The organism is Burkholderia sp. WAC0059 (assembly GCF_002870125.1).
Lineage (GTDB): Bacteria > Pseudomonadota > Gammaproteobacteria > Burkholderiales > Burkholderiaceae > Paraburkholderia.
In genome coordinates, this window is sequence record NZ_PNEO01000010.1 from 1 (window position 1) to 57,498 (window position 57,498).

Genomic DNA, 57,498 nt, shown 5'->3' on the forward strand with positions numbered 1-57,498 from the left:
GCTGGTCGCCCTGCTCACCCTCTCGGCCCTGGGCGTGAGATGGGACAACCTCGCGTGGATCGTCAGCGCGCTGTCGGTCGGCATCGGCTTCGGCCTGCAGGAAATCGTCAAGAACTTCATCTCGGGATTGATCCTGCTGACCGAACGTCCGGTCAAGGTCGGCGATATGGTGAGCATCAGCGGCGTCGAGGGAGATATCCGGCGCATCAACGTGCGGGCCACCGAAATACAGCTCTCCGACCGCTCGACCGTTATCGTCCCCAACTCCCAGCTAATCTCGCAGAATCTGCGGAATGTGACGGGCAACAGCACCCAGGGCGTCACGACACTCACGCTGACTTTTCCGCTGGACATCGATCCGGAGCAGGTCCGAGATCTGCTGCTAGGCGCCTACGTCGCTCACGCGTCGATTCTCGAGCACCCCGCACCGTCGGTCAGCTTCAGCCAGTTGACGCCTGCCGGCATTACGCTGAGCGTCACCGGCTATGTGCACAGCCCCAGAATCACCGATGCCACCAAAAGCGACCTGCTGTTCGAGATTCTCAAACGGTTACGGGCAGCCGGCATCCCGCTGTCGAATCCGCAGACAGTCATGGTCCGGAATCTGCCGGAACCGAATTCGGGTGTGGATATAGCCTCTCGCTTCATCTCGCACGGGTAATTCGCGGCGGCCGTTGAGACGGTAATCGTAGCGGAAGGTGACGGTATCGGCAGGCGATACCGTCACGTACATCCCGTCCCGGTCGGAAGCCTTATAAATCTTGGACTTAGGCTTGAGATTGCGTAGTGCAGCGTCGGTGAGCATCGAGGTTTCCTCCGGTATTTTGACGGCTTTACCATCAGGGATCGGGAGACCTGTTGATGCCCGGAAAGCCGCGTAAAACAAGCTTTCCCGAGAAGACTTTTACCGTCAAAGACGGTAAAAGTCTGAATAGTGAACGAGAATGTCTTAATCTGGCCTTGATTTTTACCGCCAACTTGTTTTGCTGGCCGGCGATAGCCACCGATAGATGCCGCGACGTATTTACTTTAAAATCAATACGTTACGTCATCTTTTTCGATAGCTGGCGATAGTCCCCGAAGGACATCAAATCACTCCCACTCGATTGTCGCCGGCGGTTTCCCCGAAATGTCGTACACGACCCGGTTGATCCCCCGCACCTCGTTGATGATGCGGTTCGAGACCCGTCCCAGCAGTTCGTGCGGCAGGTGCGCCCAATGCGCCGTCATGAAATCGAGCGTCTGCACGGCGCGCAGCGCCACGACGTACTCGTAGGTCCGCCCATCGCCCATCACGCCCACGCTCTTGACCGGCAGGAACACCGCGAACGCCTGACTCGTGAGGTCGTACCAAGACTTGCCCGTTTCCCCGTCGATCGTATCGCGCAGCGTTTCGATGAAGATCGCGTCGGCGCGGCGCAGCAGGTCCGCGAAGTCGCGCTTCACCTCGCCCAGAATCCGCACGCCGAGGCCCGGCCCTGGGAACGGGTGGCGATAGACCATCTCGTGCGGCAGGCCGAGCTTCACGCCCAGCTCGCGCACCTCGTCCTTGAACAGCTCGCGCAGCGGCTCGAGCAGCTTCAGGTTCAGCGTTTCCGGCAGGCCGCCCACGTTGTGGTGGCTCTTGATCGTGTGCGCGGCTTTCTTGCCCTTGCCGGCCGACTCGATCACGTCCGGATAGATCGTGCCCTGCGCAAGCCATTTCGCATCCGTCAGCCTGCCGGCCTCGGCCTGGAACACTTCGACGAACTCCGCGCCGATGATCTTGCGCTTCGCCTCGGGGTCCGTCACGCCGGCCAGCTTCGTCAGGAAGGCTTCGCTCGCGTCCACGTGGACCACCTTCACGCCGAGGTGGTCGGCGAACGTCGCCATCACCTGTTCCGCCTCGTTCAGGCGCAGCAGGCCGTGATCGACGAACACGCAGGTGAGCTGGTTGCCGATCGCCCGGTGCAGCAGCGCGGCGGCCACCGACGAGTCGACACCGCCTGAGAGCCCCAGGATGACCTGCTCGCCGCCCACCTGGTCGCGGATTTTCTGGACGGCCTCGTCGATATAGTGCCCCATCTCCCAGTCGGCCTTCGCGCCGCAGATGCCGAGCACGAAGCGCTCGAGCATCGCGCGGCCCTGCGCCGTGTGGGTCACTTCCGGGTGCCACTGCACGCCGTAGAAGCGGCGCGTCTCGTCGGCCATCGCGGCGATCGGGCACGCTTCGGTCGAAGCCATCAGCGTGAAGCCGGACGGCATCTCCGTCACCTTGTCGCCGTGGCTCATCCAGACCTTCAGCATGCCGTGGCCCTCGGGCGTACGGAAGTCCTCGATGCCGTCGAGAAAACGCGTATGGCTGCGCGCGCGCACCTCAGCATAGCCGAACTCGCGCACGTGGCCGCCGTCGACCTGGCCGCCGAGTTGCTCTGCCATCGTCTGCATGCCGTAGCAGATGCCGAACACGGGCACGCCCAGCTCGAACACGGCCTGCGGCGCGCGCGGCGTATCGGCGTCCGTGACCGAGTTCGGTCCGCCGGAAAGGATGATGCCCTTCGGCGCGAACGCGCGAACGAACGCGTCGTCGACGTCGTAGGGGTGGATTTCGGAATAGACGTGGGCTTCGCGCACGCGGCGTGCGATCAACTGGGTAACTTGCGAGCCGAAATCGAGAATCAGGATCTTGTCATGCATGGCAGCGGGCAGAATCTGGAAAAAACGGATACGGAAAAGCCGCGCGAACGGCGCGGCCTGAATTCGGGTTCCGGATGACGAACCGGATCGGCACAACGGACTGGCGGACAAACCGGTCGGCAGGCATGACGGCGACGACACGGGCGGCGGCGATTTCCCCCGGCTCAGCCATGAAAAGGCGGCCGCGAAGAAACGCCCGCGGCTTCGTCGCGAGCGGCTTTTGCTGCCGAGTCCTCGTCCGGGCTGGCCTCGCTACCGGCCGGCCGGGCGCTATCCGTCGTCGATGCGGGCGCCTGTTGAACCGATTCCGGGGCCGGCTCACCCGATGCCGCCGGTGTCGCCCACGACGGCGACACGCGGGGAGTATTCCCGTCAACGGGTTCCCGGCGCTGTCGTGGCGGCTCGGCGGTTTTCGCCGCGCGGCGTGCCGCCGCCGCTTCGGACGCCTCGGCCCGCTCCCGCCGGCGCACCGCGCCGGACAGCCGCGAACCGGCCAGCCCGAACACCACGAGCAGCACGCCGCCCAAACCGCCGGCGAGTTGCCCGAGGCCGGACACCCTCGGCTCGTGCAGCCCGATCATCCAGACGAGGACGAGCACGCCGCACAGCACGTACACGTGGCCGGCCACCCTGCCGACCGCCGACGTGAGCGCACCGTCGATGGCGCCGCGCAACGCGAGCCACGCGAACCCCAGCAGCACGACACCGAACGCCTGCCCGATCAGCGCCGGCTGCGGCGGCACCAGTTCCAGCGCGCTGTAGAACGCCTTCCACGGGGTCAGCAGCAAAAGGCCCCCGCAGGCCAGCATCAGCAACGCATCGATCACCAGCACCACTCGCAGCAGCGGCTTCATCGCGCGTCAGTCCACGTGGTAGTTCGGCGCTTCCTTCGTAATCTGCACGTCGTGCACGTGGGATTCGCGAATGCCCGCCGACGTGATCTCGACGAAGGCCGCCTTCTCGTGCATCTCGTCGATCGTGCGGCAGCCGCAGTAGCCCATGCTGGCCCGCACGCCGCCGATCAACTGGAACAGGATCGCGTTGACCGAACCCTTGTAGGCGACGCGCCCCTCGATGCCCTCGGGCACGAGCTTGTCGATGTTCGCCGAGTTGTCCTGGAAGTAGCGGTCGGCCGCGCCGTCCTTCATCGCGCCCACCGAACCCATGCCGCGGTACGACTTGTACTGCCGGCCCTGGAACAGGAACACGTCGCCCGGCGACTCCTCGGTGCCGGCGAGCATGCTGCCCATCATCACCGCGTTCGCGCCGGCCGCGATGGCCTTGCTGACGTCGCCCGAGAAACGCACGCCGCCGTCGGCGACGACCGGCACGCCGGAGCCGCGCAGCGCGTCGGAGACGTTCGCGATCGCGCTGATCTGCGGCACGCCGACGCCCGCCACGATCCGCGTCGTGCAGATCGAGCCCGGGCCGATGCCGACCTTCACCGCGTCGGCGCCGTATTCGACGAGCGCCTTTGCCGCGTCCGCCGTCGCGATATTGCCGCCGATGACCTCGACCTGCGGGTAATGCTTCTTGACCCAGCGCACGCGCTCGAGCACGCCCTTGCTGTGGCCGTGCGCGGTATCGACGACGATCACGTCCACGCCGGCCTGCACGAGCAGCTCGACGCGCTCCTCGTTGTCCGCTCCCACGCCGACGGCCGCACCCACGCGCAGCTTGCCGTGCTCGTCCTTGCAGGCGGCCGGGTGTTCGGTCTGCTTCGTGATGTCCTTCACCGTCATCAGCCCGCGCAGTTCGAACGCGTCGTTGACGACGAGCACGCGCTCGAGGCGATGGCTGTGCATCAGCGCCTTGGCCTCGGTGAGCGGCGCGCCTTCCTTGACCGTGACGAGACGCTCGCGCGGCGTCATGATCGAACGCACGGGTTCGTCGAGGCGCGTTTCGAAGCGCAGGTCCCGATTCGTCACGATGCCGATCAACTGCGTGCCCTCGACCACCGGGAAACCGGAAATGCCGTGCTGCTGCGAAAGCGCCATCACGTCGCTGATTTTCATCTGCGGCGGCACCGTGATCGGGTCGCGCACCACGCCGGATTCGAAGCGCTTCACCTTCGCGACCTCGCGCGCCTGCTCGGCGGGCGTGAGATTCTTGTGGACGATGCCGACGCCGCCCTGCTGCGCCATCGCGATCGCGAGACGCCCTTCGGTCACCGTGTCCATGGCGGCGGACACGAGCGGAATATTCAGGGAGATGTTGCGGGTCAGCCGGGTTTGCAGGCTGGTGTCGCGCGGCAGAACGTCGGAGAAGGCCGGGACGAGGAGCACGTCATCGAACGTGAGTGCTTTCTGGATTAGACGCATGGCGAATCCTATGGGCGCAAAAGCAGATTATACGCGATACCTCCCCGGATTTCATCAGCGCGAACAGCGGCTTAGCGCCGATCCAACGTTTTTTCGAAGCCGGCCGCGCGGCGAATTTCGCTTCCTCTTTCGGATCGGGTTCGAACCCGTTTCGTTTGCCGGTCCAGGCGGACTGGCGAACGCCAGACTGGGAAAACCCGCTGCAGGATCGAACAAGACAATCGCCCGGCGGCCGGGTAAGCTCGTGGACGATTTCGATTCCGGGTTTCTTCGGGGACAGACAGACGATGCAGCGTGGCGTGTTGTACGGTGTGCTGGCGGGCGCGCTATGGGGCATGGTGTTCGTCGTGCCCCGCCAGTTGGCGGATTTTTCGCCGCTGCTGCTGAGCGCGGGGCGCTACGTGATGTACGGGCTCGTGTCGCTCGCGGCGCTTTTGCCCATGCTGCGCCGCCTGTGGCCGCGGCTCACCCGCGCGGACCTCGCCGCGCTCGTGAAGCTCGCGCTCGCGGGCAACCTGCTCTACTACCTTTTTCTCGCGAGCGCGATCCATCTCGTCGGTATCGCGCCGGCCTCGCTGATCGTCGGCGTGCTGCCCGTCACGGTGACGCTGCTCGGCCGCGGCGACCACGGCGCGGTGCCGCTGCGCCGCCTCGCCCTGCCGCTCGCGATGATCGCGGCCGGCATCGTCTGCATCAATCTCGACGTATTCTCGGCGTCGGGCGGCGGCGATAGTCACGCGGGCGTGCTCACGAAACTGGCCGGCGTCGGCTGCGCGGTCGGCGCGCTCGTCTGCTGGACCTGGTTCGCGGTCGAGAACGCCCGCTATCTGCAGCGCATGACGCATTTCAGCGGCAACGAATGGTCGGTGCTCTGGGGCATGGTGACGGGCGCGCTCGGCGCCCTGCTCTGGCTCGCGGCGGCGCTCCTGCCCGGCGGCCTCGCGCATGCGGCGGTTTCGGCCGGCCGCTGGCAGACGTTCTGGCTGCTGAACCTCGCCGTCGCCGTCGGCGCGTCCTGGCTCGGCAACGGTCTCTGGAACGCGGCGGCCAAGCGGCTGCCGCTCACGCTTTCCGGCCAGATGATCGTCTTCGAGACGCTGTTCGCGCTGTTGTACGGATTCCTTTACGACCACCGCCTGCCCCGTCCGCTGGAGATTGCCGCGATCGTGCTCCTCGTGGCCGGCGTGAGCGCCTCGGTGCGGCGGCATGCGGACGCGCCGCCGCAGGCTGCCCACGGCGACGGCATCGTGCCGGCCGACGAGCCGGGTCAAAACGCGGATGCGGGAACGGCCGGGCGGCGACATCCGGCGGGCTGAGCAAATCTGCTATCGGAAAAATGCGGGGGAAATGCGCGGGAAACCCGGAGTGCAACCCGGACCCGACCGTGGGCTAACCCGCCACAGGCAAAGCCGCGCCGTCCGTATCCGGACCTGCCCTACCGCCTAAGAGAATCCCTAACGCGAGTCTTTGTGCTGCCACTTGCGGCCCTCGATCGAGCCGGCCTTGCGGGTTTTCTCGACGCGCCGCTGGCGGGCCGCCTTCGGATCGACGATGAGCGGCCGGTAGATTTCCACGCGGTCGTAGGCGGCCAGCGCGGCGTCGAGCGGCCGGATCTTGCCGTACACGCCGACTTTCTGGCGTTCGAGGTTTATTTCGGGGTGGCGCCGCAGGATCGCGCTGGCGTCGATGGCCTCGCGCACGGTGGCGCCCGGCGGCAGCTCGACCGCGATCAGCGTCTGCCGGTCGGGCAGCGCATAACAGACCTCGATCGCGAGTTTGTCGCTCATGACTTGCCGTACCGCTGGTCGGCGCGCTTGACGAACGATTCGACGAAGGTGTTCGCGATATGGCTGAACACCGGTCCGATGATCTTTTCGAGGATCATGCTGGTAAATTCGTAATGCAGGGCGAATTCGATCTTGCACGCGTCGGCCCGCAGCGGCGTGAAGCGCCAGTAGCCGGTAAAGTTGCGAAACGGCCCGTCGGCGAACTCCATGTCGATGCGATGGGGCCGCTGCTGCGTGTTGCGGGTCGCGAAATGCTGCCGGATGCCCTTGAAGTTGATGTCGATTTTCGCTTCCATGCCGGTTTCGTCCTGCCGGCGGACCTCGACTCCACCGCACCAGGGCAGGAAATGGGGGTAGTCCGCGACGTCGGTGACGAGATCGAACATCTGCTCCGCCGAATGGCGTATCAACACGGTTTTCTGAACATCCGCCATAAATTGCGTCGCGCGTGGCAAAGGTAGGGGCATGGCGGGCTTTCACCTGCCCGCTTTGCTAAAATTCTAATTTTAAACGAGTTGGGCACTTTCCATTCATGAGCATCATCGACAACAGAAAAGCGTTCTTCGATTACTTCATCGAAGAACGCCACGAAGCGGGGCTCGTGCTCGAGGGATGGGAAGTCAAGGCGCTACGCGCCGGGCGCGGCCAGATCAAGGAGGGCTACGTCGTGATCCGCGACGGCGAGCTGTTCCTGATCGGCGCGCACATCAGCCCGCTGCCCGAGGCGTCCACGCACATCACCCCCGACCCGGTCCGCACCCGCAAGCTGCTGCTGCACCGCCCGGAAATCCACAAGCTGATCGGCAAGGTCGAGCAGCGCGGCTATACGCTCGTGCCGCTCAATTTCCACTACAAGGGCGGCCGCGTGAAGTGCGAAATCGGCCTCGCCAAGGGCAAGAAGCTGCACGACAAGCGCGAAACCGAGAAAAAGCGCGACTGGGAACGCGAAAAGGCCCGCCTGATGCGCACGCCCGGCTGAGCGCCGGCCCGGCGCGCCGTTGCGCGTCCCGGCTCCGGACGCGCTTACCCGTTGCCCGTTTCGGCGCCGCTCCGGGCGCCGGCCACGATGGTCAGCGCCGAGGCGATCATCGTGCTCATGTCGGCCAGATTGCCGGGCACGATCAGCGTGTTGCCCGCCTTCGCGAGATTGCCGAACGCGCTCACGTACTGCTCGGCCACTTTCAGGTTGACGGCCGCCATGCCGCCCTGCGCCCCGATCGACGCGCCGACCTTCTGGATGGCCTCGGCGTTCGCGTCCGCGACGGCGAGAATTGCTGCCGCCTGCCCCTGCGCCTGGTTGATCGCCGCCTGCCGCTCGCCTTCGGACTTCTGGATCGCCGCTTCGCGCGCGCCGGCCGCCAGGTTGATCTGCTCCTGCTTGCGCCCTTCCGAAGCCGCGATCAGCGCCCGCTTCTCGCGCTCGGCCGTGATCTGGGCCTGCATCGCGTGCAGGATCTCCTTCGGCGGCGTCAGGTCCTTGATCTCGTAGCGCAACACCTTGACGCCCCAGTTCGAGGCCGCCTCGTCGAGCGCCGACACGATGCTGTGGTTGATGAAATCGCGCTCCTCGAACGTCTTGTCGAGTTCGAGCCGGCCGATCACCGAGCGCAGCGTGGTCTGCGAAAGCTGCGTGATCGCGAACACGAAGTTGCTCGACCCGTAGGACGCCTTCATCGGGTCCGTGACCTGGAAGTACAGCACGCCGTCCACCTGCAGTTGCGTGTTGTCGCGCGTGATGCAGACCTGGCTCGGCACGTCGAGCGGAATCTCCTTGAGCACGTGCCGGTAGGCGACCCGGTCGACGAACGGCAGCACGAGGCTCAAGCCCGGCGTCAACGTCGCGTGATAACGCCCGAGCCGCTCGACGACCCAGGCGTGCTGCTGCGGCACGATCTTGACGGTCTGCGCGATCAGCACCACGACGATCAGCAGCAAAATCAAACCCACAACCGGAATTTGCATACTCCCTCCTTTTTCCCGATTTTTCCCGACTCGTTCCGATCCCCGCCGGCCGGTTTCAGGCCGCAGGTTTCCTCTTCGCCGCGACGACGAGGCAGTTGCCGCGCAGCGCCGTGACTTCATAGAGATGCGCGCTTTCGGATTCGCCGGGCGCCAGCTCGACGTCCCATTCCGCGCCGCGGTACATCGTGCGGGCGTGCCCGTCGCGCCAGCCGTTCACGGTCAGCGAAGCGCCGATGTCGAGATTCACGTCGGGATTGCGCGCCGCCTCCTTGCGCCGCCCGCGGCCGAAGCGCGAGCGGCGCAACGCGATCACGGCGACGAGCGCGACGGCCGCGGCGGCAACGAGTTGACCGTCGAGCGGCGCGCCGGCTGCCCAGGCGATCAGGCCGGCGAGAAAGCCGAGCGCGATCATCAGCAGATAGAAGGTGCCGGTCGTCAGCTCCGCGACGACGAGCGCCCCGGCACCGACCCACCAGAACAGCCCGTGTGGCCCCACGTCGATCCCCCAAAGTAAAACACCCCGGCTTGACCGGGGTGTTATAGCACGAAGCCGACGCTGCCTTACGGCCTGCGGCGAACGGTACGGCCGGTAGTATGACGAACGAAGCGGCGAGCGGCTTCGTTCGCCGGTGGCCGGCGCCCTTGCGCTTACTTCGCCTGTGCGAGCGCCTGCCAGGTTTCGACGACGGTGTCGGGGTTCAGCGAGATCGACGCGATGCCCTCGTCGGCCAGCCACTTCGCGAAGTCCGGGTGATCCGACGGCCCCTGGCCGCAGATGCCCACGTACTTGTTCAGGCGCCGGCAGGTGTCGATCGCGCGCTTGAGCATGAACTTGACGGCCTCGTCGCGCTCGTCGAAATCGGCCGCGAGCAGTTCCATGCCCGAGTCGCGGTCAAGGCCGAGCGTGAGCTGCGTGAGGTCGTTCGAGCCGATCGAGAAGCCGTCGAAGTACTGCAGGAACTCTTCGGCGAGAATCGCATTGGACGGCACCTCGCACATCATGACGAGCTTCAGGCCGTTCTCGCCGCGCTTCAGGCCGAACTTCGCCAGCAGCCCGACCACGCGCTCCGCCTGCTTCACCGTGCGCACGAACGGCACCATGATCTCGACGTTGGCGAGGCCCATTTCCTCGCGCACGCGCTTGAGCGCCACGCATTCCATCTCGAACGCCTGCGCGAAGTCGTCGGCGATGTAGCGCGACGCGCCGCGGAAGCCGAGCATCGGGTTTTCCTCGTCGGGCTCGTAGCGCGAACCGCCGATCAGTTTCTTGTACTCGTTCGACTTGAAGTCCGACAGACGCACGATCACGGGCTTCGGATAGAACGCCGCCGCGATCGTCGCGATGCCCTCGGTCAGCTTGTCCACGTAGAACGCGCGCGGCGAGGCATGGCCGCGCGCGACGCTTTCGACGGCCTTCTTCAGGTCCGCGTCGACGTTCGGGTACTCGAGGATCGCCTTCGGATGCACGCCGATGTTGTTGTTGATGATGAATTCGAGGCGCGCGAGACCGACGCCCTCGTTCGGCAACTGCGAGAAGTCGAACGCGAGCTGCGGGTTGCCGACGTTCATCATGATCTTCACCGGGATCGGCGGCAGTTCGCCGCGCTGCACTTCGCTGACCTCGGTTTCGAGCAGGCCGTCGTAAATCCGGCCCTCGTCGCCTTCCGCGCACGAGACGGTGACGAGCGAGCCGTCCTTGAGCACGTCGGTCGCGTCGCCGCAGCCAACCACGGCCGGCACGCCGAGCTCGCGCGCGATGATCGCCGCGTGGCAGGTGCGCCCGCCGCGGTTCGTGACGATGGCCGACGCGCGCTTCATCACGGGCTCCCAGTTCGGATCGGTCATGTCGGCCACGAGCACGTCGCCGGGCTGCACGCGCTCCATTTCCGACGGATCGTGGATCACCCTGACGCGACCCGCGCCGATCTTCTGGCCGATCGCGCGGCCGGTTGCGAGCACCTGCGACTGGCCCTTGAGCCTGAAGCGCTGCTCGATCTTGCCCGCCGCCTGGCTTTTCACCGTTTCCGGACGCGCCTGGAGAATGAAGAGCTTGCCGTCGCGGCCGTCCTTGCCCCACTCGATGTCCATCGGCCGCTGGTAGTGCTGCTCGATGATGACCGCGTATTTCGCGAGCTCGATCACGTCCTCGTCGGTGATCGAGAAGCGGTTGCGCTGGTCGTGCGGCACGTCGACGGTCTTCACCCGGCCCGGCTCGCCCGGCTGCGTGAACTCCATCTTGACGAGCTTCGAGCCGATCGAGCGGCGAATGATCGGCGCCTTGCCCTGCGCGAGCGTGGTCTTGAAGACGTAGAACTCGTCCGGATTCACGGCGCCCTGCACGACGGTCTCGCCGAGACCGTAGCTCGACGTGATGAACACGGCGTCCTTGAAGCCCGACTCGGTGTCAAGCGTAAACATCACGCCCGCCGCGCCGACGTCCGAGCGCACCATGCGCTGCACGCCCGCCGAAAGCGCCACTTCGGAATGCGTGAAGCCCTTGTGGACGCGGTAGGAGATGGCGCGGTCGTTGTAGAGCGAAGCGAACACGTGCTTGAGACGATCGAGCACGTCCTCGACGCCGACCACGTTCAGATAGCTCTCCTGCTGACCGGCGAACGAGGCGTCGGGCAGATCCTCGGCCGTGGCCGACGAGCGGACCGCGAACGAGAGTTCGGACGGCGAGCTCTTCTGCAGCGTCTCGAAGCCCGCGCGAATCTCCTGCTCGAGCCTTGACTGGAGCGGCGCCTCGACGATCCACTGGCGGATTTCCCGGCCGGCCTCGGCGAGCGCCTTGACGTCGTCGATGTCGAGCTTCTCGAGCCGGGCGGCGATCCGGTCGGTCAGCCTGTTGTGCTCGAGGAAGTCGCGGAACGCGAGCGCCGTCGTCGCGAAACCGGTCGGCACGCGCACGCCGGCCTCGGCCAACTGGCTGATCATTTCGCCGAGCGAAGCGTTCTTGCCGCCCACGATCTCGACGTCGGTCATCCGCAACTGTTCAAAAGGCACTACATACGCCTTGTCCTTTGCAACGTTAACTGCGTTAGTCATACAAGCCCCTAAGTGTGAAAAAAATACTCGATTGCGCAAGTGGGCTCGTACGCGGGCCGCCCATTGGGAGCGGTTCCACGTCTTGCGCAACCTGTTGGAAAAACAATCGCCGCGGCCTGCGAGGGCCGCTCCCGATGACGTAAAAGCGCAGAAAAGCGCGCGATTGCGCAAAATTAGAGGAAATCGCCGCAGGCTGACGACAGAATCGGCCCGGATACGGGGCGGTTCGGCGCAGTTCGGCTGCAATTGCTTATCCAACAGGTTGCCGCTATTCTACCGTGCCGACTGCCAAATGAGCAGCCGGCGAGCGATCCGCACGCCAGACGGTGTCAGCAGGATTCCTGCCCGGGCGCCGCCGCGCCCACCCTTCCCGCATTGCCATGCCGCCAACCGTATTCATCGTCTCCGACGGTACCGGGATTACCGCCGAGACCTTTGCGCATTCGATCCTGTCGCAGTTCGACCAGAAATTCCGTCTCGTGCGCGTGCCGTTCATCGATTCGATCGAGAAGGCCTACGTCACCGCCGGGAAGATCAACGAGGCGGCGCATCAGGAAGGCCGCCGGCCGATCGTGTTCACGACGCTCGTGGACAGCGATTCGAGCGAGATCGTCAAGCGCTCGAACGCGCTCGTGCTCGACATGTTCCAGACCTTCGTCGAACCGCTCGAGCTCGAGCTTCAGGTCAAGTCGAGCCACGCGATGGGACGCGTTCACCAGAACGCCGATACCGACGAGTACCGCAAACGCATCGAGGCGATCAACTTTTCGCTGGCGCACGACGACGGCCAGTCGAACCGCAACCTCGACGACGCCGACGTGATCCTCGTCGGCGTGTCGCGCAGCGGCAAGACGCCGACGAGCCTGTATCTCGCCATGCAGTACGGCGTGAAGGCCGCCAATTACCCGCTGATTCCCGACGACTTCGAGCGCGGCAAGCTGCCGACGCCGCTCCTCGGCCACCGCGACAAGATTTTCGGACTGTCGATCGACCCGCAACGGCTGGCGGAAATCCGCAACGAACGCCGCCCCGGCAGCAAGTACGCCGCGCTCGAGAATTGCCGGTACGAGATCAACGAGGCCGAGGCGATGATGCGGCGCGAATCGATCAAGTGGCTCTCGTCGACGCACAAGTCGATCGAGGAAATCGCCACGACGATCCTGCAGGAAATCCGGCCCGACCGTTCGGCCTACTGATTCGGGCCCGGCGGCCCGGCTCTTTTTCCGTTTCAGGCGCGGCGCCGCTGCCTGCACTGCTCGAACAGGCAAACGGCCGCCGCCGCGGCCACGTTCAGCGACTCCATGCCGCCCGGCTGCGGAATCGTGACGCGCCGCGCCGCCGCCTCGCGCCAGAACGGCGACACGCCCGCCCCTTCGTTGCCGAACACCCAGGCGAGCGGCCCAGTCAGGTCGCACTCGTCGAGCGGCTGCGCGCCGTGCGAATCGGTGATCACGGCCGGAACGGCGAGCAGCCCGGCCAGCGCGTCGGCATCGACGTTCTCGAACACCTGCAGCAGAAAATGCGCCCCCATCGCCGAGCGCAGCACCTTCGACGACCACGCGTTCGCCGTGCCCGGCGCGCAAAACACCTGCCGCACGCCCGCTGCCGCCGCGCTGCGCAGGATCGACCCGACGTTGCCGGCGTCCTGCACGCCGTCGAGTACCACGCAGGTCTCGTCGACACGCGGCGGCAGTGCGACCTCGGGCCGATCGACGAGCAGCAGCAGGCCGACGCCGTGCACGACGTTCGAAAGCTGGCCGAACAGCGCGTCCGGCAGCGTGACGACGCGCTGCGCGTCGATCCGCCCGATGATCGCGCGGGCCTCGTCGTGATTCAGCGCGCCGTCGGCGACGACGCAGCACTCCGGCTGCCCGCCCCCGTCGAGCCAGGCGCTTGCGAGGTGAAATCCCTCGAGCAGCGCCTGGCCGCTGCGGCGCTGCTGATGCGACGAGCCCGCCAGCGCCTTCAGGCGCTTGTAGAGCGGATTGTCGCGTGAGGTAATGGCTTTCACGGTCGGACGAGAAACGAACGGGTGGACGAACGCGCCGGGCAATGCGCCCGGCATGGGGCGAAATCAGGCTCGGGCGGATGCATCGGCGACATCCGCCGGCCCGGCCCCGTCAGTAGGATGCCGGGCTGCGGGCGACGCCGGCGGCAGGCCGTGCAGCACGAAGGCCTCGCGCACCGGCGCGAACGAGCGCCGGTGATGCGCACAAGGCCCGTGCTCGCGCAGTGCGGCCAGATGCTGCGGCGTGCCATAACCGGCATGGGCGTCGAACCCGTACACGGGAAACGCGCGATGAAGCTCGACGAGCAGCCGGTCGCGCGTCACCTTGGCGAGGATCGACGCTGCCGAAATGCTCGGCACGAGCGCGTCGCCGCCGATCACGGCCTCGCTGCGCACAGCCAGCACGGGACAGCGGTTGCCGTCGATGCGCGCGAGCGTCGGCGTCACGCCGAGCCCTTCCACGGCGCGGCGCATGGCGAGCATGGTCGCGTGCAGGATGTTCAGCGTGTCGATCTCCTCGACCGAGGCCGACGCGACACACCAGGCGAGCGCACGCTCGACGATCGCGTCATACAGTGCCTCACGCTTTTTCGCGCTCAGCACCTTCGAATCGTCCAGGCCTTCGATCGGGCGCGCCGGATCGAGAATGACCGCCGCCGCCGTCACGGGCCCGGCAAGCGGTCCCCGCCCGGCCTCGTCGACGCCGCAGACGATCTCGCCGGGCAAATCGAAACTGAGGCCCTGCTGGGCCAGCGTCGGCTTCGCCCTCGGCGGCCGGCCCGACTTCGGCCCGCGCGATGCGGCACGCCCCGTCATGCGGCCACCCTGCGGCTCGTCGCGACCCGCGCGACCACTTCCGCCGCGCGCTGCGACGTATTCTGCCGCAGCGTGTGATGCAGTTCCGTGAAGATGTCCGTCAGCGTGCGACGGTTCGCCTCGTCGTGCAACTGCTTGAGCGTGGCGTCGGCAAGCGCCTCGGGCGTCGCGAAATGCTGGAGGATTTCCGGCACGACGAAACGCCCGGCCAGAATGTTCGGCAGGCCCACGTACGGCAGATACCCCTGGCGGCGCATGATCTCCCCGGTCAGCCAGGGCACCTTGTAGGAAATGACCATCGGCTTTTTCAGCAACGCCGCCTCGAGCGTCACCGTACCGCTCTTCACGAGGATCGCGTCGGCCGCCGTCATCGCGGCCTGCGACTGGCCGTCGACGAGCGTCAGCGCGAGCCCCGCATGCGCGTCGACGAGCGTCTGCAACTGCGCGCGCAGTGCCGGCGTCGCGGCCGGCATCACGAAGCGCAGGCCGGGCTCGCGCCGCTGCATGAGTTCCATCGCGTCGAAGAACGTCGGGCCGATCAGGCCGATCTCCGAACGCCGGCTGCCGGGCAGCACGGCGACGACCGGGCCGCTCTCGGGCAGACCCAGCGCGCGGCGCGCGCCGGCCTGGTCCGGTTCGAGCGGAATCTCGTCGGCAAGCGGATGGCCAACGTAGGACGCGGCCACGCCGGCCTTTTCGAGAATCGCGGTCTCGAACGGAAACACGCAGAGCATGTGATCGACGGACTTGACGATCTTCTTGATCCGCCCGCCGCGCCACGCCCAGATCGACGGGCAGACGAAATGAACGGTCGGAATGCCCGCGTCGCGCAGCGCATGCTCGAGCCCGAAATTGAAGTCGGGCGCGTCGACGCCGACGAACGCGTCGGGCGGATCGGCCAGCAACTGGCGCTTCAGCTCGTTGCGGATGCCGAGAATCTCGGGAATGTGGCGCAGCGCCTCGACGTAGCCGCGCACCGAGAGCTTTTCCATCGGCCAGTGCGCGTCGAAGCCCGCCGACGTCATGCGCGGCCCGCCGATGCCGTAGTACTGCGCGGTCTCCGGCAACTGGCCAGTCAGGCCGGCGAGCAACGACGACGCCAGCAGGTCACCGGACGGTTCGCCGGCGACGAGCGCGATGCGCAGCGGACTCGATTGCAGCGCCATCGGCTAACGGATAATGCCGCGCTGCGACTGGTCGACGAAGTCGAGCAGCGCTTTCACGGGCGCGTCGCCGTCGCCGCCCGCCGCGGCGAGCTCGATGAGCTGCACCTTGGCCTCTTCGAGCGACAGGCCGTTCTTGTAGAGCAGCCGGTACGCCGAGCGCAGCGCGGAGATGGCGTCGGCCGAGAAGCCGCGGCGACGCAACCCCTCGACGTTGATGCCGTGCGGCACGGCCTTGTTGCCGGCCGCGATCACGAACGGCGGCACGTCCTGCACGAGCGCCGAGGCGCCGCCCAGCATCGAGTGCGCGCCGATGCGCACGAACTGGTGCACGCCCGACATGCCGCCGACGATCGCGTAATCCTCGACGATCACGTGGCCCGCGAGCTGCGCGTTGCTCGACATGATGACGCTGTTGCCGAGCCGGCAGTCGTGGCCAACGTGCACGTAGGCCATGATCCAGTTGTCGTCGCCGATCGTCGTCACGCCGCGATCCTGCACGGTGCCCGTGTGCAGCGTCGTGAATTCGCGGATCGTGTTGCGGTTGCCGATTTCGAGCCGGGTCGGCTCGTCCTTGTACTTCATGTCCTGCGGACGCCCGCCGATCGACGCGTAGTGGCCGATCCGGTTGTCTTCGCCGATCGTCGTGTGGCCCTCGATCACGCTATGCGAACCGATGGTCGTGCGCGCGCCGATGCTCACGTGCGCGCCGACGACAGCATATGGTCCGATCTCGACGGTCTCGTCGAGCTGCGCGCCGGGCTCGACGATCGCAGTGGGATGAATCCTGCTCATTCGCCCTCGCTTCCGGTTCTGTTGCGGGAGCCGCCGCCCGAGCTTGCGGCGCGGCGCCCCGCGTCCGATATGGCGCGCCTTACTGCGCGGCCTGGTCTACGGTCTTCACGGTGCACATCAGTTCCGCCTCGGCGGCCACGACGCCCTCGACTTCGGCCCGGGCCTTGAACTTCCAGATACCGCGCATGTAGCGCTCGAACGTGGCGTTCAGGATAAGCTGGTCGCCCGGTTCGACGACGCGCTTGAAGCGCGCACCGTCGATGCCGACGAAGTAGTAGAGCGTGTTTTCATGGTCGCGCGGATCCTCCGCGAACGTGAGCAGCGCGGCCGTCTGCGCGAGCGCCTCGAGAATCATCACGCCGGGCATGACGGGGCGCGCCGGGAAATGCCCCGTGAAGAACGGCTCGTTGACCGTGACGTTCTTCAGCGCCTTGATGCTCTTGTGCGGCTCGAGCTCCAGCACCCGGTCCACCATCAGGAACGGGTAACGATGCGGCAACAGCGTGAGGATCTTGTGGATGTCGAAGTTGAGTTTTTCGATGTTCATGGTATTTCTGCTCACGCGAGAATTGCGCGAAGGTGACTGCGAATGCCGGCGCGAACCCTGCGCCAGGCGCTCGATGCCGTGTGTCCGGGCGAACCCTCGACACACGGCGTGGCACGCGAAAACCCCTGCCTCGCCTCTCGCCGGCGGCGGCTTTCGCGTGCCGGCCCGTCGACGGACAAGCCCGCAGGCTCCGCCGACCGGCCGATCCGACTCCGGTCAGGCGTTGCCGCCCGAGCGCGCGGCAAGCGCCGTCTCGAGCGCCTTGATACGGTCGCGCAGCTTGTCGAGATTGCGCATCAGGGCCGCGCTCCGGTTCCAGTCGGCATGCTCGACCGCGGGAAACGCGCTCGTGTACATGCCGGGTTTCAACAGCGATTTCGACACGCCCGACTTGGCCGTGATGATGACGTGGTCGGCCAGCGTCACGTGGCCGGCAATGCCGACCGCGCCGCCGATCATGCAGTGGCGCCCGATCGTCGTGCTGCCCGCGATGCCCGCGCACCCGGCGATCACGGTATAGGCGCCGATCCGGCAGTTGTGACCGATCTGCACGAGGTTGTCGATCTTCACGCACGCCTCGATCACCGTGTCGGCCATCGCGCCGCGGTCGATCGTCGTGTTCGCGCCGATTTCGACGTCCGGGCCGACATCTACGCCGCCGACCTGCGGAATCTTGACCCACGTGCCCGTGCGCGCATCGCCCTCGCCCGTGAAGTCGGGCGCGAAGCCGAAGCCGTCCGAGCCGATCACCGCGCCCGAATGGACGATCGCGCGCTCGCCGATGCGGCAGCCGTGATAGACGGTGACGCCCGGATAGAGATGCGATCCGTCGCCGATCTGCGTGCCGCGGCCGACGAACACGTTCGCGTCGAGCCGCACGTTCTCGCCGATCGCGGCGCCGGCCTCGACCGTCACGTTCGGGCCGATCACGGCGCTCTTCGCCACGCGCGCGGCCGGATCGACGTGCGCCGACGGATGCACGCCGGCCTCGGGTTTCGGCGCGGCGAGGTCGATGAACGCCTGCGCGACACGCGCGAAATAAGCGTACGGATTGGGCGTGACGATGAAGTTGCGGCCTTCCGGCGAGGCGAGCTTCGCCAGATCGTCTGCGTTGATGAGCACGGCGCCTGCGCGCGTGGTTTCGACCTGCGACAGATACTTCGGATTGGCGAGGAATGCCAGTTGCTGCGGCCCCGCCTGGTCGAGGGGAGCCAGACCCGCGACACGCTGCCCGGGCTCGCCGACCACTTCGCCGCCGAACCGCCGGACAATTTCCTCAAGCGTGAATGACATGCGTGCACTGCTCCTGCGTCAATTGCCGCTGCTGTTGTCGCCACTACTGCTGCTATTGCTGCCCGAACCGCTGCCTCCGCTGCCCGACTGCGCCGCCAGCGCCTTGAGCACCTGGTCGGTGATGTCGATGCGCGGGCTCACGTATACCGCTTCCTGCAGGATCAGGTCGTAATGCTGCTGCTCGGCGATCTGCTTGATGACCTTGTTGGCCTTGTCCAGCACCGCCGCGAGCTCCTCGTTGCGACGCTGGTTCAGATCCTCGTTGAATTCGCGCTGCTTGCGCTGGAAATCGCTGTCGAGCTGAGACAGTTCGCGCTGCTGCCCGGCGCGATCGGCCGCCGACATCGAAGCGCCGTTCTTGTCGAGCGCGTCGGACATCGTCTTCAGCTTCTGCGCCATGTCCTGCAGATCCTTGTCGCGCTTCGCAAACTCCGCCTCGAGTTTTTGCTGCGCGGCCTTGGCGGGAGCCGATTCCCGCAGGATGCGGTCGGAGTTGACCGCTGCGATTCTTGCCTCCTGTGCCTGCGCGACGCTCACCCCGCCCGAAAACAGCATCGTCAGCGTCAACGCCAATGCCCACGTTGCGCGCCTCGTCAAACCCGTTAGCAAAGTCACCTTCCCGTTTCTCCCAATCATTGCATTCCCGCCAGCGTGGCGTCGCGCCCCCCGACGGAATCGACCGCCGTTTGCCGCAGCGCAGCCGGGTTTTCCGCCCCGAACGACACATGAGCCCGCCACGCGCGGCTTCGCGATGAAACCGCGGGTCCGGACGATACGCGTCGCCAATGCCGGGTGGATAGCTGCATCAGGTCAGACGCTCCTCTGGAGCGCCGCCGAATTCTTTAAAAATGGATTAACCGAGCCAGATCGTTGAACAACGCGATCGCCGAGAGCGCGACGATACAGGCCAGCCCTGCGCGCTGGAGCATCATCTGCCAGCGGTCCGACACGGCTTTGCCCGTGACGGCTTCGACCAGATAATATAACAGATGCCCCCCGTCCAATACCGGAATCGGGAGCATGTTGAGCACGCCGAGGCTGATGCTGACGAGCGCGAGGAACGACATGAAGGCGGACGGCCCGAGACGCGCGCTCTTGCCCGCGTAATCGGCGATCGTCACCGGCCCCGAAAGATTCTTGAGCGACGCCTGGCCGATCAGCATCCGGCCGAACATCCGCAGCGAATAGAGCCCGATGTCCCACGTGCGCCGCGCGCCGAGCCGGGCGCTGTCGAGCAGCCCGTAGCGCACCTCCACGCTCGGCACCTGAGCCGCCAGCGCCGCGCCGATGCGCCCCGCCTCCTTGCCGTCCTCGCCGCGCTGCAGAACCGGCACGACCGTCAGCGATACCGTCTGCCCGGGCGTGCCGCGCTCGACCTGCAGTTGCAGCGGCTCGCCGGCGTGCGCCTCCACGTAGGCGATGAACGTGCTCGCGCTGTCCACGGGCCGGCCGTCGATCGCCTTCAGGCGGTCGCCCGCCGCGAGCCCCGCGCGCTGCGCCGCGCTGTTCGGCTCGACGTCCATGACCTGCAGCGCGCCGCCGCCCGCGTCGAGTCCGAGACGCACCATGAAATCGTCGTCGAGATCCTTCGACGAGAGCCGCGAGAGATCGAGCGGAAAATCGTAGACGCCGTTGCCGTCGCGCGCGACCAGCACCACGTGGCCGCGGTCGAACGCGGCCGCGAGCAGCTTCCAGCGCAGGTCTGACCACGAGCGCACGGTCTTCGTCTCGCCCTCGCTGATGATCGAGACGATCTTCTCGCCGCCCTGGAAACCGGCCTGGGCCGCGGCCGTATGCGACGGCGGCGCGGCGACGATGGCCTGAGGCTCGTTCACACCCGTCGAGAACACAACGGTGAAGAGCAGCACGGCCAGCACGAAGTTGGCGATCGGCCCGGCCGAGACGATGGCGATACGCTTGCCGACCGACTGGCGGTTGAACGCGTGGGGCAGATCCTGCGCGGGAATCGTGCGCAGCGCGTCGCGCTCGTCGAGCATCTTCACGTAGCCGCCGAGCGGCAGCAGCGCAATGCTCCACTCCGTGCCCGTCCTCCGGTCGACCCACTGCACGATCGGCCTGCCGAAACCGATGGAGAAGCGCAGGATCTTCACCCCGCACCATCGCGCGACGCTGTAATGCCCAAACTCGTGGACGACGACCAGTACGCCGATCGCTACCGCGAAAGCCACGACTTCGGTAAGCAGGTTCATAAGCGCCTCGCTGCTGGCAGCGCGCCGGCGTGCGGACTAGGCCGGCACCGGCAGACTGTCGATGATGGCGTGCGCAGCGCGGCGCGCCGCAGCGTCCGCGTCGAGCACGTCCTCGAGATTGGCCGCGCGGCGGTTCGGCAGCGCGTCGAGCACCGCGCCGACCGTGCGGGCAATCTCCATGAAACCGATCCGCCGCGCAAGGAACGCCTCGACGGCGACCTCGTTGGCCGCGTTGAGCGACGCGCTCGCGACGCCGCCCGCGGCCAGCGCCCGCATCGCGAGCGCGAGGCACGGAAAACGGGCGTAATCGGGCTGTTCGAACGAGAGCGTCGCGATTTGCACGAGATCCAGCGGCCCCACGCCCGAATCGACGCGCTCCGGAAACGCGAGCGCATGCGCGATCGGCGTACGCATGTCGGGGTTGCCGAGCTGCGCGAGCACCGAACCGTCGGCGTACGAGACGAGCGAGTGGATCACGCTCTGCGGATGGATCAGCACGTCGATGCGCTCGCCCGGCAGGTCGAACAGCCAGTGCGCCTCGATGACTTCGAGGCCCTTGTTCATCATCGTCGCGGAGTCGACCGAAATCTTGCGGCCCATCACCCAGTTCGGATGCTTGCAGGCTTCTTCGGGCGTCACGTCGACGAGCGTGGCGGGCTCGCGCGTGCGAAACGGTCCGCCCGACGCGGTCAGGATGATCTTCGTGACGCCGCCGTGCAGCGCCGCCTCGCGCGGCAGGCACTGGAAAATCGCGTTGTGCTCGCTGTCCACGGGCAAAAGCGTCGCGCCGTGATCGCGAACCGCGTCCATGAAGATCGCGCCCGACATCACGAGCGCCTCCTTGTTCGCGAGCAGGATGCGCTTGCCGGCGCGCGCGGCCGCAAGCGTCGGCGCAAGGCCGGCCGCGCCGACGATGGCCGCGACCACGGTATCGCAGCCGGCGCTCTTCGCGGCGTCGACGAGCGCCTGCGCGCCCCAGCTCACTTCGGTGCTGCAGCCGGCCTCGCGCAGCGCCTGCGCCACCCGCCCGGCCGTGGCGGCGTCGCCGACCACGGCCACGTCGGGCTTGAAGCGCAGACACTGCTCCACGAGCTTGTCGCCGTTGCGATGCGCCGTCAGCGCATGCACCGAAAAACGTTCCGGATGCCGCGCGACCACGTCGAGCGTGCTGTCCCCGATCGAGCCCGTCGAACCGAGCAGTGTCAGTCTTTTTTGCATATCTCTATCTCTAGCCGAGCAGCCACAGCGCGAGCGGCAGCACCGGCAGCAGCGCATCGATGCGGTCGAGCACGCCGCCGTGTCCCGGCAGCAGGCCGCTCGAATCCTTGACGCCAGCCTGGCGCTTGAGCATCGATTCAAACAGATCGCCGATCACGCTGAACGCGACCAGCACGGTAAGCCAGACAAGCGCGCGCGCCATGCCGCCGCGCGCGACCAGCGTCGAATACAGCGTCGGCTCGAACGCGTGCAACAGGACGGCCGCGAGCGCCACCGCCATCACGGCGACCCAGCCGCCCGCCGCGCCCTCCCAGGTCTTGCCCGGGCTGATGGCGGGCGCCAGCTTGTGGCGGCCGAACGCCTTACCCGCGAAGTATGCGCCAATGTCGGCCAGCCAGACGACGAGCAGAAGCGACAGCACGAACGCCACGCCCTCGGTGCGCGCGGCCACGAGCGCCTGCCAGCAGGCCGCGAAAATCGCGAGGCCGGCCGCGAGCAGGAACAGGCGCCAGGCGCCCGTCGCGAGCGCTGGCTTACGCACGAGCACGTACGGGCCGGCCACGATCCAGAACACGCTCGCCGCACGGAACAGCGCGTGGGGCGTCTCGAACTTCGCGCTCGCGGCGACGACGACGGCCGCGACCAGCGCATAAATGACCGCGCCGGCGCCGCCTGTCTTCAGCAGGCGCGCCCATTCCCAGGCGGCGAATACGACGACCACGCCGATCAGCGCGCCGAAGGCGGCGACCGGAGCGAACAGCGTAACCGGCAGGAACACGGCCAGCAGCACGAGCGCCGTGACGACGCGAGTTTTCAGCATGAAAGCGAGTCGGCGTTCTGCACGTGCGGCTCGAGCTGCGCGCTCGTGCGCCCGAAGCGCCGCTCGCGCCGCGTATACGATGCGATCGCGCGGGCCAGTTCGTCGGCGCCGAAATCCGGCCAGTAGGTATCGGTGAAATAGAACTCGGTGTACGCGAGCTGCCAGAGCAGGAAATTGCTGATGCGCTGCTCGCCGCCCGTGCGGATGAACAGGTCCGGCTCGGGCGCGTAGGCCATCGCGAGATGCTGGGCGAACGTGTCCTCGTTGACGAGCGCGGGCTTGCCTTCGTGGACCGACTGCTCGACGAGCTTGCGCGTCGCCTGCATGATGTCCCAGCGGCCGCCGTAGTTCGCGGCGATCGTCAGCGTGAGGCGCGTGTTGCCGGCCGTCTTCACTTCGGCGCGGCGGATCAGGTCCTGGATGCGCGTGCTGAACATCGTCAGGTCGCCGATCACGCGCAGGCGGATGCCGTTGGCGTGCAGCTTGCCGACCTCGCGCTCGAGCGCGGTGACGAACAGGCGCATCAGGAACGACACCTCGTCGGTCGGCCGACGCCAGTTCTCCGAGCTGAACGCGAACAGCGTCAGGTATTCGACGCCGCTGCGCGCGCACGACTCGACGGCCGCGCGCACGGCCTCGACGCCGCGCGTGTGGCCCGAGACGCGCGGCAGGCGGCGCTCGGTCGCCCAACGGCCGTTGCCGTCCATGATGATCGCGATGTGACGCGGTACGTCCGTCACATCAGGCACTCGGACAGTTGAACTGGTATAGGTCATGGCCATTGAACGATAAATGGAGAAGATGGCGGAAAACCCGGCGAAGCGGCGGGCTCTCAGGCTCAGACCGTCATGATCTCCGCTTCCTTGGTCTGCACCAGCTTGTCGATTTCGGCGACGAAACGGTCCGTCAGCTTCTGGATCTCGTCGACGGCGCGGCGCTCGTCGTCCTCCGACGTTTCCTTGTCCTTCACGAGCTTCTTCAGTTGCTCGTTTGCGTCGCGGCGCAGGTTGCGCACGGCCACCTTCGCCGTCTCGGCCTCGCTCTTGACGACCTTCGTCAGCTCGCGGCGGCGCTCCTCGGTGAGCGCGGGCATCGGCACGCGGATCAGGTCGCCCTGGGTCGCCGGGTTCAGGCCCAGGTCCGACTCGCGGATCGCCTTCTCGACGACGGCCACCATCTTCTTTTCCCACGGCTGCACGCCGATCGTGCGGGCGTCGACGAGCGACAGGTTCGCGACCTGCGAGATCGGCACCGGCGAGCCGTAATAGTCGACCTGGATGTGATCGAGCAGGCCGGTATGCGCGCGGCCCGTGCGGATCTTCGACAGATCGGTCCTGAACGCTTCGATCGAGCGCTGCATTTTCTGTTCGGCGCCCTTCCTGATGTCAGCCACAGCCATTTTGAAACCTCCAACCTTCATAACGGAGCGGACCGGCCGGCGCGAGACCACGCCGTCTCCCGGCCCACATTCGAGCCTCTCGCGTGAGCGAGAGTTTACACGTGCACGAGGGTGCCCTCGTCTTCGCCCTCGACGATGCGCTTGAGCGCCCCCGGCTTGTTGATCGAAAACACCCGGATCGGCAGCTTCTGGTCGCGGCACAGCGCGAACGCCGTCGCGTCCATCACCTGCAGGTTGCGGCCGATGGCCTCGTCGAAGCTGATCGTCGCATAGCGCGTCGCCGAGGGGTCTTTCTTCGGGTCGGCCGAGTAGACGCCGTCCACCCTGGTCGCCTTGAGCACGACCTCCGCGCCGACTTCCGAGCCGCGCAACGCCGCCGCCGTGTCGGTCGTGAAGAACGGGTTGCCGGTGCCGGCCGCGAAGATGACGACCTTGCCTTCCTCGAGCTGGCGGATCGCCCGCGGGCGGATGTACGGCTCGACCACCTGGTCCATGCGCAGCGCCGACTGCACGCGCGCCTCGATACCGGCGTGGCGCATCGCGTCCTGCAGCGCCAGCGCGTTCATCATCGTCGCGAGCATGCCCATGTAGTCGGCGGTCGCGCGGTCCATGCCGGCCGCGCCGCCCGCGACGCCGCGGAAAATATTGCCGCCGCCGATCACGACGGCGAGCTGCGTGCCGAGCCGGACCACCTCGGCCATGTCCGCCACCATTCGTTCGATCGTGGCGCGGTTGATGCCGAAAGCATCGTCGCCCATCAGGGCTTCGCCGGAAAGTTTGAGCAGAACGCGTTTATAGGCGGCAGTGGGCATGGAAAGATCCAGATCGCGCGGAAAGGAACAATAACTCGGAACTGTAGGGGTGAAACACGGCTTCGGGCAAGCGGCGCCGGAAACCGGGAAATCCGGCCGCGCCGCACGGCAGACCGGGCCCGCCGGGCGGCGTGGTACTGCTGGCCGCGGCCGGGACGACGCCCCGGCCGCGGGTACTGCGCCTGATGCGTTATTGCTGCTTTGCAGCAGCGACCTGCGCCGCCACTTCGGCCGCGAAGTCGTCCTGACGCTTCTCGATGCCCTCGCCGACCACGAACAGCGTGAACTGCTGCACCGACGAGCCGGCCGCCTTGAGCATCTGCTCGACCGTCTGCTTGTCGTTCTTCACGAACGGCTGGTTCAGCAACGAGACTTCCTTGAGGAATTTCTGCACGCTGCCCTCGACCATCTTCGCGACGATTTCGGCCGGCTTGCCCGATTCGGCCGCCTTCTGCTCTGCGATGCTGCGCTCCTTCGCGATCAGCTCGGCCGGCACGTTCTCCGACGAGAGCGAGACCGGCTTCATCGCCGCGATGTGCATGGCGACGTCCTTGCCCACTTGCTCCTCGGCACCCGCGTATTCGACCAGCACGCCGATGCGCGTGCCGTGCAGGTACGCGGCGAGGCGGTTCGACGTTTCGAAGCGCGAGAAGCGGCGGATCGACAGGTTCTCGCCGATCTTGCCGACGAGCGCGAGACGCACGGCGTCGACGGTCTGACCGTCGAGCGGCAGCGCCGACAGCGCGGCGACGTCGGCCGGGTTCTGCTTCGCGACGAGTTCGGCCACCTTCTGCGAGAACGCGTTGAAGTCGTCGTTCTTGGCGACGAAATCGGTTTCGCAGTTCAGCTCGACGACCGCGCCGACGCCGCCTTCGATGAACGAGGCGATCACGCCTTCGGCGGTCACGCGCGAGGCGGCCTTGCTGGCCTTGTTACCGAGCTTCACGCGCAGCAGCTCTTCGGCGCGCGCCATGTCGCCGTCGGCTTCCGTCAGCGCCTTCTTGCATTCCATCATCGGCGCGTCGGTCTTCGCGCGCAGTTCAGCCACCATGCTTGCGGTAATTGCCGCCATCATTCACTCCTTGGGTCTTCTCTGGTACACGCCGACCGCCTTTCGATGCGGCCGGCCCGAATTCGTTTCGGCGCGACACGTTTTCTTACATCTCGACGCGCGCGCACGATACCGCGGCTCAAAAAAAGGGGGCCTATGAAAGCCCCCTTGTTGGCCGGACGCGGGGCAGCGTTACGCCTCCGCGTTGACCTCGACGAACTCGTCGCCGTCGTCGTTGCCGCGCACGGCCTGCACGACTTCGTTGACCGCGTTGGCGCGGCCTTCGATGATCGCGTCGGCGACTCCCTGGGCGTACAGCGCCACGGCCTTGCTCGCGTCGTCGTTACCCGGGATCACGTAGTCGATGCCTTCCGGCGAGTGGTTCGTGTCGACCACCGCGATGACGGGAATGCCGAGCTTGTTCGCTTCGGTCACGGCAATCTTGTGATAGCCGACGTCAACGACGAAGATCGCGTCGGGAATACCGCCCATGTCCTTCACGCCGCCGATCGACTTCTGCAGCTTGGCGATTTCGCGTTCGAACAGCAGCGCTTCCTTCTTGCTCATCTTCTCGAGCTCGCCCGCCTCGACCGACGCTTCCATGTCCTTCAGGCGCTTGATCGACACCTTCAGCGTCTTGAAGTTGGTCAGCATGCCGCCGAGCCAGCGCGCGTTCACGTACGGCATGCCGGCGCGCAGCGCGTCGGCCGCGATCGTGTCGCGCGACTGGCGCTTCGTACCGACGAAGAGGATCGTGCCGCGATTCGCTGCCAACTGACGCACGTACTTCAGCGCGTCGTTGTACATCGGCAGCGTCTTTTCGAGGTTGATGATGTGAATCTTGTTGCGATGGCCGAAAATGAACGGGGCCATCTTGGGGTTCCAGAAGCGCGTCTGGTGACCGAAGTGGACACCGGCTTCCAGCATTTGACGCATGGTGACTGCCATGAAAATCTCCGCCAGGGTTAGGTCTTAAGCCGGCTGCCGTATCGGCCGCGCGCCGCGCCGGTTCCGTGCGAAATCCACGGTTTCCGCCGCGCCGCGCCGCGCGACACCCAGGGTGCGCCGGCTTGCGAGTGCTGCAATTGGAAAATTGCCGCTGCTTTTACTTCTCTCTTGCTTACTTGCTACTGCCTGATTTTGCCGCTTTCCGCATCGATGCGGCTTGAATCTGCGCTCGCCGTTGCCGCCTGCGGCAGCGACAAGACGGACATAACGGATTTACCCGCACAGACAGGCCTGCACGGACCCGCCATGTCCCGCCGTTCTCTCCCGTTTTCCCTTTCAGGCCCAGCAAGATCCGAAAGAAAACGGGGAATGACTTAGCCGAAGATTATAGCACAGGGAAGGTTTCAGGCTCAAGACAGCCAAGGCTTTCCGCCGTCGAGGGCGGCCGGCCGGGGCCGCCGACGGGCCTCGCTCGCGCTCGCCGTTTGGGCCGCCGAAAAGCAGCGACGGCGGGGATAAGGTGAGATAATGGCCCACTGAACTGCATTTGCGGGCTTCATCACATCATGGCCATCTCGATCAAGAACGAAGACGACGTCGCGAAAATGCGCGTCGCCTGCCGGCTGGCAAGCGAAGTACTCGACTACATTACGCCGCTCGTCGTCGCCGGCGTGACGACGGGCGAGCTCGACCGCCTGTGCCACGAATACATGCTGAACGTGCAGGGCACCGTGCCGGCGCCGCTCAACTACCAGCCGCCCGGCTATCCGCCTTACCCGAAGGCCACCTGCATCTCGGTCAACGACGTGATCTGCCACGGCATTCCGGGCGACAAGACGCTCAAGAACGGCGACGCGCTGAACATCGACATCACCGTCATCAAGGACGGCTACTTCGGCGACACGAGCCGGATGTTCATCGTCGGCGAGGGGTCGATTCTCGCGCGCCGGCTCGTGCAGACCACTTACGAATGCATGTGGCTCGGCATCGACCAGGTGCGCCCGGGCGCCCACCTCGGCGACATCGGCCACGCCATCCAGCGCCATGCCGAAGCGCAGGGCTACAGCGTCGTGCGCGAATACTGCGGCCACGGCATCGGCACCGTGTTTCACGAGGACCCGCAGGTGCTCCACTACGGCCGTCCCGGCACCGGTCTCGAGCTGCAGCCGGGCATGATCTTCACGGTCGAGCCGATGATCAACGCCGGCCGGCGCGATATCCGCACGATGCCGGACCAATGGACCGTCAAGACGCGCGACCGCAGCCTGTCCGCACAGTGGGAACACACGGTGCTCGTGACGGAGCACGGCTACGACGTGCTGACGGTGTCGGCCGGCACGCCGGCGCGCCCGGCCATCGTGGCCCAGACGGCCAGCGCGGCGGCCTGAGCGCGGAGGGACGGCGGCAAGCCCCAAGCCGGAGCGCGAGGAAGCGCGGCCGCGGATGCCCCCCCGGGGCCCGCCGGCAACCGTTTCCGCCGCTTCAGGCCGTGTCCTTCTTGTTGCGCCTTGCCGCTCCCTGTCGTTTTCGCCGCCTCACGGTCGTCCCGCACAAGCCGACAAATCAGCCGATACTCCGGGTCCGGCCCGCGCGCCGGGCCCGCTTTCCGTCCAGTCAACCCCGTAATCCGCGCGCCCCAGACCCATGAGCGTTCCCGCCGCCGCCCTGCCCGACACGTCCTCGCTGAAATCCGGCTACAAGACCGCGAAGGCCCAGTTGCTGGAGCGCTTCCGCACCGCGACCAACGTCGACACGCTGATGCGCGCGCTCGCGCGCACGACCGACGACACGCTGCGTCAAGCCTGGCACGCCTGCGGGTTGCCGGCCTCGCTCGCGCTCGTCGCCGTCGGCGGTTTCGGGCGCGGCGAGCTGGCCCCGTATTCCGACGTCGACATCCTCGTCCTGCTGCCCGAGGATGAGCCGCTCGACCACGTGGAAGCGCGCATCGAGCGCTTCATCGGGCTCGCCTGGGACCTCGGCCTCGAGATCGGCAGCAGCGTGCGCACCGTCGCGCAGTGCCTCGAAGAAGCGGCCGGCGACATCACAGTGCGCACGTCGCTGCTCGAGGCGCGCCGCATCACGGGCAGCGCCGCGCTGTTCGGCGACTTCGCCGGACGCTACCGCGAGGCGCTCGACCCGCGCGCCTTCTTTCAGGCCAAGGTGCTCGAAATGCGCCAGCGCCACGCGAAGTTTCAGGACACGCCCTACGCGCTGGAACCGAACGTCAAGGAGAGCCCGGGCGGGCTGCGCGACCTCCAGTTGATTCTCTGGATCACCGAGGCGGCCGGTTTCGGCAGCAGTTGGCGGGAGCTGGACCAACGCGGGCTCATCACGGGCCGCGAGGCGCGCGAACTGCGCCGCAACGAGTCGTTCCTGAAGACGCTGCGCGCGCGCCTGCACGTGCTCGCCGGCCGCCGCCAGGACATTCTCGTGTTCGACCTGCAGACGGCCCTCGCCGAAAGCTTCGGCCACGAGGATAGCGCAACGCGGCGCGCGAGCGAGCTGCTCATGCGTCGCTACTATTGGGCGGCGAAGGCCGTCACGCAGCTCGCGACCATCCTGATCCTGAACATCGAGGCGCAGCTCTTCCCGAACACGAGCGGCATCACGCGTGTGCTTTCGGAGCGCTTCGTCGAGAAGCAGGGCATGCTCGAAATCGCGCGCGACGACGTGTTCGAGCGCGAGCCGCACGCGATCCTCGAAGCGTTCCTGCTCTACGAGCAGACGCCGGGCGTGAAGGGGCTATCGGCCCGCACGCTACGCGCGCTCTACAACGCGCGCGACGTGATGGACCAGCACTGGCGGCGCGATCCCGGGAACCGGCGCCTCTTCCTCGAAATTCTCCAGCAGCCGGCGGGCATCACGCACGCGCTGCGGCTCATGAACCAGACGAGCGTGCTCGGGCGCTATCTGCTGAACTTCCGGCGCATCGTCGGCCAGATGCAGCACGATCTTTACCACGTCTACACGGTCGACCAGCACATCCTGATGGTGCTGCGTAACCTGCGCCGCTTCGCCGTGCCCGAGCACGCGCACGAGTATCCGTTCTGCAGCCAGTTGATCTCGAACTTCGAGCGGCCGTGGGTGCTGTCCGTGGCCGCGCTGTTCCACGACATCGCCAAGGGCCGCGGCGGCGATCACTCGACGCTCGGCATGGCCGACGCGCGGCGCTTCTGTCGCGAGCACGGCATCTCGGGCGAGGACGCAGCGCTCGTGGTCTGGCTCGTCGAGCACCACCTGACGATGAGTCAGGTCGCGCAAAAGCAGGACACGAGCGACCCCGAGGTGGTCAAGCGCTTCGCCGGGCTCGTCGGTTCCGAGCGCGGGCTGACGGCGCTCTATCTGCTGACCGTGGCCGACATCCGCGGCACGAGCCCGAAGGTCTGGAACAACTGGAAGGGCAAGCTGCTCGAGGACCTCTACCGCGCCACGCTCGCGGTGCTGGGCGGCGCGCGGCCCGACACGCATTCGGAACTGAAGACGCGCAAGGAGGAGGCGCTCGCGCTGCTGCGGCTCGAAACCGTCCCGGAGGACGCGCACCGCGCCCTCTGGGACGAGCTCGACGTCGGCTATTTCCTGCGCCACGACGCGGCCGACATCGCCTGGCAGACGCGCGTGCTCTACCGCCACGTGCACACCGACGCGCCCGTCGTGCACGCGCGGCCCTCGCCGATCGGCGAGGCGCTGCAGGTGCTCGTCTACGTGAAGGACCGCCCCGATCTGTTCGCGGCCATGTGCGGGTACTTCGACCGCAACGCGCTTTCGGTGCTCGACGCACGCGTGAGCACCACGCGCCACGGCTACGCGATCGACAACTTCCTCGTCGCGCAAACCGAGGGCGGCGTCCACTATCGCGACATCGCGAACCTCGTCGAGCAGGAGCTGGCCGCCCGCCTCGCGAGCCCGGACCAGGCGCTGCCCGAGCCGGCCCGGGGCCGGCTCTCGCGGCTCTCGCGCACGTTCCCGGTCACGCCGCGCATCGACCTGCGGGCCGACGAGCGCGGCCAGTACTACATCCTGTCCCTGTCGGCAAACGACCGGCCGGGTCTCCTTTATTCGATCGCGCGCGTGCTCGCCGGGCACCAGGTCGGCGTCCACGCCGCCCGGATCAACACGCTCGGCGAGCGCGTCGAGGACGTGTTCCTGCTCGACGGCTCCGGACTCTCGGACAACCGGCTGCAGATTCAGGTCGAAACCGAACTGCTGCGCGCGGTCGCCGTATAAGAACATCGATGCGAGCCAAACTGACTGCCAAACATCCGCGCCCGACCACGTCGGAGCGCGCGCCCGTCCGCCGCGGCAGCGCGACGGCGCGCAAGCCGGCGAAACCGTCCGGCGCCGAAGCGCGCGCCGGCGGCAAGCCCGCTACGCCCGCCGCTTCTTCCGGGCCGGCCCCGGCGAAGACGCCCCGCACGCCGGCGTCTACTCTGCCCCGCGAAGACCGTGCGCCAGGCCGCCCGGCCCGGCCGCCGCGCGCTGGATCGTCGGATGCGCCGACGCCCCGGTTCGGCAAGAACCCGGCCGCCGGGCAAACCCGGCCCCGGCCGGTGCGTGAGGAACGATCGACCCAACCGGCCGGCCGGAATCGGACGGAAGGCAATGCCGAAGCCCGAACCGGACGATCGTCGGACCGGCCTCCGCGTCGGAGCGATGCTACGGCAGCGCCGGCCCGTAGAAATTGGACGGAAGGCAACGCCGAAGCCCGAACCGGCCGATCGTCCGATCGGCCGCCGCGTCGGGGCGAGGCTGCGGCAGCACCGGCCCGTAGAAATTGGACAGAAGGCAACGCCGAAGCCCGAACCGGCCGATCGTCCGATCGGCCGCCGCGTCGGGGTGAGGCTGCGGCGGCGCCGGCCCGCCGGAATCCCGCGGACCGCGATGCCCGGCCCGTGGGAAAACCGGACCGGAGCGACGGCGCCACGCGCGCGCGCCGCAATTTTGACGAAAACAGCGGAAATCGCCCCGCCCGCTCGCCCGCCGGCCCCCGTAATCCGAACGAGCGCCCGTACGCGGATCGTAAAAAGCGTCACGACGCACCGTTGGCCCAGGGCGACCGGAAAGCCAGGGCGACCAACGGGCCGCAGCGGGGGGCCGGAGAATCGTACGGCCCGCGCGCGCGGCCGACGCCGGCCCGCTCAAGCGCGGCCCCGACCGCCGTCCGCGCCGCCCGCCCCGTCCCGAACGACGAATCCGGCATGCTGCGGCTATCGAGGCGCATGTCCGAGCTCGGCCTGTGCTCGCGCCGCGAGGCCGACGAATGGATCGAGAGGGGCTGGGTGCTCGTCGACGGCCAGCGCGCCGACACGCTCGGCATCAAGATTCGCCCGGACCAGCGCATCGAGGTCGATCCGGCCGCCCGCGCCGCCCAGGCGCGCCAGGTCACGATCCTGCTGCACAAGCCCGTCGGCTACGTGTCCGGCCAGGCCGAGGACGGCTATCCGCCCGCCGTCACGCTCGTCACCGGCGCCAACCACTGGGACGGCGACCGCGCGGGCATCCGCTTCTCGCCGCTGCATCTGCGCACGCTCGCGCCGGCGGGACGGCTCGACATCGATTCGACCGGCCTGCTCGTGCTGACTCAGGACGGCCGCGTCGCGAAACAGTTGATCGGCGAGCAGTCGGACATCGACAAGGAATATCTGGTGCGCGTGACCTACGGCGACCTCGACACGGACATCGACCGGCACTTCCCGGCCGAGAGTCTCGCGATGCTGCGCCACGGGCTCTCGCTCGACGACGTTCCGCTCAAGGCCGCCATGGTGAGCTGGCGGAACGGCGAGCAACTGCGTTTCGTGCTGCGCGAAGGCAAGAAGCGGCAGATCCGCCGCATGTGCGAGCTGGTCGGGCTGAAAGTGGTGGGACTCAAGCGCGTGCGCATGGGGCGCGTCCTGCTCGGCGCCCTGCCGCAGGGCCAGTGGCGCTATCTGACGCCCGAAGAGTCGTTCTGATGGCATTCAGGGCGGCCGGGCGACGAGGAGAATACCGCCTTGCCGCCCGGAACCGCCGCCCAGCCGCCGCTCAGTCGTCCTCGTCCGATTCGAGTTCGGGAAACAGCACCTCGGTGAAGCCGAACTTCGAGAAATCGGTGATCCGCATCGGGTAGAGCTTGCCGATCAGGTGATCGCATTCGTGCTGGACCACGCGCGCGTGGAAGCCTTCGGCCACGCGGTCGATCGGATTACCGTACTGGTCCACGCCCTCGTAGCGGATCATCGAGAAGCGGCTGACGGCGCCCCGCATGCCCGGCACCGAGAGACACCCTTCCCAGCCCTCCTCCATGTCCTGCGAAACGGGATGGATCTCCGGGTTGATGAGGACCGTCTTCGGCACGGGCGGCGCGTCCGGATAGCGCCGGTTGCGGCCGAAGCCGAAAATCACGACCTGCAGGTCGACGCCGATCTGCGGCGCGGCGAGCCCCGCGCCGTCGACGGCCTCGAGCGTCTCGAACAGGTCGGCCACGAGCGCGTGCAACTCGGGCGTGTCGAAATGATCGACCGGCCTCGCGATGCGGAGCAGCCGCGGATCGCCCATTTTCAGAATTTCTCGAATCATGGCAGGTGGCCCTCCAGAAGCTTGCGCATATCGTCTTCGTCGAGTACCGGCACGCCGAGTTCCTCGGCTTTTGCCAGTTTGCTGCCGGCCTCGGCGCCCGCAACCACGTAATCGGTCTTCTTCGACACCGAGCCGGCCACTTTCGCGCCGGCGGCCTCGAGCATGGCCTTCGCCGCCTCGCGCGAGAGCGTCGGCAGCGTCCCGGTCAGCACGACCGTCTTGCCGGCCAGCACGCCCTCGGGCTCCCGCGGCGCCGGCGGCCCTTCGACCCACGTGAGCCTGCCGGGCGCGCGTAGCTGCTCGATCACCGTGCGATTGTGTGCCTCGGCGAAGAACTGGTGAATCGCCTCGGCCACGATGGGCCCGACGTCGTTCACCTCGACCAGTTGCTCGACCGACGCGTCCATGATCCGGTCGAGCGCGCCGAAATGCTTCGCGAGATCGCGCGCGGTCGACTCGCCGACGTGGCGGATGCCGAGCGCGTAGATGAAGCGGGCGAGCGTCGTCGATTTGGCCTTCTCGAGCGAGTCCAGCAGATTCTGTGCCGACTTGTCGGCGAAACGGTCGAGCGCCGCCAGCGTGGCGAAGCCGAGGTTGAAGAGATCGGCCGGCGTGCGCACCAGTTGCTGCTCGACGAGCTGGTCGATGATCTTTTCGCCGAGGCCGTCGATGTCAAGCGCCCGGCGTTGCGCAAAGTGCCAGAGCGCCTGCTTGCGTTGCGCCGGGCAGAAGAGCCCGCCGGTGCACCGGGCGATGGTTTCGTCCGGCAGGCGCTCGATGTGCGAGTCGCAGACCGGGCAGCGCGCCGGCATGACGAACTCGCTCGCGTCGGACGGACGCCGCTCGGGCAGCGCGCCGACGACCTCGGGAATCACGTCGCCCGCGCGCCGCACGATCACCGTGTCGCCGATGCGGATGTCCTTGCGGCGCACCTCGTCCTCGTTGTGCAGCGTCGCGTTGGTGACGGTCGCGCCGCCGACGAACACGGGCTCGAGCCGCGCCACCGGCGTGATGGCGCCCGTGCGACCCACCTGCACGTCGATCGCGAGGAGCGTCGTCAGCGCTTCCTCGGCCGGGAACTTGTGCGCAAGCGCGAAGCGCGGTGCGCGCGACACGAAGCCGAGCGCCTCCTGTTCGTCGAGCCGGTTGACCTTGTAGACCACGCCGTCGATGTCGTAAGGCAGGCTCTCGCGCTTCGCGCCGATGCCGCGGAAGAAATCGAGCAGCCCCTGCGCGCCGCGCACGAGCGCGCGCTCGCGATTTACGGGCAGGCCAAGCGCTTCGTACCAGTCGAGCAGCGCGCCGTGCGTCGCCGGCATCGGCAGGCCTTCGAGCACGCCGATGCCGTAGGCGAAGAACGACAGCGGCCGCTGCGCCGTGATTTTCGGATCGAGCTGGCGCAGGCTCCCCGCCGCCGCGTTGCGCGGGTTGGCGAACTCGCGCTGGCCGGCCTCGCGCTGGCGCTCGTTGAGCCGCGCGAAGTCGCGACGGAACATCAGCACCTCGCCGCGCACATCGAGCACCTTCGGAATCCGCTCGCCCTTCAGGCGCAACGGAATCGAGCGGATCGTGCGGACGTTCGCGGTCACGTTTTCGCCCGTCGTGCCGTCGCCGCGCGTCGCCGCCTGGACGAATTCGCCGTCCACGTAGCGCAGCGAGATGGCGAGGCCGTCGAACTTCAGCTCGCACGCGTACTCGACGTCGGTCTTGTCGAGCGCGTCGCTCACGCGCTTGTCGAACGCGACGATGTCCTCGTCGGCGAAACCGTTGTTCAGCGACAGCATCGGCCGGTCGTGCACGACCGGCTCGAACCCTTCCGCCACCGCCCCGCCGACGCGCTGCGTGGGCGAATCCGCCGTCGCGAGCTCGGGATGCTCGGCCTCGAGCGCCTGCAGCTCGCGAAACAGCCGGTCGTACTCCGCGTCGGGCAATTCCGGCTGGTCGAGCACGTAGTACGCGTGGTTCGCGCGTTCGAGCCCGGCGCGCAGCGACGCCGCGCGAGACGCCGGGGAAGACGGATCGCCGGGCGGGAAGACTGAGGTGTGGGCCATGCCTGGTCAGCGTTACGGAGATGTATCGAGCATCAGATTATCGCAGGAAGCCGCGCCCCGGGGCAGCAGGCGCGACCCGGGCATTCGAGGCCTGCGGAAGATTCGCTCACGATGGCCGAAGGTCGGGCGCGGCTTTCGGGCGCCGGCAGACTTCGGGGCGCCCGGAGCGGAGCCGCAACGCGCCGCGGATGGGCGGAAGTCCGAGCGTTCCCGCCTGTCTGCGGGCGGGAAAATCGGCCCGGCTTATTGGCCGAATTACTGGCTGAAAAGCCGGCGCGTGGTCGGCGAGCCCGCCGGAATGCCGGCCTGCTCGAGCCGGGCGTAGAGCGTCATGAGCTGCTTGTCGATCGACTGCAGCACGCTCTCGGGCAGCGGGCGGCGCTGGTCGTCCACGACGCGCCCGCCGATACGTTCCGCGAGCGACTTCGCGTAATCGCACATCAGCCGGAACGGCAGGATGTCCTCGTCGGCCACGGGCACGTCGAGGATCAGCGTGAGCATCTGGCCGCCCTTGTAGGTGAGGTCGTCGCGCAGGAAATTGGTGTCGCCGAACTGCAGCATGAACACGGGGCTCTGCTTCGCGTCGAGCTTCACGAAACGCGTGCCGTCGCGCGAGAGCAGCAGGCCGTCCTGCGAGGCAATGGCTTGCACATAGTTGGCCGACCACGGCGCGCCGTCCGACATCACGTTGATCGACAACTGCGCGTCGCATTGCGCAGCAAAGCCGTCGAGCTCGCGCGCCATCGACACGGTTTCCATCATGTCCGGAAATTCGGGCGACGCATCGAGCGCGTCGGCGAACTGCTGGACGCCCGTCACGAACTCGGAGAATTCGAGCTCGTTGAGCGGGCCGCTGCGGTTCGCGAGCTGCGCGGCCGCGCGCAATTCCTCGTAGCGCACGCCGCTTTGCAGCAGCTCCCAGGCGCCGCCGCCCTCGGGCCGGCCCTCGATGTGCACGGGCTTGCTGCCGGCGCGACGCAATTTCTGCGCGAGCGGCAGCGCGCGCTCGCCGGCCACGGCGCCCGGCAGCCGGACCGGTACGACGCAGTCGATGCGCCGGTCCACGACCGGGGGGGGCGCCGACGAAATCGTCGTAGCGGCCGGCAGCACCGGCTCGACGGGCTCGTCGGGCCCACCGGACGCGGCCCCCGCCTCGGGGGCCTCCGCGGACGACGGTTCCGGTTCGGGAAAACCGTTCGGCGAGGTGTTCTCGGCCTGGATGTCGGCAGGCGTGTCGAGCGGCGCGGCCGCGCCGAAGCCCGGCTCGATGCGCTCGTCGGACGGGACGTCGCCGGAGAGCGTCGGCTCGCGGCGCGACGGCGCGCGGGCGGGCTCGATGAACGGCCCCGGCTCGGGCTGGTCGTCGCGCGCGAGCGGCTCTTCCGCGTCCGCCGGCATGGGCCGCGGCATCCGGCGGCGCACCTTCGCTCCCTGCCACGCGTTGTACACCACCACGCCCCCGACCACCACGGCGCCCGCGCCGATCAACCCGAGTGTCAACTCGTCCATGCATGCTCCATCAGCCATTCTTTTGCAGCGGCAGTCGCCCTGCGGGCCGCGCGCGGGTTCGCCCCGCCGCCCCGGCGCGCTGGCCGCCGCCCGACGTTCAAACCGTATTCTGGGCGAAACCCGCGGCCGTTTCCATGTCGACCGCGACGATCCGCGATACGCCCTGCTCCTGCATCGTCACGCCGATCAGTTGCTGCGCCATCTCCATCGCGATTTTGTTGTGCGAGATGAAGAGGAACTGGGTCTTGTCCGACATCGCGCGCACGAGGTTCGCGAAGCGCTCCGTGTTCGCGTCGTCGAGCGGCGCGTCCACCTCGTCGAGCAGGCAGAACGGCGCGGGGTTCAACTGGAACATCGCGAACACGAGCGCGGTCGCCGTCAGCGCCTTTTCCCCGCCGGAAAGCAGGTGGATCGTCGAGTTCTTCTTGCCCGGCGGCTGGGCCATCACCTGCACGCCGGCGTCGAGTATCTCGTCGCCGGTCATGATGAGCTTCGCCTGGCCGCCGCCGAACAGGCGCGGGAACAGCTCGCCGAAATGCCGGTTCACCTCGTCGAAGGTGCCCTGCAGCAGCGCGCGCGTTTCCTGGTCGATCTTGCGGATCGCGTCCTCGAGCGTTTCGATCGCGCTCGTCAAATCGGCCGACTGCGCGTCGAGGAACGTCTTGCGCTCGGTGGCCGCGGCCAGTTCGTCGAGCGCGGCCATGTTGACGGGACCGAGCGCCGCGATCGCGTTGTTGATGCGCGTGACCTCGCCCTGCAGCCACGAAGGCTTGAGCTCGGGCGTGAGCTTTTCCTGGAGCGCCGCCTCGTCGACGCCGGCGGCCTGCAATTGCTCGACGAACTGCTCGCCGTTCAGCCGGGCGGCCTGTTCCTTGAGCTGCAGTTCGGTGATGCGATCGCGCAACGGCTGCAGCGCGCGCTCGGCCGAGAGGCGCGTCTCGTCGGCCTCGCGCAGCTTCGTGCTCAGGTCGTCGAGCTCGGCGCGCGCCGCGCGCAGCGCCTCCTCCTTCTGCGCGCGGATTTCGAGCGCTTCCTGCAGCCCGGTGTGCGCGGTCTGTTCATTGATCGTCTCGAGTTCCGCGCGGGCGTCCTCGAGCGACGCGGCCACGCGCGCGTCCTGCTCCTCGGCGATCTGGATGTTGCGCCGCAGCTCCTCGATGCGGTTCGCGACGTTGCGCGCCGCAAAGCGCGCGTCGCCGGCCGCGCGCTCAAGGTCGCGCGCGCTTGCCCGCGCCGCGCCCAGCGCCTCGTCGAGCGACTCGAAGGCCAACTGGTTGTCCTCGAAGCGGGCCTGCAGTTCGGCCAGCCCGGCATCGTGGCGCTCGAAGTTCGCCTCGGACTCGGCGCGCAGCGCGCGCTGCTCCTCGATCTGCGCGGCGATTTCCTCCAGCTCCTCGCGAATCTGCGTGCTGCGCGCCGTGTAGCGCTCGTGCGCCTGGGTCAGCTTGAGCACGTCCATCTGCAGCGCGTGCACGCGCTGCGTCGCGCGCTCGGCCTGCTGACGCAGGTCCGCGAGCGTCGCGGCCGCCTGCGAGTGCGCGGCCTCGGCCCGCACCGACGCGCTGCGCGCCTCGTCGGCCAGCAGCGCCTGGGCCCGTACCTGGCGCGTGAGATTCTCGATTTCCTGCTGGCGCGCGAGCATGCCGGCCTGTTCGGAATCGGCCGCGTAAAGCTGCACGCCGACGCGCGTGACCCGGTGCCCGGCCTTCACGACGAACGCGCCGCCGGCCGGTAGCTGGGCGCGCTGCGCGAGTGCGCCGGCGAGATCGTCGGCGACGAACGTCGTGTCGAGCCATTCGTTGAGCACGGCGCGCAGCCCCGCGTCGTCGATGCGCACGAGCGACTGCAACGGCGTCAGTCCGGCGGGCGCGGTGCTCGCCGCTCCGGCCGCGGGCGGCGCGTAGAACGCGAGCCGCGCGGGCGGCGCGTCGCTCGCGAACGCCTTCACCCAGTCGAGATTCGAAACTTCGAGCGCGGCGAGACGCTCGCGCAGCACGGCTTCGAGCGCGGTTTCCCAGCCCGGCTCCACGTGCAATTTCTTCCAGAGCCGCGGCAGCGCGCCGAGCTCGTGACGGTCGAGCCACGGCTGGATCTTGCCGTCGGTCTGCACGTTCTCCTGCAGTTGCTTCAAGGCGGCGAGCCGCGCTTCGAGCTGATGAATCTGGGCGCTTTCGCTCTGCACGCGCTCGTGCGCGGCGCGGCGTTCGGCGTCGAGGCGCGGCAGCGTCTCCTGCGCTTCGGCCAGGCGGTCCTGCGCGTCGCGCAGGATTTCCTCCTGCTCGGCGAGCTGCACGCGCATCTCTTCGAGCTGCGCCTCGTCGGGGGCGTCGAGCCCGCCCGCTTCGGCCTTGAGCCGTTCGTGGCGCTGCTGGAGCTGCTGGAGCGACTGGTCGGCATTGCGCTGCTGCGCGGCTTCGAGCTTGAGCGCCTGCTCGGTGCGGGCGATGCCGGCGCGCTCGTCGTTCAGGCCGGTCTGCGCGTCGCGCCAGCGGGCTTCGAGCGCCGGCAGCGCGTCCTGTTTCGCGGCGGCCTCGTCCTCGGCGAACGCGGCCCGTTCCTCGGCCATCGCCCGTTGCTCTTCGGCTTCTTCCAGGTCGTCCTTCGCCTTGCGCGCCTGGGCCTGCCATTGCTCGCGCTGCGCCGCGAGCGCCGCGATCTGCGCCTGCACGCGGTTGCGCGACTCGACGATGAACTTGATCTCGGCCTCGAGCCGGCTCACCTCGGCGTTCGCCTCGTAGAGCGCGCCCTGGGCGCCCTGCATCGCGTCGCTCGCCGAGTAGTGCGCCACGCGCAGCGTTTCGAGCTGGGCCTCGACTTCGCGCAGCTTCGCCGTATGCGCTTCGAGATCGACCTGCGCCTGCTCGATGGCGCGCTGCTGGCGCTGCTGCTCGCTCGCGGCCTCGTTCCGGCGCAGCATCCACAGGAGGCGCTGCTTCTCCTCGCCTTCGGCCTGCAGCTCGCGGAACTTCGTCGCGACCACGGCCTGGCCCTCGAGCTTTTCGAGGTTGGTCGCCAGCTCGCGGACGATGTCCTCGACGCGCGTCAAGTTTTCGCGCGTGTCGTGCAGCCGGTTTTCGGTCTCGCGGCGACGCTCCTTGTACTTCGAGACGCCCGCGGCCTCCTCGAGAAACACGCGCAGCTCTTCGGGCTTCGCCTCGATGATGCGCGCGATCATCCCCTGGCCGATGATCGCGTAGGCGCGCGGCCCGAGCCCCGTGCCGAGGAAGATGTCCTGAATGTCGCGCCGCCGCGCGGGCAGGTTGTTGATGTAGTAGCTCGAGGTGCCGTCGCGCGTCAGCACGCGCTTGACGGCGATCTCCGCATACTGGCCCCACTGCCCGGCCGCGCGGCCGTCGGCGTTGTCGAACACGAGTTCGACGCTCGCGCGGCTGCCGGGCTTGCGCGCGGTCGAGCCGTTGAAGATCACGTCCTGCATCGACTCGCCGCGCAGTTCGGAGGCCCGGGACTCGCCGAGCACCCAGCGCACGGCATCGATGATGTTGGACTTTCCGCATCCGTTCGGACCGACCACGCCGACGAGCTGGCCGGGGACCTGGAAATGCGTGGGATCGACGAATGACTTGAAGCCAGCGAGCTTAATCGAGGTCAGGCGCACGGAGAAATCGCTGTTTGAATGGGAGGAAAACGGGACCGGCGCGCGGTCCCGCCGAAAGGCCGTCACGGCCGCCGTCGGGGCCGGACGCGCCTTGGCCGGACACCGCGCGACGGACGGCCGCATCGCGCATTGCCCCTGTGCGATGCGGCACGGCCAGCGGCAATCATACCATCGCGGACCGCCCGTCCCGCCCGCCTCGCGGGGACTGTGGCGCGCGGCCCTCACTGTCCGCCGTCGCGGCCGGGGCGGCCCGCAGGCGCGCCGGGCCACGCTATAATCGAACGTTTTCGACGAGCGGCGCGCCTTCGGCAAACGGCGCGCGGAAACCCGCGGGAACGGGCAAAAACGGCCGAGGCGAGACTTTCCCGGACCGGAGCCATGGCCCCGGCCGCGAGACGCCGCGGCCGGCCCGAGCGACCGGCGGCATCCGTACCGGGATCGAGGCCCGTCGGCCCCCGGTTCGAAATCGCGACCGACCGCCCTTGCGCCCGCGCCGCCGATCCGATCCGGCCCATCGGCCGTCCGTATTGCCCTGCCCTTTCGCCCAGCGCCTTGCCCGTGAATCCGTTACTCGACACCCTCCAGTCCTATCCGTTCGAAAAGCTGCGCGCGCTCTTCAAGGACGCCGCGCCGCCCGCGGACCTGAAGCCGATCAGCTTCGGGATCGGCGAGCCGCGGCACCCGACGCCCGCGCTCGTGCGCGACGCGGTCGTCGCCGCGCTCGACGGCCTCGCGGTCTACCCGGCCACGGCGGGCTCGCCGGCGCTGCGCGAGGCGATCGCGGGCTGGCTCGTACGCCGCTACGGGCTGCCCGGCATCGACGCGAACACCGAGGTCCTGCCCGTGTCCGGCTCGCGCGAAGCGCTTTTCGCGCTCGCCCAGGCCGTCGTCGATCCGACGGCGGGCGTGAAGGACCCAGCGAAGCGCGCCATCGTGCTGTGTCCGAACCCGTTCTATCAGATCTACGAGGGCGCGGCCCTGCTCGCGGGCGGCGAGCCCTGGTACGTCAACAGCGATCCGGCCCGCAACTTCGCCTGCGATTACGCGGCCGTGCCCGAAGCGGTCTGGGCCCGTGCGCAGCTACTCTACGTCTGCTCGCCGGGCAACCCGACGGGCGCCGTGCTCACGCTCGACGACTGGCGCGAGCTCTTCGCGCTCTCGGACCGCTACGGCTTCGTGATCGCCTCCGACGAGTGCTATTCGGAAATCTATTTCGACGAAGCCAGGCCGCCGCTCGGCGCGCTCGAGGCCGCGCACCGGCTCGGCCGCAATTTCGAGCGCATCGTGGTCCTGTCGAGCCTCTCCAAGCGCTCGAACGCGCCGGGCATGCGCTCGGGCTTCGTCGCTGGCGACGCGGCCATCCTCAGGCAGTTCCTGCTCTACCGCACCTATCACGGCGCGGCGCTCTCGCCCGTCTGGCAGGCGGCGAGCCTCGCCGCCTGGGGCGACGAGGCGCACGTGCGCGAAAACCGGGCGCTCTACGTGCAGAAGTTTTCGACCGTCACGCCGATGCTGGCCGACGTGCTCGACGTGCGCCCGCCCGACGCCGCGTTCTACCTCTGGGCGAACGTCGCGCGCACGGGGCTCGCCGATGCGGAGTTCGCCCGGCGCCTGTACGCCGACTATAATGTGACGGTTCTGCCCGGCTCGTATCTGGCCCGCACGGCGCACGGCACGAATCCCGGCCGCGACTTCGTGCGTCTCGCGCTCGTCGCCAGCGTCGATGAGTGCGCCGAGGGCGCGAAACGCATCGTCGCCTTCTGCCGCTCGCTCGCGTAAAACGTCCACGCCGGCACGGGCGGGAGGCTCGCGCCGGCACCGATCACCTTTTCATCCGGATCACACATACACCATGTCGCAACCGCTCCAGCAGATCATCGACAATGCCTGGGAAAACCGCGCCGAACTCTCGGCGAGATCCGCGCCCGCCGACGTGCGCGAGGCCGTCGCGCACGCGATCGCGGAACTCGACCGCGGCACGCTGCGCGTCGCAGAGAAGAAAGGCGGCGAGTGGGTCGTCAACCAGTGGCTCAAGAAGGCCGTGCTGCTCTCGTTTCGCCTCGAGGACAACGTGCCGATGCCCGCCGGCGGCTTCAGCCAGTTCTACGACAAGGTGCCCTCGAAGTTCGCGGACTACACGGCCGAAGATTTCGCGGCAGGCGGCTTTCGCGTGGTGCCGCCCGCCGTCGCGCGCCGCGGTTCGTTCATCGCGAAGAACGTCGTGCTGATGCCGTCCTACACGAACATCGGCGCCTACGTGGACGAAGGCACGATGGTCGACACCTGGGCGACGGTCGGCTCGTGCGCGCAGATCGGCAAGAACGTGCACCTCTCGGGCGGCGTCGGCATCGGCGGCGTGCTCGAGCCGCTGCAGGCCAACCCCGTCATCATCGAGGACAACTGCTTCGTCGGCGCGCGCTCGGAGATCGTCGAGGGCGTGATCGTCGAGGAGAATTCGGTCATTTCGATGGGCGTCTACCTCGGCCAGAGCACGAAGATTTACGACCGGGAGACGGGCGAGATCAGCTACGGCCGCATTCCGGCCGGCTCGGTGGTCGTCTCGGGCACGCTGCCCGCGAAGGACGGCTCGCACAGCCTGTACTGCGCCGTGATCGTGAAGAAGGTCGACGCGAAAACGCGCGCGAAGGTGGGCCTGAACGAGCTGCTGCGCGACTGACCGGGAGACGGGCGATGGCCGCCGCGAAAAAAATAGTCGTCTACGGCATTCCGAACTGCGACACCGTAAAGAAGGCGCGCACGTGGCTCGACGAGCACGACGTCGCGTTCGAGTTCCACGACTTCAAAAAGGCCGGTGTAAGCGCGGCGCTGCTCGAAGGCTGGCTCAAGGAGGTGTCGCTCGACGCGCTCGTGAACCGGCGCGGCACCACCTGGCGCGGCCTCGACGACGCCGCGAAGGCGGCGGCCGATACCGAGGCCGGCGCGATCGCGCTGATGATCGGGAAACCGTCGGTCATCAAACGGCCCGTCGTCGTCGTGAACGGCCGCGTGAAAACGCTCGGCTTCTCCGCCGAACAGTACGAGACGCTGTTCGCCTGAGCGGTTCGTCCGGCCGTGTCGTCGCGTCTCCCGCACGCGGGACGCGGCGCCTGTCCATGTCGTTGCCGGCGCTCGCGCACCGGCAATTTTTCTTGAAGATGGTTCCTCCATGTCCGGCACCCTCGCCCTTACCGAACAGTTGATCGCGCGCGCGTCCGTCACGCCCGACGACCAGCACTGCCAGCGCATCATCGCCGAGCGCCTGAAGGCGATCGGTTTCGCCTGCGAAACGATCGAATCGCAAGGCGTCACGAACCTCTGGGCCGTGCGGCGCGGCACGGCCGGGACCGGCGGGCCGCTGCTCGCGTTCGCGGGCCACACCGACGTCGTGCCGACCGGTCCGCTCGAGCAATGGAGCTCGCCGCCGTTCGAGCCGTCGCACCGGGACGGCAAGCTCTACGGACGCGGCGCCGCCGACATGAAGACCTCGCTGGCCGCGTTCGTGGTCGCGAGCGAGGAGTTCGTCGCCGCGCATCCGAAACACCGCGGCGCGCTCGCCTTCCTCATCACGAGCGACGAGGAAGGCCCGGCCACCGACGGCACCGTCAAGGTGGTCGAGGCCCTGCAGGCGCGCGGAGAAAAGCTCGACTACTGTATCGTCGGCGAGCCGACCTCCACGCGCACACTCGGCGACTGCGTGAAGAACGGGCGGCGCGGCTCGATGTCGGGCAGGCTAATCGCGAAGGGAGTGCAGGGGCACATCGCCTACCCGCATCTCGCGAAGAACCCCGTCCATCTGCTCGCCCCCGCGCTCGCCGAACTCGTCGCCGAACACTGGGACGACGGCAACGAATACTTCCCGCCGACCACCTGGCAGGTCTCGAACCTGCACAGCGGCACCGGCGCGAGCAACGTCATTCCGGGCCACGCCGAGGTGCTGTTCAACTTCCGCTTCTCGACGGCGAGCACCGTGGAAGGGTTGCAGCGGCGCGTGCACGCGATCCTCGACAAACACGGGCTCGACTACGACCTCGACTGGACCGTGAGCGGCCTGCCGTTCCTCACGCCGCGCGGCGCGCTTTCGACGGCGCTTGAACAGGCGATTCGCGACGAGACCGGCGTCGCGACCGAACTCTCGACGACGGGCGGCACCTCGGACGGGCGCTTCATCGCGCGCATCTGCGAACAGGTGGTCGAATTCGGGCCGCCCAACGGCAGCATCCACAAGATCGACGAGCACGTCGAAATCGCCTTCGTCGAACCGCTCAAGAACGTCTACCGCCGCGTGCTCGAGCAACTGGTCGCCTGAAGTCCTTCACCGGTCCCGCCGGGAGTTCCGCCATGACGCATCCGCTGTCCACGACCTTTTCCACCGTGCGCGATCTGCTGCGCTTCGCCGTCACGCGCTTTCGCGGCGCGGGCCTCGCGTTCGGCCACGGGTCGGACAATGCCTACGACGAGGCCGCCTACCTGATCCTGCACACGCTGCACCTGCCGCTCGACCTGCTCGATCCGTTCCTCGACGCGCGCCTTGCGCCCGACGAGATCGAAACGGTGCTCGCCGTGATCGAGCGGCGCGCGACCGACCGCGTGCCGGCCGCCTACCTCACGCGCGAGGCCTGGATGCACGGCCTGCGCTTCTACGTGGACGAACGCGTGATCGTGCCGCGCTCGTTCATCGGCGAGCTGCTCGACGACGGCCTGCAGCCCTACATCGAGAACCCCGAGGAGGTCGGCGCGGTGCTCGAACTCTGCACGGGCTCGGCCAGCCTCGCGATCCTGGCCGCGCACGCGTTTCCGAACGCCGACATCGACGCGGTCGATCTCTCGGCCCCGGCGCTGGAGGTGGCCGGGCGCAACGTGCGCGAGCACGGGCTCGAGGAGCGCATCGCGCTGTTCCCGGGCGACCTGTTCGCGCCGCTGCCCGCGCGGCGCTACGACGTCATCCTCGCGAATCCGCCCTACGTGAACGCAACGTCGATGCAGTCGCTGCCCGACGAATACCGGCACGAGCCGGAGATGGCGCTCGCGGGCGGCGAGGACGGCATGGACGTCGTGCGCCGGATCATCGCCGAAGCCCGCAACTGGCTGACCGACGAGGGCGTGCTCGTCGTCGAGATCGGCAACGAGCGCGCCAACGTGGAAGCGTCGTTCGGCGGTCTCGATCTCGTCTGGCTGCCGACGAGCGCCGGCGACGACAGCGTGTTCCTGATCCACGCCGCCGACCTGCCCGTGTAAGCGCCGCGGCCGGCACTGACCGCGGGCCGGCCGGGTTCGGTAAGATGGGCGCGTACCCTGCGCCGCGTATCCCTCCCGAGTATCCTGAATATTCCGCGTCGGCCTCGCGGCGCGTTCCGGCTTTCCTGGCTATCCTGAGCGCCTATGCCATTCGACTGGTCACACCTCGGCACGCTGCTGCTCGTCATGCACCTGCTGGGCCTCGCGGCGGCCTGCCACGCCATCCTGAACACCCGCACCTCGCAGGGGGCGATCGCGTGGGCCGTCTCGCTCGTGACGATGCCGTACTTCACGCTGATCCCCTATCTGTTCCTCGGTCGCAGCAAGTTCGCGGGCTACGCGGACGCGCGACGGCTGCGCAACGAAATGCTGCGCAACCACGCGCGGCCGCCGGATTGGACCGAGGCGAACGCCGCGACGTGCCCGGCGGACACGCTCGACGCGCGCGTCGTCCAGACGCTCTCGCAACTGAGCGGCATGCCGCTTCTGCCGGGCAACGCGGTCCGCACGCTCGTGAACGGCGAAGCGACGTTCGCCGCGATCTTCGACGCCATGGAGAAGGCGCGCAGCTACGTAATCGTGCAGTTCTTCATCGTGCGCGCGGACGCGCTCGGCGACATGCTCAGGGACGCCCTCGTCGCCTGCGCCGCGCGCGGCGTGCGGACCTACTTTCTCTACGACAGCATCGGCAGCTTCGACCTGCCGGGCCGCTACGTCGACGCGCTGCGCGCGAGCGGCGTGCACGTGCATCCGTTCTCGACGCGGCGCCGCTTCGTCAACCGGTTCCAGCTCAACTTCCGCAACCACCGCAAGATCGTCGTGATCGACGGCGAACGCGCGTTCGTCGGCGGCCACAACGTCGGCGTCGAATACCTGGGCGGCAACGCGCGGCTCTCGCCGTGGCGCGACACGCACATCGAGGTGCGCGGCCCGGCCGTCGCGAACATCGAATTCGCGTTCACCGAGGACTGGTACTGGGCGACCCAGTTGCTGCCGGCGGGCGGCGAAACGGTTGCCGCGACGCACGACGACGACATGTACTGCCTCGTGATGCCGACGGGCCCCGCCGACCGCCAGGAAACCTGCTCGCTCTTCTTCGTCGAGGCCATCAACGCCGCGCGCAAGCGCCTGTGGATCACGACGCCCTATCTCGTGCCCGACGAGGCCGTGTTCTCGGCGCTGCGCCTTGCAGTGGCGCGCGGCGTCGACGTGCGGATCATGATCCCGAGCCGGCGCGACCACTACGTGGTGTTCGAAGCCTCGATGCTCTACGCCTACGACGCGATCCGCGCCGGCATCCGGATTTTCCGCTACCGCCCCGGCTTTCTGCACCAGAAGGTCGTGCTCATCGACGACGTGGCCGCCGCGATCGGCAGCGCGAACCTCGACAACCGCTCGTTCCGGCTCAACTTCGAGATCATGGTGCTGACCGTGCATCGCGGCTTCGCCGCCGAGGTCGAGGCGATGCTGCTGCGCGATTTCGACGAGACGTTCGAGATCGACCGCGGCGAATACCGCAACGCGCCGGCCTGGCGCAAGGTGACGATGCACCTCGCGCGCCTGTTCGCGCCGATCCTGTAGGCGGCCGCCTAGAGCAGCTTCTCGATGTCCGACGCGATCGACTCGGGCTTCGTGACGCTCGCGTAGCGCTTGACCACGGCGCCGCCGCGGTCGACGAGAAACTTCGTGAAATTCCACTTGATCGCCTCCGAGCCGAGCACGCCGGGCGCCTCCTCCGTCAGATAGCGGTAGAGCGGATGCGCGTTGGGCCCGTTCACGTCGATCTTGTCGAACATCGGGAACGTGACGCCGTAGTTCTGCTGGCAGAAACCGGCAATCCGGGCGGCATCGCCGGGCTCCTGCTTGCCGAACTGATTGCACGGAAAGCCCAGCACCTCGAACCCGCGCGCCGCGTAGCCGTCGTAGAGCGTCTGCAAGCCCGCGTATTGCGGCGTGAACCCGCATTCGCTCGCCGTGTTGACGATCAGCAGCACCTTGCCCGCGTAACGCTCGAGGCTCACCTCGTCGCCGCCCAGCGCGCGGGCCGAAAACGAATGGATCGTGCTCATCTGCGTCCCCTGTCGGAAAACTTCAGTCTACCGGGAACCCCTCCGGCCCGCAGGCCAATACTGGCCAATGCTGCCGTAAGGCGGCGCAGTCTAGAATAGCGTTTTCCGAATACCGGCCGTACCTGTGATCCGTTTCGACCAATTCAGTCTGGCCCGCGGCGCCAAACCGCTTTTCGAGCAGGTCTCGTTTTCGCTGAATCCCGGCGAGAAGGCCGGCCTCGTCGGCGCGAACGGCGCGGGCAAATCCACGCTGTTCGCCGTGCTGCGCGGCGAGCTGCACGCCGACGGCGGCGATTTCTCGATGCCCGCCTCGTGGCGGATCGCGCACGTCGCCCAGGAGACGCCCGCCGTCGAGCGCACGGCGCTCGACTACACGCTCGACGGCGACACGGCGCTGCGCGCGATCGAAGCCCGCATCGCCGCGGCCGAGCGCGCCGGAGACGGCGCGGCGCAGGCCGACGCGCACGCCGCCTTCGCCGACGCCGACGGCTACACTGCGCCCTCGCGCGCCGAGGCGCTGCTGCTCGGCCTCGGCTTCACGCTCGAACAGGCGCGCCAGAGCGTCGGCAGCTTCTCGGGCGGCTGGCGCATGCGGCTCAACCTCGCCCAGGCGCTGATGTGCCCGTCCGACCTGCTGCTGCTCGACGAACCGACCAACCACCTCGACCTCGACGCCATCGTCTGGCTCGAGGACTGGCTGCACCGCTACCCCGGCACGCTGATCGTGATCTCGCACGACCGCGAGTTTCTCGATGCGGTCTGCAACGTCACGCTGCATCTCGACCACCGGCAGATCAAGCGCTACGGCGGCAACTACTCGCAGTTCGAGGTGCTGCGCGCCCAGCAGCTCGCGCTGCAGCAGAGCGCCTACGAACGGCAGCAGCAAACCGTCGCGCACCTGCAAAGCTTCATCGACCGCTTCAAGGCTCAGGCGACCAAGGCCCGCCAGGCGCAAAGCCGCGTGAAGGCGCTCGAAAGGATGGAGCTGATCGCGCCCGCGCACGCGGCCTCGCCGTTCACGTTCGCGTTCCGCACGCCCGACTCCGCACCCAACCCGATGCTCGTAATGGAAGACGTGCGCTGCGGCTACCGCGGCGACGACGGAAACGAGACGCCCGTCGTCGAACACGTCTCGCTGTCGATCCAGAACGGCCAGCGCATCGGCCTGCTCGGCGCGAACGGCCAGGGCAAATCCACGCTGATCAAGACGCTGGCCGGCACGCTCGCGTCGCTCTCGGGCAGCCTGCGCACCGGCAAGGGCTTGCAGATCGGCTATTTCGCCCAGCACCAGCTCGAAACGCTGAGGCCCGGCGACACGCCGCTCCAGCATCTCGCGCGCCTCGCGCCCGACACGCGCGAGCAGGAACTGCGCGACTTCCTCGGCAGCTTCAATTTCCCCGGCGAGATGGCGACCGCGCCAATCGCGCCGTTCTCCGGCGGCGAGAAGGCACGGCTCGCGCTCGCGCTGATCATCTGGCAGAAGCCGAACCTGCTGCTGCTCGACGAGCCGACCAATCACCTCGACCTCGAAACGCGCCATGCGCTGACGATGGCCCTCGCGCAATTCGAAGGCACGCTGATTCTCGTTTCGCACGACCGTCACCTGTTGCGGGCGACCACCGATCAGTTCATGCTGGTCGCGAAACACCGGCTGCTGCCGTTCGATGGCGATCTCGACGAATACCGCGACTGGCTGCTCCAGCATGCCGCCGAAACGCGCGCGGCGCGGCGGCTGGAGGCGGCCGGCGTGTCCCCGGCCGAGAGCGACGGCGCGGCGTCGGCGGGCAACCGCAAGGACCAGCGCCGCCAGGAAGCCGGAACGCGGCAGAAGCTCGCGCAGTTGAAGAAGCCGCTGCAGACGCGCATCGGCCGGATCGAAAAGGAGATGGAGGCGCTCACGGGCGAAAAGGAGACGCTCGACGCGTTCGTCGCCGATCCGGCCAGCTATGCGAGCGAGCAGAAGACGAAATTGACCGAAGCGATCCGCCGTCAGGCGGAAGTCCATTCGCGCCTCGAGGCGCTCGAAGCCGAATGGCTCGAGGCCCACGAGGAGCTTGAACAGATCGGCTGACGGCCCTTCCCGTACCCGACGCCCGCCAGCCGGCGCGTCGGTACGGGAAGGCCACCGCCGGCCGCCGCCTGAGGAGCTACGAGTGCCGTCACACGCCACGTTGCAGGGCCTTCGCGTTCTTGACCTGACCCAGTTGCTGCCGGGGCCGATCGCCACGCTGCGGCTCGCCGAGCTCGGCGCCGACGTGCTGAAGATCGAGCCGCCCGGCGCCGGCGACCTGACGCGCATCATGATGCAAAGCGCGGCCGACGAAGTCGCGGGCCGCCCCGGCGCGCTCTACCGGCTCGCCAACCGCAGCAAGCGCGAAACCCGGCTCGACCTGAAGTCCGACAGCGGGCGCACGATCCTGCTCGCGCTCGCGCGCGACGCCGACGTGCTCGTCGAAAGCTTCCGGCCCGGCGTCATGGCGCGCCTCGGCGCCGGCTACGAGACGCTCAGGGCGATCAATCCGAAGCTCGTCTACTGCTCGATCACGGGGTACGGCGCCGACGGGCCGTTCGCCTCGCGCGCTGGCCACGACCTGAACTACGTCGCCTACTCGGGCGTGCTGAGCCAGTTCGCCGGCAGCGACGGAACGCCGGTACTGCCGAACGTCCAGGTCGCCGACCTGCTCGGCGGCGCGCTCACGGCCGTCACTCAGATCCTCGCCGCGCTGTGGCGCGTGGCGCGCAGCGGCGAGGGATGCAGCCTCGACATCTCGATGGCGCACACGGTTTATGCGCACAACGTCATGGCCCAGGCCGCGCTCGTCAACGGCGAGGTGGCGGCCACGCATCCGGGCGGCGGCCTGCTCAACGGCGGCGTGCCCTGCTACAACCTGTACCGCACGCAGGACGGCCGCTGGCTCGCCGTGGCCGCGCTGGAACTGAAGTTCTGGCAGACGCTGTGCAGGGCGCTCGACCGCGACGACTGGATGAATCGCCACTGGAGCCTCGGCCAGGCGATCGGCGGCGCCGATGCCGCCGCGCTGACGGCCGAGCTCGCGGCCCTGATCGAGGCCGAGCCGCTGCAGACCTGGATCGACCGGCTCGAATTGCTCGACTGCTGCGTCTCGCCCGTGCTGCTGCCGGCCGAGGCGGCCCGGCATCCGATGTTCAACGCCGAGGCGAGAAAGAAGGCCCAGGCGCAGAACCGCGACGCGTACGGCGATGATATGGACGCGCAGGACGCCGGCGCCGCAGCGGCCGCCTCGACCGGAACGGGCGAACCGTCCGGCGACGCAGCGTCGGGCGCAAGAAAGAAGCCGTTCACTTACGGCCCATGGGGGTAAAGCAGGATAAAAGCGGGGTAAAAGCCGCCGGGGCCGGACGGCCCCGGTTCGCGATCCGCCGCGCCTACCGCCTCGGTAAGGTCTGCCTCGGCGCACGCTCGTCGTCGTAAAGCACGTGCCGGCGTCCTTCGACGTGATGCGCGATCGTACTGCGCACCTGCGCCGCGGTCACGTCCTCGGCCACGACGCGCCGCGAAATGCGGCCCTCGCTGTCGATCCATTCGACGATCCGGCATGCACTGCCCCAAGGCTGGGGAATCGGCTCGGATATCCGGCAGCCCCGCACGACGATCGAGCGATCGCTTGCGGACACATCAGTCTGCTTCAAGATGCCATCCTTTCCGCTTCGACACGGCTTACGTTTGTGTCAAAGGATAGGGAAAACACCGGGCGAACGGTTTACAGTCAACGCCGGGGTTGTTACCGGACGTTACCCATGGCCGCTACCGGGCGCATCCGCCTCATTCCAGCGTGCGCACGCGGTCGATGGCTTCCTCGATGCGCTCCACCGCGTGCACCTGCAAACCGTCGATCGGCTGTTTGGGCGCGTTCGCGCGCGGAATCAGCGCGCACGAAAAACCGAGCTTGGCGGCTTCCTTCAGCCGCTCCTGGCCGCGCGGCGACGGCCGGATTTCGCCGGCCAGGCCGACTTCGCCAAATACGATCAGACCCTTGGGCAACGGCTTGTTACGCATTGACGAGTGGATCGCGAGCAGCACGGCGAGGTCGGCGGCGGGCTCGGTAATCTTCACGCCGCCGACCGCGTTCAGGAAGACGTCCTGATCGAAGCACGCAATGCCCGCGTGCCGGTGCAGCACGGCAAGCAGCAACGCCAGCCGGTTCTGCTCGAGCCCGACCGCGAGCCGGCGCGGATTGGGCACGTGAGCCGTGTCGACGAGCGCCTGGATTTCGACGAGCAGCGGCCGCGAGCCCTCCTGCGTGACGAGCACGCACGAGCCCGGCACGGTCTGTCCGTGTTGCGATAGAAAGAGCGCCGACGGGTTGGCGACGCCGCGCAGACCCCGCTCGGTCATTGCGAACACGCCGAGTTCGTTGACCGCGCCGAAGCGGTTCTTGAACGCGCGCACAAGCCGGAACGACGAATGCGTGTCGCCCTCGAAGTAAAGCACCGTGTCGACGATGTGTTCGAGCACGCGCGGCCCCGCGAGATTGCCCTCCTTCGTCACGTGGCCGACCATGATGATCGCGGTGCCCGACTGCTTGGCGATGCGCGTGAGTTGCGCCGCGCACTCGCGCACCTGCGCGACCGAGCCCGGCGCCGAGGTCAGCGCATCCGAATAGACGGTCTGGATCGAATCGATGACGGCGACGTCGGGCTTCTCGGCCTCGATCGTCGCCTGGATTCTTTCGAGCTGGATCTCGGCGAGCAGTTGCAGCTCGCTGGCCTTCGAACCGGGGTCGAGCAGCGCCAGGCGTTGCGCCCGGAGGGCGATCTGCGCGGCCGACTCCTCGCCGCTGACGTAGAGCGCGCGACGCTCGCTGGCGATCTGCGCGAGCGACTGCAACAGCAGCGTCGACTTGCCGATGCCGGGGTCGCCGCCGATCAGCACCACGCCGCCCGCCACGAGCCCCCCGCCGAGCACGCGGTCGAACTCGCCGATGCCCGTCGTGAAGCGCGGCACGTCGGCGGCGTCGATCTCGGCCAGCCGGCGCACGGGCGCGCTTTTGGCGAGCGACTGGAAGCGGTGGCCGCCCGGGGGCTCGGCAACGCTCTCGACCAGCGTGTTCCACGCGCCGCAGGCGGGGCACTGCCCCTGCCATTTCGGCGTCTGGCCGCCGCACCCGGAACACGTATACAGCGTCTTCGCTTTCGCCACGGCTTACTCGGCCCGCACCGGCACCCGCTGGGCCACCGCGCACATGAGCTCGTAGCCGATCGTCCCGCAGGCGCGCGCGACGTCGTCGATCGGCAGGCCCGCGCCCCAGAGCTCGACGCGGGTGCCGACGTTCGCGCCCGGACACGGGGTCAGGTCCACGGTCAGCATGTCCATCGAGACGCGTCCGACGAGCCGCGTCGGCACGCCGTCGACGAGCACCGGCGTGCCTTCGGGCGCGACGCGCGGATAGCCGTCCGCGTAGCCGCATGCGATCACGCCGATGCGCGTCGGCTGGCGGGCCGTGAAGGTCGAGCCATAGCCGATCGTCTGGCCTTCGGCAAGCGTCTGCACGCCGATCAGCTCGGAGGCGAGCGTCATGGCGGGCTGCAGGCCCGTGCCCTCGATGGCCGCCGTCACGCCCGAAGGCGAGGCGCCGTACAGGATGATGCCGGGTCGAACCCAGTCGAAGTGCGCGGCCGGATGCCAGAGGGTCGCAGCGGAATTGGCGAGGCTGCGCGCGCCGGCGATGCCCTGCGCGCCGCGCTCGAACGCCTCCATCTGGTAGCCGATGCCGCGCTCGCTGTCGGCGTCGGAGAAATGGGTCATCAGCGTGATCTGGCCGACGCCCGCACAGGCGCGCGCGCGCTCCCAGGCCGGCCGGAACCGCTCGGGCGTGTAGCCGAGACGGTTCATGCCGCTGTTCATCTTGAGCTGGACGTTGACGGGCTTCGACAGACGGGCCATTTCGAGCATGCGCATCTGCTCGTCGGAATGCACGACCGTCGTGAGGCTGTAGCGGTCGATCACGTCGAGGTCGGTCGGCCGGAAGAAACCCTCGAGCAGCAGGATCGGCCCGGCCCAGCCCAGTTCGCGCAACTTCACCGCCTCTTCCAGGTCCAGCAAGCCGAAGCCGTCGGTCGCGCGCAGGCCCGGAAACGCGCGCGCGAGCCCGTGCCCGTAGGCATTGGCCTTGACGACGGCCCAGATCTTCGAATGCGGCGCGTAGCGGCGGACGACGGCGAGGTTGTTGGCGAGTGCGGCGGTGTGGATCGTGGCGGAGAGAGGACGGGGCATGAGAGAGATTTTCGTAAAGACGCTTGCGAATCAGGACCTTACGGCACGTTTTCAAGATCGCGCGATCCGCCGCGCGCGGCAGGCGGGGGATCGGCCGGTCCGGATGCCGCTATTTTCGTGATATAAAGCCGTGCGCACAACCCATTTCGAACGGAATAAGCGGGCAGGCGAGGGCCCTGCCGGGGCGGACGGACCGCAGCGAGGAAAGCATCGCATCAGATGAAAAAAGGTTTTTACACGATCATGGCCGCGCAGTTTTTCTCGTCGCTGGCCGACAATGCGCTCCTGATCGCTGCCATCGCACTGCTGAAAGACCTTGACGCCCCCAACTGGATGACCCCGCTGCTCAAGCTGTTCTTCGTCCTGTCCTACGTCATTCTGGCCGCCTTCGTCGGCGCGTTCGCGGACTCCCGCCCCAAGGGCCGCGTCATGTTCATCACCAACACCATCAAGGTCGTCGGCTGCGCGATGATGCTGGCCGGCACGCATCCGCTCTTCGCCTACGGCGTGGTCGGCTTCGGCGCCGCCGCCTACTCGCCCGCCAAATACGGCATTCTCACCGAGCTCCTGCCGCCCGAGCGCCTCGTCGCCGCGAACGGCTGGATCGAGGGCACGACGGTCGGCTCGATCATTCTCGGCACCGTGCTCGGCGGCGCGCTCATCAACCCGCACATCGCCGCGCCCATCATCCGGCACACGCCCGCCTCGATCAGCACGCCCGCCGAGGCGGCGATGATCGTCATCATGGCGATCTACATCGTCGCCGCGCTCTTCAACCTGCGCATTCCCGACACCGGCGCCCGCTATCCGCGCCAGGAGCACGGACCGATCCGGCTCGTCACCGATTTCGCCGGCTGCTTCCTCGTGCTCTGGCGCGACAAGCTCGGCCAGATCTCGCTCGCCGTGACGACGCTCTTCTGGGGCGCGGGCGCCACGCTGCAATTCATCGTGCTCAAATGGGCCGAGGTCTCGCTCGGCCTCTCGCTCTCCGAGGGCGCGCTCCTGCAGGCCGTCGTGGCCGCCGGCGTCGCGGCCGGCGCCATCATCGCGGCCGCGCGCGTGCCGCTCAAGCGCTCGCTCACGGTGCTGCCCGTCGGCATCATGATGGGCGTCTCGGTCATGCTGCTGGCGTTCTACACGCGCCACCTGTTCGCGCCGCACTGGGGCCTGCACGTCGGCCGCCTGTACGTGCCGGGCTATCTGCTCCTCTCCTATTTCTTCCTGATGATCGTCGGCGGCCTGTCCGGCTTTTTCGTCGTGCCGATGAACGCGCTTTTGCAGCATCGCGGCCACGTCCTGCTCTCGGCCGGCCACTCGATCGCCGTGCAGAACTTCAACGAAAACCTCTCGGTGCTCGTGATGCTCTGCCTCTACGCCGTGCTCGTCTGGCTCGACGTGCCGGTCACCGTCGTCATCGTCCTGTTCGGCACGTTCGTCTGCCTGATGATGTGGCTCGTGATGCGGCGCCACCAGGCCAACCAGCGCGCATTCGACTCGGTGGCGCTGATCGGAGAAAATCACCGGCATTGACCGGCGGCCCGAAAACCGTCCCGCGGCACGCGCACGCCGCCTGCCCGTCCCGTCCCCCCCGCGTTGCCGCCCACGCCATGACCCCGACCATTCCCAACGTTCTGACCATCGCCGGCTCCGATTCCGGCGGCGGCGCCGGCATCCAGGCCGACCTGAAAACCTTCTCGGCGCTCGGCGCCTACGGCGCGAGCGTCGTGACCGCGCTGACCGCGCAGAACACGCGCGGCGTGCGCGCGGTCCATGCGGGAGACGCGGCGTTCGTCGCGGCCCAACTGGACGCGGTGTTCGACGACATCCGCATCGACGCGGTAAAGATCGGCATGCTCGCGAACGCGGCCATCGTGCGCGCCGTGGCCGACGCGCTGCAGCGCCATCGCCCGCCGCACGTCGTGCTCGACACGGTGATGCTCTCGAAGAGCAACCACGCGCTGCTCGCGCCCGAGGCCGTCGCGGCCCTGCGCGACGCGCTGCTGCCGCTCGCCGAGGTCGTGACGCCGAATTTGCCCGAAGCCGCCGCGCTGCTCGGCGAGGCGCCGGCCGACGACGAGGCCGGCATGGTCCGCCAGGGCGAGGCGCTGCGCGCGCGGGGCGCGCGGGCCGTGCTGATGAAGGGCGGGCATCTCGACAGCGCCGACAGTCCCGACTGGCTCGTCGAGGAAGGCGGCGTGCTGCGGCTCGGCGGCGCGCGCATCGCCGTGAAGAGCACGCACGGCACCGGCTGCACGCTGTCGTCCGCGATCGCGGCGCTGCTGCCGCAGCACGGCGGCGATCTGGCGACGGCGGTCGCGCAGGCCAAGCACTATCTGACCGGGGCGATCGAGGCCAGCGGCCGGCTGACGGTCGGCCAGGGCGTCGGGCCCGTGCATCACTTTTACCGCTGGTGGTGAGGCGATTCGTCGTTTTTTGGCCGGCTGACCAGGAACGCCCGGCGTTCAAGCGCTCAATGACGCGCGAAGGCCTGTGCCCGCGCGGGCCAGTCGTCGGGCACGATGAACCCGCGTGAGCATTCGCGCCACTCGCCGTCCTGCGCGACGAAGCCCGCCACCATGACGGGCGAGCGCGGATGCGCGAGCCCCGCGAAAAGCGCGGCGCCGTCGGACATCGAGGCGCCCTCGCCCGCCATGCGCCGCGGCGCCAGCCATTCGAGACGCGGCAGCACGCGCCAGGCTTCGGCGCGATGCGAGGCGAACCGGGGCCAGTCGGCATGCGTCACCCACCATCCGCGCAGATGCCGCGGCGAAAGCCCGGGCACCGGCGTCGACGGCTCCGTCTCGCCGACCTTGCCCGCCTCACCCGCCACGGCGCCGTTTGCTCCGGCGCGATAGAAAAGCCAGCCCTTGACGATCATCTGCGCCTCCCAGGGCCCGTCGTAGCCGAGCGTGGCGAACGCCTCGCGCGCGCTGAGCGGCAACTGATGATCGAGCAGATGCGCGAGCTTCAGATCGAAACGGTCCTGCAAATTCGGGCCGACGAAGTCCGACAGCGTCCCGCTTTCCGCCTCGCCCGGCGCGGCATGGAGATAGCACTTGACCGCGAGCTCCCAATGCAGCCGCCGGCCCTCGGGCGTCGTCACGAGGAAATCGCATTCGCCGAGCGTGCGGCCGGCGCGGCGCAGCGCGACGTTGGCCGCCACGAGCCGCGCGCCCGGTCCATGCCGGAGAAACCATCCGAGCAGACATTCCGCGTAGCGGCCGAGCCGGGTCTGGTGCGCGAGCGCCAGCGCCTCGCGCAGCGCGCCGGCGTCCCGATCGAGGTCGATCAGCCAGTCCGTCGCCGCGACGACGGCGGCATCCGTGTCGAGCGGTTTCG

Annotated in this window: 49 protein-coding genes and 1 pseudogene (1 of these 50 only partly in view); 17 read left to right on the forward strand and 33 right to left on the reverse strand. The window is 68.0% G+C overall.

Going from position 1 to position 57,498, the window contains the following annotated elements; all coding sequences use genetic code 11:
• A partial coding sequence (locus CY652_RS11785) for a mechanosensitive ion channel family protein (protein WP_146010078.1) occupies nucleotides 1–661 on the forward strand: 661 nt, incomplete at its 5' end.
• Here the strand turns inward: CY652_RS11785 and CY652_RS24840 are convergent.
• The 4 genes and pseudogenes from CY652_RS24840 to guaB all read right to left on the reverse strand — a co-directional run.
• Nucleotides 662–805 (reverse strand): annotated as a pseudogene (locus CY652_RS24840) (Arm DNA-binding domain-containing protein); the annotation flags it as partial.
• Between the two features lie 287 nt (nucleotides 806–1,092).
• The gene (gene guaA, locus CY652_RS11795; protein WP_102130903.1) at nucleotides 1,093–2,676 is read right to left on the reverse strand and encodes a glutamine-hydrolyzing GMP synthase; all 1,584 of its coding nucleotides are present in this window, start codon (nucleotides 2,674–2,676) and stop codon (nucleotides 1,093–1,095) included.
• A gap of 164 nt (nucleotides 2,677–2,840) precedes the next feature.
• A complete protein-coding gene (locus CY652_RS11800) occupies nucleotides 2,841–3,530 on the reverse strand; it encodes a hypothetical protein (RefSeq protein WP_102130904.1) in 690 nt (229 codons plus the stop codon).
• A gap of 6 nt (nucleotides 3,531–3,536) precedes the next feature.
• Nucleotides 3,537–4,997, reverse strand: coding sequence for an IMP dehydrogenase (gene guaB, locus CY652_RS11805; protein ID WP_102130905.1), 1,461 nt, complete (start codon nucleotides 4,995–4,997; stop codon nucleotides 3,537–3,539).
• Nucleotides 4,998–5,284: 287 nt separating this feature from the next.
• On the opposite strand from guaB, the gene CY652_RS11810 reads away from it, so the two are divergent.
• Nucleotides 5,285–6,313 carry a DMT family transporter gene (locus tag CY652_RS11810; RefSeq protein ID WP_102130906.1) on the forward strand — a complete coding sequence of 343 codons (1,029 nt, stop codon included), beginning with the start codon at nucleotides 5,285–5,287 and terminating at the stop codon, nucleotides 6,311–6,313.
• 138 nt (nucleotides 6,314–6,451) lie between these two features.
• On the opposite strand, the gene CY652_RS11815 is transcribed toward CY652_RS11810, so the two are convergent.
• Nucleotides 6,452–6,784: an RnfH family protein gene (locus CY652_RS11815; RefSeq protein WP_102130907.1), complete on the reverse strand. Its 333-nt coding sequence runs from the start codon at nucleotides 6,782–6,784 to the stop codon at nucleotides 6,452–6,454.
• Nucleotides 6,781–7,218, reverse strand: coding sequence for a type II toxin-antitoxin system RatA family toxin (locus CY652_RS11820; protein ID WP_102130908.1), 438 nt, complete (start codon nucleotides 7,216–7,218; stop codon nucleotides 6,781–6,783). The genes CY652_RS11815 and CY652_RS11820 overlap by 4 nt, the downstream gene beginning before the upstream one ends.
• A 98-nt stretch (nucleotides 7,219–7,316) precedes the next feature.
• Between CY652_RS11820 and smpB the strand changes: the two genes are divergently transcribed.
• On the forward strand, nucleotides 7,317–7,763 hold the full coding sequence (gene smpB, locus CY652_RS11825; protein ID WP_102130909.1) for an SsrA-binding protein SmpB: 447 nt from the start codon (nucleotides 7,317–7,319) through the stop codon (nucleotides 7,761–7,763).
• Between the two features lie 44 nt (nucleotides 7,764–7,807).
• On the opposite strand, the gene CY652_RS11830 is transcribed toward smpB, so the two are convergent.
• The 3 genes from CY652_RS11830 to ppsA form a co-directional block, all read right to left on the reverse strand.
• The gene (locus CY652_RS11830) at nucleotides 7,808–8,746 is read right to left on the reverse strand and encodes an SPFH domain-containing protein (RefSeq protein ID WP_102130910.1); all 939 of its coding nucleotides are present in this window, start codon (nucleotides 8,744–8,746) and stop codon (nucleotides 7,808–7,810) included.
• Between the two features lie 55 nt (nucleotides 8,747–8,801).
• A complete protein-coding gene (locus CY652_RS11835) occupies nucleotides 8,802–9,242 on the reverse strand; it encodes an NfeD family protein (RefSeq protein WP_102130911.1) in 441 nt (146 codons plus the stop codon).
• A gap of 152 nt (nucleotides 9,243–9,394) precedes the next feature.
• Nucleotides 9,395–11,794, reverse strand: a complete 2,400-nt coding sequence (gene ppsA, locus CY652_RS11840) for a phosphoenolpyruvate synthase (protein WP_102130912.1) — start codon at nucleotides 11,792–11,794, stop codon at nucleotides 9,395–9,397.
• Nucleotides 11,795–12,174: 380 nt separating this feature from the next.
• Here ppsA and ppsR point away from each other — a divergent pair, with 380 nt between their 5' ends.
• Nucleotides 12,175–12,990 carry a posphoenolpyruvate synthetase regulatory kinase/phosphorylase PpsR gene (ppsR, locus tag CY652_RS11845; RefSeq protein ID WP_102130913.1) on the forward strand — a complete coding sequence of 272 codons (816 nt, stop codon included), beginning with the start codon at nucleotides 12,175–12,177 and terminating at the stop codon, nucleotides 12,988–12,990.
• A gap of 32 nt (nucleotides 12,991–13,022) precedes the next feature.
• On the opposite strand, the gene CY652_RS11850 is transcribed toward ppsR, so the two are convergent.
• The 15 genes from CY652_RS11850 to rpsB form a co-directional block, all read right to left on the reverse strand.
• Nucleotides 13,023–13,805, reverse strand: coding sequence for a TrmH family RNA methyltransferase (locus CY652_RS11850; RefSeq protein WP_102131055.1), 783 nt, complete (start codon nucleotides 13,803–13,805; stop codon nucleotides 13,023–13,025).
• A gap of 63 nt (nucleotides 13,806–13,868) precedes the next feature.
• Entirely contained in the window at nucleotides 13,869–14,618 is a 750-nt protein-coding gene (gene rnhB, locus CY652_RS11855; RefSeq protein WP_102130914.1) for a ribonuclease HII, read from the reverse strand.
• Nucleotides 14,615–15,784 carry a lipid-A-disaccharide synthase gene (gene lpxB, locus CY652_RS11860; RefSeq protein ID WP_102130915.1) on the reverse strand — a complete coding sequence of 390 codons (1,170 nt, stop codon included), beginning with the start codon at nucleotides 15,782–15,784 and terminating at the stop codon, nucleotides 14,615–14,617. Before lpxB ends, rnhB begins: the two co-directional genes overlap by 4 nt.
• A 3-nt stretch (nucleotides 15,785–15,787) precedes the next feature.
• Complete coding sequence (lpxA, locus tag CY652_RS11865) at nucleotides 15,788–16,576, reverse strand: acyl-ACP--UDP-N-acetylglucosamine O-acyltransferase (protein WP_102130916.1); 789 nt, start codon at nucleotides 16,574–16,576, stop codon at nucleotides 15,788–15,790.
• A gap of 79 nt (nucleotides 16,577–16,655) precedes the next feature.
• Nucleotides 16,656–17,123 carry a 3-hydroxyacyl-ACP dehydratase FabZ gene (gene fabZ, locus CY652_RS11870; RefSeq protein WP_102130917.1) on the reverse strand — a complete coding sequence of 156 codons (468 nt, stop codon included), beginning with the start codon at nucleotides 17,121–17,123 and terminating at the stop codon, nucleotides 16,656–16,658.
• A gap of 216 nt (nucleotides 17,124–17,339) precedes the next feature.
• Nucleotides 17,340–18,416, reverse strand: coding sequence for a UDP-3-O-(3-hydroxymyristoyl)glucosamine N-acyltransferase (gene lpxD / locus CY652_RS11875; protein ID WP_102130918.1), 1,077 nt, complete (start codon nucleotides 18,414–18,416; stop codon nucleotides 17,340–17,342).
• An 18-nt stretch (nucleotides 18,417–18,434) separates the two neighbouring features.
• The gene (locus CY652_RS11880; RefSeq protein WP_102131056.1) at nucleotides 18,435–18,971 is read right to left on the reverse strand and encodes an OmpH family outer membrane protein; all 537 of its coding nucleotides are present in this window, start codon (nucleotides 18,969–18,971) and stop codon (nucleotides 18,435–18,437) included.
• Between the two features lie 287 nt (nucleotides 18,972–19,258).
• Nucleotides 19,259–20,626 carry an RIP metalloprotease RseP gene (rseP, locus tag CY652_RS11885; RefSeq protein WP_102130919.1) on the reverse strand — a complete coding sequence of 456 codons (1,368 nt, stop codon included), beginning with the start codon at nucleotides 20,624–20,626 and terminating at the stop codon, nucleotides 19,259–19,261.
• A 36-nt stretch (nucleotides 20,627–20,662) separates the two neighbouring features.
• The gene (locus CY652_RS11890) at nucleotides 20,663–21,844 is read right to left on the reverse strand and encodes a 1-deoxy-D-xylulose-5-phosphate reductoisomerase (protein WP_102130920.1); all 1,182 of its coding nucleotides are present in this window, start codon (nucleotides 21,842–21,844) and stop codon (nucleotides 20,663–20,665) included.
• A gap of 10 nt (nucleotides 21,845–21,854) precedes the next feature.
• Nucleotides 21,855–22,664: a phosphatidate cytidylyltransferase gene (locus CY652_RS11895; protein WP_102130921.1), complete on the reverse strand. Its 810-nt coding sequence runs from the start codon at nucleotides 22,662–22,664 to the stop codon at nucleotides 21,855–21,857.
• Nucleotides 22,658–23,440, reverse strand: coding sequence for a polyprenyl diphosphate synthase (uppS, locus tag CY652_RS11900; RefSeq protein ID WP_102131057.1), 783 nt, complete (start codon nucleotides 23,438–23,440; stop codon nucleotides 22,658–22,660). Before uppS ends, CY652_RS11895 begins: the two co-directional genes overlap by 7 nt.
• A gap of 62 nt (nucleotides 23,441–23,502) precedes the next feature.
• Nucleotides 23,503–24,063 carry a ribosome recycling factor gene (gene frr, locus CY652_RS11905; RefSeq protein ID WP_102130922.1) on the reverse strand — a complete coding sequence of 187 codons (561 nt, stop codon included), beginning with the start codon at nucleotides 24,061–24,063 and terminating at the stop codon, nucleotides 23,503–23,505.
• A 95-nt stretch (nucleotides 24,064–24,158) separates the two neighbouring features.
• Nucleotides 24,159–24,875 (reverse strand): UMP kinase, encoded by a 717-nt coding sequence (pyrH, locus tag CY652_RS11910; protein ID WP_102130923.1) that lies wholly within the window; start codon nucleotides 24,873–24,875, stop codon nucleotides 24,159–24,161.
• A 190-nt stretch (nucleotides 24,876–25,065) separates the two neighbouring features.
• Nucleotides 25,066–25,947, reverse strand: coding sequence for a translation elongation factor Ts (gene tsf / locus CY652_RS11915; protein WP_102130924.1), 882 nt, complete (start codon nucleotides 25,945–25,947; stop codon nucleotides 25,066–25,068).
• Between the two features lie 171 nt (nucleotides 25,948–26,118).
• A complete protein-coding gene (gene rpsB / locus CY652_RS11920) occupies nucleotides 26,119–26,874 on the reverse strand; it encodes a 30S ribosomal protein S2 (RefSeq protein WP_102130925.1) in 756 nt (251 codons plus the stop codon).
• 566 nt (nucleotides 26,875–27,440) lie between these two features.
• On the opposite strand from rpsB, the gene map reads away from it, so the two are divergent.
• From map to CY652_RS25200, 3 genes are all read left to right on the forward strand, one after another.
• On the forward strand, nucleotides 27,441–28,262 hold the full coding sequence (map, locus tag CY652_RS11925; RefSeq protein WP_102130926.1) for a type I methionyl aminopeptidase: 822 nt from the start codon (nucleotides 27,441–27,443) through the stop codon (nucleotides 28,260–28,262).
• Between the two features lie 256 nt (nucleotides 28,263–28,518).
• Nucleotides 28,519–31,098, forward strand: a complete 2,580-nt coding sequence (locus tag CY652_RS11930) for a [protein-PII] uridylyltransferase (RefSeq protein WP_102130927.1) — start codon at nucleotides 28,519–28,521, stop codon at nucleotides 31,096–31,098.
• 8 nt (nucleotides 31,099–31,106) lie between these two features.
• Nucleotides 31,107–32,822: a pseudouridine synthase gene (locus CY652_RS25200; RefSeq protein ID WP_102130928.1), complete on the forward strand. Its 1,716-nt coding sequence runs from the start codon at nucleotides 31,107–31,109 to the stop codon at nucleotides 32,820–32,822.
• 70 nt (nucleotides 32,823–32,892) lie between these two features.
• On the opposite strand, the gene def is transcribed toward CY652_RS25200, so the two are convergent.
• The 4 genes from def to smc form a co-directional block, all read right to left on the reverse strand.
• Entirely contained in the window at nucleotides 32,893–33,426 is a 534-nt protein-coding gene (gene def / locus CY652_RS11940) for a peptide deformylase (protein WP_102130929.1), read from the reverse strand.
• Nucleotides 33,423–35,477: an NAD-dependent DNA ligase LigA gene (gene ligA / locus CY652_RS11945; protein ID WP_102130930.1), complete on the reverse strand. Its 2,055-nt coding sequence runs from the start codon at nucleotides 35,475–35,477 to the stop codon at nucleotides 33,423–33,425. The genes def and ligA overlap by 4 nt, the downstream gene beginning before the upstream one ends.
• A gap of 255 nt (nucleotides 35,478–35,732) precedes the next feature.
• Nucleotides 35,733–36,986 carry a cell division protein ZipA C-terminal FtsZ-binding domain-containing protein gene (locus CY652_RS11950; RefSeq protein WP_102130931.1) on the reverse strand — a complete coding sequence of 418 codons (1,254 nt, stop codon included), beginning with the start codon at nucleotides 36,984–36,986 and terminating at the stop codon, nucleotides 35,733–35,735.
• A 97-nt stretch (nucleotides 36,987–37,083) separates the two neighbouring features.
• The gene (gene smc / locus CY652_RS11955) at nucleotides 37,084–40,602 is read right to left on the reverse strand and encodes a chromosome segregation protein SMC (protein ID WP_102131058.1); all 3,519 of its coding nucleotides are present in this window, start codon (nucleotides 40,600–40,602) and stop codon (nucleotides 37,084–37,086) included.
• Between the two features lie 558 nt (nucleotides 40,603–41,160).
• On the opposite strand from smc, the gene dapC reads away from it, so the two are divergent.
• The 6 genes from dapC (at nucleotide 41,161) to cls (ending at nucleotide 47,418) form a co-directional block, all read left to right on the forward strand.
• Entirely contained in the window at nucleotides 41,161–42,381 is a 1,221-nt protein-coding gene (dapC, locus tag CY652_RS11960; RefSeq protein WP_258002288.1) for a succinyldiaminopimelate transaminase, read from the forward strand.
• 73 nt (nucleotides 42,382–42,454) lie between these two features.
• The gene (dapD, locus tag CY652_RS11965) at nucleotides 42,455–43,279 is read left to right on the forward strand and encodes a 2,3,4,5-tetrahydropyridine-2,6-dicarboxylate N-succinyltransferase (protein WP_102130933.1); all 825 of its coding nucleotides are present in this window, start codon (nucleotides 42,455–42,457) and stop codon (nucleotides 43,277–43,279) included.
• 14 nt (nucleotides 43,280–43,293) lie between these two features.
• Nucleotides 43,294–43,659, forward strand: coding sequence for an ArsC family reductase (locus tag CY652_RS11970; protein WP_102130934.1), 366 nt, complete (start codon nucleotides 43,294–43,296; stop codon nucleotides 43,657–43,659).
• Between the two features lie 109 nt (nucleotides 43,660–43,768).
• Nucleotides 43,769–44,908, forward strand: coding sequence for a succinyl-diaminopimelate desuccinylase (gene dapE / locus CY652_RS11975; RefSeq protein ID WP_102130935.1), 1,140 nt, complete (start codon nucleotides 43,769–43,771; stop codon nucleotides 44,906–44,908).
• Nucleotides 44,909–44,940: 32 nt separating this feature from the next.
• On the forward strand, nucleotides 44,941–45,837 hold the full coding sequence (gene prmB, locus CY652_RS11980; RefSeq protein ID WP_180970548.1) for a 50S ribosomal protein L3 N(5)-glutamine methyltransferase: 897 nt from the start codon (nucleotides 44,941–44,943) through the stop codon (nucleotides 45,835–45,837).
• Between the two features lie 144 nt (nucleotides 45,838–45,981).
• Nucleotides 45,982–47,418 (forward strand): cardiolipin synthase, encoded by a 1,437-nt coding sequence (gene cls / locus CY652_RS11985; protein ID WP_102130936.1) that lies wholly within the window; start codon nucleotides 45,982–45,984, stop codon nucleotides 47,416–47,418.
• A gap of 8 nt (nucleotides 47,419–47,426) precedes the next feature.
• On the opposite strand, the gene CY652_RS11990 is transcribed toward cls, so the two are convergent.
• Nucleotides 47,427–47,906 carry a glutathione peroxidase gene (locus tag CY652_RS11990; RefSeq protein ID WP_102130937.1) on the reverse strand — a complete coding sequence of 160 codons (480 nt, stop codon included), beginning with the start codon at nucleotides 47,904–47,906 and terminating at the stop codon, nucleotides 47,427–47,429.
• A gap of 124 nt (nucleotides 47,907–48,030) precedes the next feature.
• Between CY652_RS11990 and CY652_RS11995 the strand changes: the two genes are divergently transcribed.
• Both CY652_RS11995 and CY652_RS12000 read left to right on the forward strand, forming a co-directional pair.
• On the forward strand, nucleotides 48,031–49,977 hold the full coding sequence (locus tag CY652_RS11995) for an ATP-binding cassette domain-containing protein (RefSeq protein ID WP_102130938.1): 1,947 nt from the start codon (nucleotides 48,031–48,033) through the stop codon (nucleotides 49,975–49,977).
• An 82-nt stretch (nucleotides 49,978–50,059) separates the two neighbouring features.
• Nucleotides 50,060–51,247 (forward strand): CaiB/BaiF CoA transferase family protein, encoded by a 1,188-nt coding sequence (locus tag CY652_RS12000; RefSeq protein ID WP_374703652.1) that lies wholly within the window; start codon nucleotides 50,060–50,062, stop codon nucleotides 51,245–51,247.
• A gap of 64 nt (nucleotides 51,248–51,311) precedes the next feature.
• On the opposite strand, the gene CY652_RS12005 is transcribed toward CY652_RS12000, so the two are convergent.
• From CY652_RS12005 to alr, 3 genes are all read right to left on the reverse strand, one after another.
• A complete protein-coding gene (locus tag CY652_RS12005) occupies nucleotides 51,312–51,578 on the reverse strand; it encodes a DUF2866 domain-containing protein (RefSeq protein WP_374703655.1) in 267 nt (88 codons plus the stop codon).
• A gap of 130 nt (nucleotides 51,579–51,708) precedes the next feature.
• A complete protein-coding gene (radA, locus tag CY652_RS12010) occupies nucleotides 51,709–53,085 on the reverse strand; it encodes a DNA repair protein RadA (RefSeq protein WP_102130941.1) in 1,377 nt (458 codons plus the stop codon).
• A 3-nt stretch (nucleotides 53,086–53,088) separates the two neighbouring features.
• Nucleotides 53,089–54,159, reverse strand: a complete 1,071-nt coding sequence (gene alr, locus CY652_RS12015; RefSeq protein ID WP_102130942.1) for an alanine racemase — start codon at nucleotides 54,157–54,159, stop codon at nucleotides 53,089–53,091.
• A gap of 219 nt (nucleotides 54,160–54,378) precedes the next feature.
• On the opposite strand from alr, the gene lplT reads away from it, so the two are divergent.
• Both lplT and thiD read left to right on the forward strand, forming a co-directional pair.
• Nucleotides 54,379–55,689: a lysophospholipid transporter LplT gene (gene lplT / locus CY652_RS12020; RefSeq protein ID WP_102130943.1), complete on the forward strand. Its 1,311-nt coding sequence runs from the start codon at nucleotides 54,379–54,381 to the stop codon at nucleotides 55,687–55,689.
• A 77-nt stretch (nucleotides 55,690–55,766) separates the two neighbouring features.
• A complete protein-coding gene (gene thiD, locus CY652_RS12025) occupies nucleotides 55,767–56,576 on the forward strand; it encodes a bifunctional hydroxymethylpyrimidine kinase/phosphomethylpyrimidine kinase (protein ID WP_102130944.1) in 810 nt (269 codons plus the stop codon).
• Nucleotides 56,577–56,629: 53 nt separating this feature from the next.
• Here the strand turns inward: thiD and CY652_RS12030 are convergent, their stop codons facing one another.
• Nucleotides 56,630–57,498: the 3' portion of a DUF1853 family protein gene (locus CY652_RS12030; RefSeq protein ID WP_102130945.1), read on the reverse strand. The gene runs 157 nt beyond the window's last position; the window shows 869 of its 1,026 coding nt (coding positions 158–1,026); its start codon lies beyond the right edge, outside the window — the gene reads right to left on this strand; the stop codon is at nucleotides 56,630–56,632.

Coding starts and splice junctions, on each gene's coding strand:
- CY652_RS11810 (WP_102130906.1), top strand. CDS start 5,285: ATGCAGCGTGGCGTGTTGTACGGTGTGCTGGCGGGCGCGCTATGGGGC.
- smpB (WP_102130909.1), top strand. CDS start 7,317: ATGAGCATCATCGACAACAGAAAAGCGTTCTTCGATTACTTCATCGAA.
- frr (WP_102130922.1), bottom strand. CDS start 24,063: ATGGCTGTGGCTGACATCAGGAAGGGCGCCGAACAGAAAATGCAGCGC.
- CY652_RS11830 (WP_102130910.1), bottom strand. CDS start 8,746: ATGCAAATTCCGGTTGTGGGTTTGATTTTGCTGCTGATCGTCGTGGTG.
- CY652_RS11880 (WP_102131056.1), bottom strand. CDS start 18,971: ATGCTGTTTTCGGGCGGGGTGAGCGTCGCGCAGGCACAGGAGGCAAGA.
- lpxB (WP_102130915.1), bottom strand. CDS start 15,784: ATGGCGCTGCAATCGAGTCCGCTGCGCATCGCGCTCGTCGCCGGCGAA.
- ppsA (WP_102130912.1), bottom strand. CDS start 11,794: ATGACTAACGCAGTTAACGTTGCAAAGGACAAGGCGTATGTAGTGCCT.
- CY652_RS11895 (WP_102130921.1), bottom strand. CDS start 22,664: ATGCTGAAAACTCGCGTCGTCACGGCGCTCGTGCTGCTGGCCGTGTTC.
- CY652_RS11820 (WP_102130908.1), bottom strand. CDS start 7,218: ATGGCGGATGTTCAGAAAACCGTGTTGATACGCCATTCGGCGGAGCAG.
- lpxD (WP_102130918.1), bottom strand. CDS start 18,416: ATGTCATTCACGCTTGAGGAAATTGTCCGGCGGTTCGGCGGCGAAGTG.
- pyrH (WP_102130923.1), bottom strand. CDS start 24,875: ATGCCCACTGCCGCCTATAAACGCGTTCTGCTCAAACTTTCCGGCGAA.
- ppsR (WP_102130913.1), top strand. CDS start 12,175: ATGCCGCCAACCGTATTCATCGTCTCCGACGGTACCGGGATTACCGCC.
- alr (WP_102130942.1), bottom strand. CDS start 54,159: ATGCCCCGTCCTCTCTCCGCCACGATCCACACCGCCGCACTCGCCAAC.
- map (WP_102130926.1), top strand. CDS start 27,441: ATGGCCATCTCGATCAAGAACGAAGACGACGTCGCGAAAATGCGCGTC.
- thiD (WP_102130944.1), top strand. CDS start 55,767: ATGACCCCGACCATTCCCAACGTTCTGACCATCGCCGGCTCCGATTCC.
- tsf (WP_102130924.1), bottom strand. CDS start 25,947: ATGGCGGCAATTACCGCAAGCATGGTGGCTGAACTGCGCGCGAAGACC.
- rnhB (WP_102130914.1), bottom strand. CDS start 14,618: ATGACGGGGCGTGCCGCATCGCGCGGGCCGAAGTCGGGCCGGCCGCCG.
- cls (WP_102130936.1), top strand. CDS start 45,982: ATGCCATTCGACTGGTCACACCTCGGCACGCTGCTGCTCGTCATGCAC.
- uppS (WP_102131057.1), bottom strand. CDS start 23,440: ATGACCTATACCAGTTCAACTGTCCGAGTGCCTGATGTGACGGACGTA.
- CY652_RS11990 (WP_102130937.1), bottom strand. CDS start 47,906: ATGAGCACGATCCATTCGTTTTCGGCCCGCGCGCTGGGCGGCGACGAG.
- CY652_RS25200 (WP_102130928.1), top strand. CDS start 31,107: ATGCGAGCCAAACTGACTGCCAAACATCCGCGCCCGACCACGTCGGAG.
- CY652_RS11815 (WP_102130907.1), bottom strand. CDS start 6,784: ATGAGCGACAAACTCGCGATCGAGGTCTGTTATGCGCTGCCCGACCGG.
- CY652_RS11970 (WP_102130934.1), top strand. CDS start 43,294: ATGGCCGCCGCGAAAAAAATAGTCGTCTACGGCATTCCGAACTGCGAC.
- rseP (WP_102130919.1), bottom strand. CDS start 20,626: ATGAACCTGCTTACCGAAGTCGTGGCTTTCGCGGTAGCGATCGGCGTA.
- CY652_RS11800 (WP_102130904.1), bottom strand. CDS start 3,530: ATGAAGCCGCTGCTGCGAGTGGTGCTGGTGATCGATGCGTTGCTGATG.
- guaA (WP_102130903.1), bottom strand. CDS start 2,676: ATGCATGACAAGATCCTGATTCTCGATTTCGGCTCGCAAGTTACCCAG.
- CY652_RS11930 (WP_102130927.1), top strand. CDS start 28,519: ATGAGCGTTCCCGCCGCCGCCCTGCCCGACACGTCCTCGCTGAAATCC.
- CY652_RS11890 (WP_102130920.1), bottom strand. CDS start 21,844: ATGCAAAAAAGACTGACACTGCTCGGTTCGACGGGCTCGATCGGGGAC.
- def (WP_102130929.1), bottom strand. CDS start 33,426: ATGATTCGAGAAATTCTGAAAATGGGCGATCCGCGGCTGCTCCGCATC.
- fabZ (WP_102130917.1), bottom strand. CDS start 17,123: ATGAACATCGAAAAACTCAACTTCGACATCCACAAGATCCTCACGCTG.
- dapE (WP_102130935.1), top strand. CDS start 43,769: ATGTCCGGCACCCTCGCCCTTACCGAACAGTTGATCGCGCGCGCGTCC.
- ligA (WP_102130930.1), bottom strand. CDS start 35,477: ATGGCCCACACCTCAGTCTTCCCGCCCGGCGATCCGTCTTCCCCGGCG.
- prmB (WP_180970548.1), top strand. CDS start 44,941: ATGACGCATCCGCTGTCCACGACCTTTTCCACCGTGCGCGATCTGCTG.
- lpxA (WP_102130916.1), bottom strand. CDS start 16,576: ATGAGCAGGATTCATCCCACTGCGATCGTCGAGCCCGGCGCGCAGCTC.
- lplT (WP_102130943.1), top strand. CDS start 54,379: ATGAAAAAAGGTTTTTACACGATCATGGCCGCGCAGTTTTTCTCGTCG.
- guaB (WP_102130905.1), bottom strand. CDS start 4,997: ATGCGTCTAATCCAGAAAGCACTCACGTTCGATGACGTGCTCCTCGTC.
- dapD (WP_102130933.1), top strand. CDS start 42,455: ATGTCGCAACCGCTCCAGCAGATCATCGACAATGCCTGGGAAAACCGC.
- CY652_RS11950 (WP_102130931.1), bottom strand. CDS start 36,986: ATGGACGAGTTGACACTCGGGTTGATCGGCGCGGGCGCCGTGGTGGTC.
- rpsB (WP_102130925.1), bottom strand. CDS start 26,874: ATGGCAGTCACCATGCGTCAAATGCTGGAAGCCGGTGTCCACTTCGGT.